Genomic DNA, 57,671 nt, shown 5'->3' with positions numbered 1-57,671 from the left:
CCGGTCTCGCCGACCGGCTGCCGAGGCGCTCCGTGATGGTCGGCTGCGACCTTCTCCGCCTGCTCCTCGTCGGTGCCATGCTGATACCCGCGGTCCCGCTGGCCGCGATGATCGGCCTGCTTTACGCGGTCACGCTGCTCCAGCCGCCGTTCGACGCCGCTCGTTCCGCCTCGGTGCGCGAGGCGCTCGAGGGCGAGCGGTACCCGCTGGCCATGGCGATCATGGGGTCGACGACCCGGGTGGTGCTCGTGGCGGGCTCCGCCGCGGGCGGACTCGTGGTGGCGCTATTCAGCGCGCGTCCCGCGCTGGCCGCGGACGCCGCCACGTTCGCCGTCTCTGCCCTGCTCATCCGGTTCGGCGTGCCCGCACGCAAGGCCGCCGCATCGGGGGAGGACCAGCCGAGCCCGCTCGGGCAGCTCACCGAGGGCATCCGGCTCGTCTTCGGCGATCCCGCGCTCCGCACGCTGGTCGGCCTCGGCTGGCTGGCCGCGTTCTACGAGGTTCCCGAGGGGATCGCCGCGCCGTACGCGGGACGGCTCGGGGGAGGTGCGGTCGCGGTAGGCCTGCTCATCGCGGCCTCGCAGCTCGGCGCCGCCATCTCAACCCCGCTGTTCACCAAGAAGATAGGCCCGCTGACCCGGCTGACATGGATGGGTCCGATGGCGATCCTCGCCTGCGCAATCCTTGCGGTGACGGTGCTGCGCCCGAACCTGGTCGCCTCGATGGGCATTTTCGCGCTGTCCAACAGCTTCGCGATGTATCAACTGGCCGCCAACACCGCGTTCGTGGAGCGAATCCCGAATGAAAAGCGGGGGCAGGCGTTCGGCCTCGCGACGGCGGGCCTGATCGTGGGCCAGGGAATAGCATTCGCGTTGGCTGGAGCTGCCGCCGAGGTGGTACCTCCCTCGACGGTCGTAGCTCTCAGTGGCGGAATTGGCGCTGTGATCGCCGGCGGCCTGGCGATCCGCTGGCGGGGAATGTCACCCGCCGTCGGCCGCCATACCGCGAGACATCTTGGCCGAGAGGCCTCGCTTACCGGACAGACGCCTATCCATGCGGCTCGGTCTAACTAGAGGGTTTAGCTGGCTTAATCTCTGGGTACCACTAGTAATTCACCGATTTGGCTATCAGGTCCAGGTGTCACGCATGACGTGCGTTTCCTTCCGAGGATGGCGCGGATCTGGGGATTGGGCCGGCTGGCATCAGTGCCAGTAGGTGACGCGCATACAGCTTTCTCCTCACGAGTAACAGTGAGCACAGAAATATCTGCTCTCACCTGACTCTCTCAGGCGCGAATTCTTCTCTCCAGACAATCGCGTCCTCGCTGCTACGCACTATTAAGCTCCGCCTTGTCCCGCCTTGTACTGGAATCTCGCCCCAATAGTTACCTCGTCCGGGAAGATGGGTTATGGTAGCTATACGCAGCTAGTCATTTACGGTCAGCAGCGACTAGAGCAAGGAACCTGGCGTCACAACCGGAACGGTGGATCATGCGAGCATCGTCCCTAACCGGCCGCATCACGCGATGCGTCGCCGTGCGGGACTGGGCATGGTGGGGATTGGATCCCATGCTCCGCGGTTATGTCGCGGCCATTCCCGCCGCGGCCGCCGTGGTGATCTTGTTTACCGCCTCACAGACTTCGTGGCACCCGGACGACGTAGCGAAATTCACGTTGCTGCTGTGCTGCGGGATGATATCCGTCGCGTCAACGCCGCGGATTATGTATGCCTTCCCCGGGCTGACCAGAGACTTCAGCGCCATCTGGGTGCTGCCGACCGCCATCCTGCTGCAGCCGTTTTACGCGGCGATAGTGCCGATTTTCTTCAGTATCACGCTGAACGTGTTCGTGCACAGGGGAGTTCCGCACCGCGCCGTCTTCTCCGCCGCGGCGCAGAGCCTGGGCTATGCCGCGGCCTCCGTGGTGTTCCGGTGGTTTCCCGCGTCGATTGCCGGCCACAATCCGGGGACCGGAGCGCACGCACTCTACTGGTGCCTTGCCGTCGTGGCCGCAGAGATCGTGGGCAGTCGCGGGCACAATTTCCTCATTCTCGGTGCGGTCAAGATGTCCGCGCCGCAACTGCGCGTCTGGGCCATGGAGTGGGACAGGGACGCGCTGCAGGCACTGTTCGTGGAGATCGACCTCGGCGTTCTCATCACCCTGGCTGTCGCGCTGAGCCCGTCGCTTGTCGTCATCGCGGTTCCGACGGTTCTCCTGGTGCGCAGGTTCCTTGTCCATCCCATCCTCGAGGCGCAGTCGCGTGTCGACGCGAAGACCGGTCTGCTGAACGTCTCCACGTGGGAAAAGGAAGCGGAGACCGAACTGTCCCGCGCTATCCGCACGCACAGCCCGCTGGCGCTTGCCCTGGTGGACATCGACCACTTCAAGCAAGTCAACGACACCTACGGGCACCTGGCGGGAGACCGGGTGCTCAAGGCGATCGCGGATGGGCTGACGGGCCAGTCCAGGGACTACGACAAGGTCGGCAGGTTCGGCGGCGAGGAGTTCGTCCTGCTGCTCGCGCAGACCCACGAGAAGGACGCCTGCAAGATCGCCGAACGTCTTCGCACCTATGTCGCATCCCTGACGGTGCCGGCGGACGACAGGCCGGACGCACCCACGCTCAGCGTGACGATCTCCGTCGGGGTCACGGCCCTGGCCCGCGACGAGTCCCGCGAGCTCAGCGACCTGCTCGCCGCCGCCGACTCCGCGATGTACCACGCCAAGCAGGCGGGCCGTAACCGCGTCGCCTTCGCGCCGCCGCTGCGTGACATGGGCGTGGGCGACATGGGCGTTGCCGACGTCGACTCCGCCGCCTCGCTCGGTTCTGAACCCCTCCCGGTGGGCGGCACCCCGCTGTCGGGCCACCGGGTGGTGCTGGTCCAGGCGGACTCGGCCAGCGCTTCTTTATGCCCTCGAAGGTAACTCTCCGTGTTCGTAAGGGCACGCCACGAGGCTGCACAGCGCATCGGTACGTGCACCTGCCAGCGCACGTCTGTCCCGATCAACGACGCGCTTGGGGCGGCCGATTAGTTTGGCGAGCGGCCGACGTTTCATCTGCGTCAGCGACGCCGCAGCGAAAGGAGACCGCGATGACCAGGATCAGCCCGTGCCTCTGGTTCGACGGCAACGGCATGGAGGCCGCCGAGCTCTACGTTTCCGTCATCCCAGGCTCGCGCATCACCGATGTCAGCCACTACGGATCGGACCAGCCGGGCGAGGAGGGCACGGTGATGACCGTCGCCTTCGAGCTGGCCGGCCAGCCCTACACCGCGCTCAACGGCGGGCCGATGTACAAGTTCACCGAGGCGATCTCGCTCCAGCTCTACGCGGCCGACCAGGAGGAGGTCGACCGCTTCACCGAGCAGCTCACCGCCGGTGGCGGCGAGGTCGGCCCGTGCGGCTGGATCAAGGACCGCTTCGGGGTCTCCTGGCAGATCATCCCCGAGGCGATGATGGAGCTGCTCGGCGACCCGAACCCGGTGCGCGCCAACGCGGCGGTCCAGGCGATGCTCAAGATGATGAAGATCGACATCCAGGGGCTGCGCGACGCCGCCGACGCCGCCGCGCCGTCCGCCTGACGCGGCGTGCCCGATGGACGTGCTTGACGAGGCCCGGTTCACCGAGCTCAGCGAGCGGCACCGGCACGAGCTCCAGGTGCACAGCTACCGCATGCTCGGCAATTTCGAGCAGGCCGAGGACGCGGTGCAGGAGGCGCTGCTGCGCGCGTGGAAGGGCCGTGCCTCGTTCGACGGTGGCCCGGCCGCGCGCGCCTGGCTGTACCGCATCGTGACCACGACCTGCTTCGACATCCTGCGCGCGGCGCAACGTAGGCCTGAGCAGATCCAGTCGATCGCGGACGTCCCCTGGATTCAGCCGTATCCCGACGTGCTGCTCGACGCGGCGGCCGAGCCGGAGGGCGCGGCGATCCGCCGTGAGACCGTGGAGCTCGCCTACCTGGCGGTCATCCAGCTGCTGCCCGCGCGGCAGCGGGCCGTGCTGCTGCTGCGGGACGTGCAGGGCTACTCGGGCGCGGAGACCGCGCAGATGCTCGGCATGTCGGTTCCCGCGATGGCGAGCGCGCTGCAGCGGGCGCGGGCCACGCTCGAGGTGAAGACCGCCGCCAGGGACGGCGACTGGTCGCCCGACGGGATCACCGACGCCGACCGGGCGCTGCTCGCGGCCTTCGTCGACGCGCACCAGCGGCAGGACCCCGACGCGGGCCTCGCGGTGATCCGCGAGGATATCAGGCTCGCCATGCCGCCGGACCCCGGCCTGTTCACCGGCAAGGACGCGCTCGCCGGATTCATGGCCAGAGCCTACGACCGCTCGATCTTCGGCGACTGGAAGCTGCTGCCGACGGCGGCCAACCGGATGCCCGCCGCGGCGTCGTACCTGCGCCGCGCGGGCAGCGACCGCTTCGTGCCGTTCAAGCTGGACGTGTTCCGCGCTGGCAGCGGCCTCATCGCGGAGATCACCACCTTCGACGCCTCCCTCATCGACCGCTTCGGCCTTCCGCCGTTCCTCCCAGCCGACGATAGGTAACGTCGCCTGCCCGGCACTAAGACGAATCTCGCCAAACGCGATAGATCTCGACATGGGTTTCGCGTTAGCATGGTGCTGGCCGTCCCCGTGCGGGGACTGCGCAAGCGAGTGCGAGTGCGGCGGCACGGGTGGCGGTTACCCGGCGGGAAGGGCGACGTGAAGACAGCGGCGGACACGGTGCGGATCGGCGTGCTCGGACCGCTCGAGGTGACCGACGCCGACGGTCGCCTCGTCCGGGTCGGCGGGCACCGGGTGCGCGCGCTGCTCATCCTGCTCGCCCTCGAGCCCGGCCGGGTAGTTCCCGTGCACAGCCTGATCGGCAGGCTCTGGCCGCAGGAGCGGCCCGCCGACGCGGCGAACGCCCTGCAGTCCCTGGTCTCCCGGCTGCGTGTCGCCCTGCGCCAGGCGGGGGTGCCCGACGGCGTGCTCGAATCGTCCCCGGCCGGCTACCGGCTCGCGGTGCCGCCGGACGCGGTCGACGCGATCGCCTTCGAATCCAGCGCACGGGCGGGCGCGCAGGCCCTGGCGCGCGGCGACGCCGCCGAGGCCGCGTGCCTGCTCCGCACGGCACTCGGGGCCTGGCGCGGCAGCGCGCTCACCGACGTGGCGGCGGAGGAATTCGCGTTCGCGCCCGCCGCCAGGCTGGCCGAGCTGCGCGTCGCCGCGACGCTCGACCGCATCGACGCCGACATCGCGCTCGGCTCGGCGGACGCCGCCCTGATCGGCGAGCTGCGCGAGCTGACCGCCGCCGACCCCCTCGCGGAGCGCCCCGCGGCGCTGCTGATGCGCGCCCTGGCCGCCACCGGCCGCCAGTCTGAGGCCCTCGGCGCCTACCAGCTCATCCGCGGCGAGCTTGGCGAACGCCTCGGCGTCGATCCCTCGCCCCAGCTCGAGCAGGCCTACCTGGCGATACTGCGCCAGGAGATCCCGCAGGCGGCAGGCCCCGCCGACCCGGCGACGGCCGCGGAAACCGTGCCCGCCAGCGCCGGCCCAGAGCAGGAACGCGCCGGCACTCGCGAGGCCAGCACAACGATCGGCAGCGGCGTGCGCCGCGCGCCGACGAGCTTCGTCGGCCGCGCCGACGATGTCGCCGCCGTGCTCAAGCGGCTTGCCGCCGAGCGCCTGGTGACGCTGACCGGCCCCGGCGGCGTCGGCAAGACCCGGCTGGCGAGCGAGGCGGCCGCGGGGCTCGCGGCTCCCGCCTGGCTGGCGGAACTCGCCCCCGTCACCGACCCGGCCGAGGTGCCCTACGCCGTCCAGGACGCGCTGGGAATGCGCGAGCGCTCGATCGCCAGGCGCGGCGCCGACCCGGCCGGCGACCCGGTAGACCGGCTGTGTGCGGCGCTCGCGGACCGGGAAGCGGTCCTCATCCTCGACAACTGCGAGCACGTCATCGACGCCGCCGCCGCGCTCGCCGAGCGGCTGCTCACCGACTGCCCCCGCATCCGCATCGTGGCGACAAGCCGCGAACCGCTGCAGATCCACGGCGAGACGCTGCACGTGGTCGCGCCGCTTCCGGCGCCGCCCGCCGCGGCCAGCTCGGTGGACATCCTCGCCTATCCGGCGGTGCGCCTGTTCGAGGACCGCGCCGCCGCGGTGGTCCGCGGATTCGAGCTCGAAGCCGCCAACGCCGAGGCGATCGCCGGGATCTGCCGCACTCTGGACGGGATGCCGCTCGCCATCGAGCTGGCCGCCCCCTGGCTGCGCACGCTCACCGCCGCGCAGCTCGCCGAACGGCTGGCCGACCGGTTCAGCCTGCTCACCGGCGGCAGCCGCACTGTCCTGCCCCGCCACCAGACGCTCCGCGCCGTCGTCGACTGGAGCTGGAACCTGCTATCGGACCAGGAGAAGGCGCTCGCCCGCCGCCTCGCCGTCCTTCCCGGGGGTGTCACCCTCGCCGCGGCGGAACGCATGGTGGGCAACGCGGAGGTCACGGACAGCGCAGGCCAAACAGTGCTGACCGCGCTGGCCGGCCTGGTCGCGAAGTCGATCCTGACCAGGGCCGACGACGACGCGGGCGAGCCCAGGTACCGGATGCTCGAGACGGTGCGCGCCTACGGCCTCGAGCGCCTCGCCGAGGCGGGCGAGGACACCGCGGTCAGGGACGCCGTCGCGGCCTACTACCTGGACCTGGTGGAAACCGCCGACCCGCTGCTGCGGACTGCCGACCAGTCCCGCTGGTTCCGGATCCTGACGGCGGAACAAGACAACGTGAACGCCTCCGTCCGCTGGTCCATCGCCCGCGGCGACGTGGCAAGCGCGCTCCGCTTCGTCCGCTCGCTCGGCTACTACGGCGTGCAGGTCGGGCACGGCGAGGCGGACTCGATCTGCCGCGAGGTCCTCGACCTGCCGCTCCCCGCGCCGATGACGAGGCAGCTCGCCGAGGGCCGGGTCATCTGCGCGCTGCTCGCCGCCGGCTGGAGCTGGGACATCGACCGGATCAGGCAGCCGCTGCGGGAGGCACTCGACGTCCTAGCTGGCCTCGGTGACGACGAGATCGGCCATCCGCTCGTCGCGATGGCCGAGCCGCTGCTCATGCAGTACGACGGCGACACCAGCCTGGCGCAGCGGCACCTCGAGGGATACATCTCCGCGCGTGATCCCTGGCTGCGCGCCATCGGCCAGATCTACCTCTCCTCCTACGCGCAGACCCTCGGCACGCTCGACTGCGCAGAAGAACACTGCCTGGCCGGACTCGCCGGAATGCGCGACCTCGGCGACCACTGGGGTGTCGCGATGGCGCTCACCCAGCTCGCCGAGTTCGCCGAACTGCGCGCCGACCATGCCGTGTCAATTGCCGCGCTGACCGAGGCGGCGGCGCTCGGCCGCGAGCTCGCCGTGTGGGGCGACCTCACCTTCATCGAGGGCAGGCTCGCCGTCATCTACTCCAGGTCAGGCGACTTTGCCAGGGCCGAGGCCGAGATGGCCGCCCTGCGGCGCGCCGCGCAGGTGCGGGGCAGTCACATCGGCAACGACCGCTGGGTCGAGTTCATGCGCGCCGAGCTTGCCTGGCGGGAGGGTGACTACGCCGCCGCCGACGAGTGCTGCTTGGCCGTGCTCGCCACGATCGCGGACAACAGCGCGCGCTGGTGGCATCCACTGCGCGCACAGGTCAAGGCCAGGCTGGCGATGACGGCGCTGCGGCAGGGGGACAGCGCGGCGAGCGCCGCACTGCTCGGCGAGGCGCTGGATGCCGCGGCCGCCTGGTGGGAGCACCCGGCGCTCGCCGCGGTGCTCGACGCCTGCGCCGCCCACCTCGCGCACCGGTCCGCCGACGGTGACCCGAGCCGTGCCGCCGCGCTGCTCGGCGCGGCGCACGCGATCCGGGGCGCGTTCGACGAGTCAAGCCTCGATGCGCCGCAGGCGCGGGAGACGCTGCGCGCGGTCCTCGGCCCCGCGGCGTTCGATACCGCCTACGACTCCGTCCGCGGCCTCGGCTACCACCCGGCCGTCGCGCTCGCCCGCGCGTCGCTGGCCGCGAGCGCCTAGCCCTACCGCAACCACGCTTTCGATCATCCACAACGGGTTCGGCTGACTCTCCCAGGCAAAACGCGGAGCCCGCGGCCGGGGGAGGGACCCAGCCGCGGGCGCATCAGGCCGCACTCCCTAGGGTCAGGTGCGGCGCCGGTAGGCGGCGACGGCGAGCGGCGCGAACACCACGAAGATGCCGAGCGCCCACAGCAGCGAGCGCTCCACCGCGACGGCGGCCGGGCCGCCGATGAGCAGCGCGCGCTCCGCCTCGGTCAGGTAGGTGACCGGGTTGACCTTGACGAAGGCCTGCAGCCAGCCCGGCATCGAGCTGGTCGAGGTGAGGATGTTGCTGCCGAAGACCAGCGGGAACATGAACAGGAAGCCCCACCACTGAACGCCCTGCGCGGTCTTCGCGATCACGCCGAGCATGGCCGACAGCCAGCACATCGCGAAGGCGAACGCGACGAGGAGCAGGCAGCCAAGCACGGCGGCGACCACGTTCGTCTGCACGCGGAACCCGAGGACGTAGCCGAAGCCGAGCGTCACCAGGATGGAGATCACGTACCGCACCAGGTCGCCGAGGATGGCGCCGGCCAGCGGCGCCCACCGGACGATGGGCAGCGCGCGGAAGCGGTCGAAGACGCCGGTGCTGATGTCCTGGCTGAGCATCATGCCGGTGCCGAGGGTGGCGAAGACCACGGAAAGCACCAGGACCCCGGGCAGCGAGAACTGCAGGTACTGGTGCGTTCCGCCGGCGATCGCGCCGCCGAACACGTAGGTGAACAAGACCAGGTACATGATCGGCTGGAACCACAGCCCGAACAGGTCCTCCGGGTTGGTCTTGATCTTGAGCACCGACCGCCAGGCGAGCGTGAACGAGTTCGCGAGTGCGGTCGCCGGGCTCGGCCGGCGGGCCAGGGCGGGGCCGGGAACCGGGGCGGGCCGAGGACCGGGAGTGGGCACAGCGGCCGTGGTCATCGGGCGCTCCTGTCAAGTTCGCGTGCGGGAGCGTCCTTGCCGCCTTTTCCCGCTTCTGCCGGTGTCTCTGCTTCGGTGCGGTGCCCGGTGAGTGCGAGGAACACCTCGTCGAGGCTCGCCCGGCGCAGCGCGAACTCGGCCAGCTCGATGGACCGGTCCTCGAACGCTCGCACAATGAGGGGCAGCGATCTGCCGCCCTCGACCTGCACGCTGACCTGGCCGGCCTCGACGGCGATAGACGGCGAGGTGCCGGTGAGCACCTCGAGCAGCTCCGCGACGGCGCTCAGGTCGGCCCGGCTGGCCGGAATCACCTCGAGAACCTGACGCCCGGCGCTCGCCTTGAGCTCGTCAGGCGTCCCCGTCGCGATGACCGACCCGTGGTCGATGACCGCGATGTCGTGCGCGAGCTGGTCCGCCTCGTCCAGGTACTGCGTGGTGAGCAGCACCGTGGTGCCGTCCGCGACCAGGGCACGGATCATGCCCCAGACCTCGTTGCGGCTGTGCGGGTCGAGGCCGGTGGTGGGCTCGTCCAGGTAGAGCACGCGCGGCCGCCCGACCAGGCTGGCGGCCAGGTCGAGCCTGCGTCGCATGCCGCCCGAGTAGGTCTTGGCGGGCCGGCCCGCCGCGTCGGTGAGCTCGAAGCGCTCGAGCAGCTCAGTCGCGCGGGCACGGGAATCCGCCCGGCTGAGCCCAAGCAGCCTGCCGACCATGATCAGGTTGTTGGTGCCCGACAGGCCCTCGTCGACCGATGCGTACTGGCCGGTGAGCCCGGTGAGCTGGCGCACCCGGTGCGCGTCGCGCACCACGTCGTAGCCGCAGACGGTGGCGGATCCCGCGTCCGGCCGCAGCAGCGTGGCGAGGATGCGGACCGCGGTGGTCTTGCCCGCACCGTTCGGCCCGAGAAGCCCGAGGACGCTGCCGGTGCGCGCGGTCAGGTCTACCCCGGCCAGCGCCGTGGTCTTGCCGAACCGCTTGGCCAGGCCGTGCGTCTCGATGGCGTAACTAACGTCGTCCATGCGCCCAGGATGCGCCCCGCCTCTGTCAGTCCCCGCACCATCCGCTGTCAGCAGCCGCATCCGGCTGTCGCCCCCGCGTTGCCCGTGTCGTTATCGGGGCCATAACCCCGGCAACGACACGGGCATTCGGTAGTTGATCTTGGGCGGGCTGATAGCGGAGCGTCAGATGGCGCGCAGCCGGAACTTGGTGCCGCCGGCGATCTGCGCGATCAGGTCCCGCACCCGGGAGGCGCCCTCGGCGACCTCGTGCCGCATCGCGTAGAGGCTGATCAGGTGCTGCCCGCCGAGGTCCGGCGTGGCCGGCGGTATGAGTGGCCAGGGGTGCGTGATCTCGGCGATCTTGTTCTTCATCGCTGCAAGCCTGGTTCCCGCCTCGGCGACCGGCCAACTCCCGCCCGGCCGTCCTGAGCCGCCGGTGCCGGTGCCGGTGCCGCCCTGGCCGGGCACGCGCGCCACGTCCGCAGCGAGCCCCCCGATACCCCCGATGCCCATGCCGGCCAAGCCCGCGTCGTCCGACACGGCCGCCTCGGCGTAGGCGGTGATCGCGGCGTTGAACACCCGCTTGGCGTCGGAGTACTGCACGCTCGCCAGGATCGAGTGCCCCCAGGTGAGCGCGCTCGTGGTGAACACGTCCTCTGGCGTGCCGATGGACGCCACCCGGGCGACGCGCAGCGGCGGCCCGCCCAGCCCGCCGCGCCCCGTGAACGCGATGACCGCCTGCGGCCGCGCGGCCTGGTGCACCGCGTGCACCGCGACCCAGTCCCAGGCCGGCGTCATGGTGGACAGCACGCCGGGATCGCCGAAGGTGTAGCCATTCTCCGCTGTCGACTCGCATACCGACCGGTGGTCGGCGAACCGCAGGTCGCCGCCGATCTCGCCGGACACGCCGCCGTGACCGCCGGCGAACAGGGCGCCGCGCGAGGCCTCGAGCAGGATCCAGCGGGCCGAGGCGTCGCCTGCCCGGTAGGCGTCGGCCGCCGCGCCGGTCCAGTACAGATGGGCGCTGACCGCGAGGGCCGTGTCCGGGGCATAGCGGGCGAGCCGCCGCTGGCCGCACGCGGCCTGGCGGAGGGTACAGCCAAGACCGCCGAACTCTTCGGGGAGCGCGACCTTCAGGTAACCGACGTCGGCGAGCGTGCCGATATCGGTGATCAGCTCGTCGTTGGTCGCGCTGCGCGCCTCAGCGGCCGGCGCGGTTCCCGCGAGGCTCTCGAGCAGGGAATCGGGGAGCAGATCGCGGGGCCTGATCGTCGCCATGGGCCCGGTCCTCCCCCCTGTGGTCTGCGCGGTGCGCCTGCTACCATCCTGCCTCCTTTCCGGCGAATCTGGCAGCGCCAGGGCTGACCGGTTCAGGAACGCAGTGTTAATCACATCACGTTGGCGGATCTAAAGTCAACTTAATCAGTAGGAAAAGTCTGTTACTGGCCGCCCCGCCGGATGCTCCGGCCGAACGATGTGCGGTGCATGGCGGGGCACGCGACGGCGCGCGGTGTCACTGCGGTGCGCGGAGTCAGGCCGGCTCGATGACGCGAACCGGCCGGCTCGCGGCGAAGGCAGCGATGTCCTCGACGGCCTCCGTGTAGAAGATCCGATAGCCATCATCGGTCACATACCCAAGGTGCGGCGTGAGTACGGCGCGCGGCGCGGAGCGGAGCGGATGCCCGGCGGGCAGCGGCTCCTCGTCATAGACGTCGAGGCCGGCGCCCGCGATATCGCCGGCCTCCAGCGCCGCGAGCAGCGCGTCCTGATCGACGATCGGTCCGCGCGAGGTATTAACGAGGAACGCGGTCGGCTTCATCAGGTCAAGCTCACGCGCGCCGATCAGCCCGGTCGACCGTTCGCTGAGCTTGTAGTGCACGGTAACCACGTCGGCCAGCGTGAACAGCTCCTCCTTGCCGACCGCGGTGACGCCCGCCGTCACGGCGGTCTCGTCCCGCAGGTGCTTGCTCCACGCGATCACGTCCATGCCGAACGCCTGCCCGATCCGGGCCACGGCCCGCCCGATGTTTCCGAACCCGACCACGCCGAGCGTCCGGCCGCGCAGCCCGTACCCGATCGTGTGCTGCCAGCCGCCGCGCCTGATGGCGGCGTCCTCCTCGGCGACGTGCCGCGTCACCGCGAGGATCAGCGCCCAGGTCAGCTCCGGGGTTGCGCCCGGGCTGCCCCCGGTGCCGCATACGGTCACCCCGGCCGCCGCGCAGGCGGCCACGTCGATCGACGCGTTGCGCATCCCGGTGGTGACGAGCAGCCGCAGGTTCGGCAGCAGCGCGATCCGCTCCGCGGTGAACGGCGTCCGCTCGCGCATCGCCACGATCACGTCGAACGGCCGCAGTTCGGCCACGAGGTCCCCGGTATCGGCGATGTGGCTGGAGAACGTGACGATCTCCGCGTGTAGCGGGCGCCAGTCGGTACAGCTCAGCGCCACCTGCTGGTAGTCATCGAGTATCGCGATCCTCAAGGCAGACCTCCGAACGACTGCGGCTGACTCTATCGGCCATCGCATCCTCTTGCCCCGTCCAGCCGCGCTGCTACGGTCGTGGCATGACGCTAGATCTGGACCGGCTCGCGGATAAGGCGCTCAGCCGGGAACTCCCCACCCGCGAGGAAGCCCTGGCAGTGCTCGCGTCGCCCGACGACGACCTGCTCGACGTGGTAGCGGCGGCGTTCCGCGTCAGGCGCGCCTTCTTCGGCCGCAGGGTCAAGCTGAACTACCTGGTCAACATCAAGTCGGGACTCTGCCCTGAGGACTGCTTCTACTGCTCGCAGCGGGCAGGCTCTAGCGCGGACGTCCTCAAGTACACCTGGCTGAAGACCGACGACGTCATCGCCTCGGCGGAGGCCGGCGTGGCCGGCGGCGCGCGCCGGGTCTGCCTGGTGGCAAGCGGCCGCGGCCCGACCGACAGAGACATCGACCGGGTGGCGTCGGCGGTGTCCGCCTTCAAGGACCGCAACCCGGACGTCGAGGTCTGCGCCTGCCTCGGGCTGCTGTCCGGCGGCCAGGCCGAGCGGCTCGCCGCGGCGGGAACCACCGCCTACAACCACAACCTGAACACCTCGGGCGGCCACTACGCGGACATCTGCACCACGCACGAGTACGCCGACCGGGTGGCCACGGTCGAAGCGGCCAAGTCAGCCGGCCTGTCCCCCTGCTCCGGCCTGATCGCGGGCATGGGCGAGACGGACGAGGACCTGGTGGACGTGGCGTTCGCGCTGCGCGCCATGAACCCGGACTCGGTCCCGGTCAACTTCCTCATACCGTTCGACGGCACGCCGCTCGCTGGCAGGTGGGAGCTGACGCCGCACCGCTGCCTGCGCATCCTCGCGATGGTCCGCTTCGTCTGCCCGGACGCGGAAGTCCGGCTGGCAGGCGGCAGGGAGATTCACCTGCGCACCCTGCAGTCGCTCGCCCTGCACATCGTCAACTCGATCTTCCTGGGCGACTACCTGACGAGCGAGGGCCAGCCGGGCGCCGCCGACCTGGCGATGATCGCCGACGCGGGCTTCACCGTGGAGGGCGCGGAAGACAAGCCAGGCGAACTCGCGGCCGCGCTCAGGAGCCTGCCGCAGTCCCCGCCCGCGCCGGATTCAGCACCGGATTCACCGCCTGCGCCGGGATCACCGCCTGTGCCGGGATCACCGCCTGCGCCGGGATCACCGCCTGCGCCGGATTACCCGGCCGCAGCCGGTCCGGACGCGGTGCGCATCCGCCGTCGCGGTGCCGGCACGACCCTCCCCGCCAACGCATGACCGCGGCCGTATTTCCCGAACCCGGGATCACCGACCTGGAACGTGTCGCGGCCGCGCACTGGCGCGGCACCGAGGAGGAGTGGCTTGGCCAGTGGCTGCTCCGCGCGGCGGACGGCTTCACCGGCCGCGCCAACTCCGCCCTGCCGCTCGGCGACCCCGGCCTGCCGCTCGGCGCGGCGGTCGACTACGTGACCCGCTGGTACGCCGACCGCGGTCTGCGTCCGATGATCGCGCTGCCGGTGCCGCTCGATCCCGCCTCGCTGGACCCCGCCTCGCCGGCCGGCGCGCTCGACGCCGAGCTCGTGCGCCGGTCCTGGCCCGATCGCGGCAGACCCGCCTACGTCATGGTCGCCGACATCCACGACGCTGCCGTGCCGGACAACACGGGGCCGGGCAACAACGGGCCGGGCAACACGGGGCCGGGCAACATGAGGCCGGACAATAAGAGGCCGGCCAGCCTGCCCGCGGGACTGGAGTTCCGCGCCGACCCGGTCCCCGACGAGGCCTGGCTGGGCACCTACCACTACCGGGGAGGGGACAGCCCGCCCCCTGTCGCCCGCTCGGTGCTGACATCCGCGGCCGGGCAGGTCTTCCTCAGCATCCGTTCCGGCGATGATGTCGCGGCGATCGCCCGTCTGTCGCTAGCGGAGGGCTGGGCGGGGGTCAGTGCCGTCGAGGTCTCCAGGACCCACCGGCGGGCTGGCCTCGGCGGCGCGCTCACCCGCGAGGTCTTCGCGCAGGCGGCGACGCGGGGCGTGCACCGGATCTTCCTCCAGGTCGAGACCGACAACGACCCCGCCAAGTCGCTCTACGAGCGCAACGGCTTCCGTTACTCGCACCGCTACCACTACCGCATCGGCCCAGCCACGGCGCCCTAACCGCCCCGCGGTACCGCCGCGCCAGCGGTCTCGAACCGCCCCAGCGCCGTGACCGAGCCGCGGTTCACCCGCGCCCGCCGTCGCGACCCCGCCACTGCACCACCCGCCGAGCTCGCCTGCGTTCTGGCCCGGTGGCATCTATGGGACAATGTCGGACACGGGTCTTGTGGTGGGGCCGCGCACGGCGCGTGTCCGGCATTTCGGTCGTGACGACACGCCGTGGCTCGCGGGTGCTTGGGCGCAGGTGGGGTACTCGATACGTTTGAGAGCATGGCTACGTCTCGGTCCAGGGGCTCGTCAGGCTCGCGGGGCGGGCGGACGAGCACCGTCGGCAGCGACTATTACAACGATGAGTCGCCCGACGTGATCCTCCCGACGCCGCCGCCCGGCGCCCGGGGGAGCGGCGGAGCGCGCCGGACTTCCGGCGGCGCGGGCCGCGGTGCCGCTGGCGGCGGTGGCTCGGGAGGCAGTGGCTCGGGCGGCAGCGGATCGAGGGGCGGCGCCTCCGGTGGCCGCGGCACAAGCAGCGGCCGGGCCGGCGGCTCCGCGGGCGGCAATCGCGGCGGCGGCAGGACCGGCGGCGGCAAGCCCGGCAAGCCCGCCGCCCGCTCGGGGGGCGGCCGCGGGTCGGCAGGCGGCCGAGGCACGTCGGCGAGCCGCTCGGGCGGGTCTGGACGAGGCGGCGGGACCGGGCGCAAGGGCGCGGCGCCCGCCAGCAGCCAGCCGACGCACAACCTGCTCATCGTCGTCACCGCGTGGCTGCTGCGCGCGATCGCCATGGTCTGGCTCCTGGTCGCGGGGATCGTCGGCTCAATCGTCAGGCGCTTCGGCCGCAACGCGAGAGACCTGCACGAGGATCACAAGCGCGACGGGTTCGGCCTCGCCTGCCTGGGTCTGGCGATCGTGTTCGCCGCGGCGATCTGGGCCCGGATGCACAACCCGGCCGGCGAGGGCATCTACACGCTGACCAGTTCTGTTGTCGGCGAGGGCGCGTTCACCATCCCGGTCCTTTTCGCGCTGCTGGGCTGGCGGTTCATGCGCCACCCGGACCGCAACGCGGCGCTGCCGCCCGCCGAGATCGGCCTGACGGCCATGATGGCCGGCGGCCTCGGCCTGTTCCACATCGCCAAGGGCGTCCCGACGCTGAGCCACACCGGAGGCGGCTGGCCCGCGGTACGAACGGCCGGCGGCCTTGTCGGCATGGTCGCCTCGTGGCCGCTCGACAAGGGGCTGACGGCCTGGGTGGCCACGCCGCTGCTCGGCCTGCTCGCCGCTTACGGGCTGCTGGTGATGACCGGCACGCCGGTGCGCCAGGTGCCGGCCAGGCTGGCGGAGTTCCGCGCCCTGTTCGGTTACGCGCCCTACGACGCGGACTTCGGCGAGGAACCGCCGGAGGAGGAGGACGAGGACGGCTCGCTCACCGGCAGGCGGCGGCGCGAGATCGGCCGCGGCGCGATCCGGCTGAAGGGCGCGCTCGAGTCTGGCGACCAGCGCAAGCCGTACGACCCCCAGGTCCTGGTCACCGGCGGCCGCCGCGGCTCCGGCGGTCCAGGCGCCCCGGGGATGCCCGAGGCGCGGATCGGCGAGAGCCTGCTCGAGGACCTCGGGTTCACTACCGAGACCAGCCATGCGCCGGCGCCCGAGGAGCAGCCCGCCGCCTACCAGCCGATCGTCCCCGAGCCCGAGCCGGTTGCGCCGCCGCCGGCGGCGCCCAGGCAGGTGCCGCACACGCCGGTGATGCCGGGTGAGCAGCTCACGCTGAGCGGCGCCGCGGCGGGCGTCTATACCCTGCCGCCGCCCGCCCTGCTGCGCCCTGGCTCGCCGCACAAGGCGCGCACCAAGGCCAACGACAAGGTCGTGGCCGACCTGCAGGACGTGTTCGAGCAGTTCAAGGTCGACGCCACGGTGGCGGGGTTCACGCGCGGCCCGACGGTCACCAGGTACGAGATCGAGCTCGACCCGGGTGTCAAGGTGGAGCGGGTCACCCAGTTGTCGAAGAACATCGCCTACGCCGTCAAGTCCGCCGACGTCCGGATCCTGCCGGTCATTCCCGGCAAGTCGGCGATCGGCGTGGAGATACCCAATACCGACAAGGAGATCGTCAGCCTCGGCGACATGCTCCGCTCCGACGTGGCGCTTGCCGACCATCACCCGATGGTGGTGGGACTCGGCAAGGACGTGGAGGGCAAGACCGTCCTGGCCAACCTGGCGAAGATGCCCCACGTGCTCGTGGCCGGAGCGACCGGCTCGGGTAAGGCGCTGGCGCTCGATACGCCAATTCCTACACCGCGTGGCTGGACCACCATGGGCGATGTCCAGGTAGGTGACGAGGTTTTTGATGAGCACGGGCGGCCCTGTACCGTCACGGCCGCTACTCCCGTCATGTACGGGCGGCCCTGCTACGAGGTCGAGTTCTCAGACGGAACCGTTATCGTGGCGGACGCGGAGCATCTCTGGCGAACCAATACGGCAGCCGGACGTCAGCAAAGCGGCAGGCCGCCCCTGGGCACACCGTACTGGCCGGCCGCGGACGTCGCACGCGTCACCGGGCGAGCGGCCCAGGTGCTTGGCGAACCGAATCGTCTTGTCGGTACGAGCGAGGTTCTCGCGGATGTCGGAGCGAAGTTCCAGCAGGTCCTGTACCGGGCACTCAGGGAGGTGCCGAGGGCCGGACGCGTGATCCGGCCCACGTACCAGCGCGCCGGACAATCGGTCGGATTCTGGGCGCAGGGGTATGCGAGCCACCTTGTCTACCCTGCGCTCGCGGAGCGCGTTCTGGCGCCCGCTGGTAGCGGCCACATCCGCGACGTTGACACGGCTCCAGTCACGACCGAAGAGATCGCCGCCACGCTACGCCATCGGGGGAGAGCCAACCATTCCGTGGCGCTGTGCGGACCGCTCGACTACCCCGAGATGGAGTTGGCGGTCGCTCCCTACACCTTCGGTTGCTGGCTTGGCGACGGAAGAACCGGAGGGGCTGACATAACAACCACTGATCAAGAGATCCTTGATCAGATCAGCGCCGACGGCTATCGCGTTACGCATCACCCCAGTACGCGGATGCAGTACACGATCTCGAATGGCGCGGAGCGCGAACAGCGCATCGCTGGCGCGCTTCACCTGGCGGATCAAGGGATGGGTGTCGGTGCGGCCGCGGCTCACATGGGCGTCGGCCTCTCCGCTACCCTGCGGGCGGCGAGGGGGCGTTTTCCGCAAGGGCGTAAGTGCGACTTCACGCCGTCCTCGCCGCGCTATGAGCGCTACCGCACCTTGCGTGAAATCTTGCGTGAGGTTGGGTCGAAGCACATTCCCGAGGCTTACCTGCATGCCTCGATCTCCCAGCGCCGAGCCCTGTTGGCAGGCCTGCTCGACACGGACGGGTACTGCAGCCCGGCCGGCACGGTCGAGCTCTCCGTGACCAACGAACGTCTCGCCCTAGACACGCTTGAACTGGTCCTTGGCCTCGGGTACAAGGCGTCGCTGCGTAGCAAGCCATGCAAGGGGCGCAGCGAAGAAACCTCGACTGTGTATACGGTCGCTTTCACACCGCATGAGCCAGTGTTCAGGCTCAGCCGCAAGCTAGCCAGGCAGCGTGCGATCAAGTCAACGAGCACGGCACGCCAGCGGTACATAGTCGATGTACGACCGATCGAATCGGTCCCAGTTAAGTGCATCGCGGTGAGCAGTCCCAGTCACCTATACCTGGCCAGTCGTTCCTGCATCCCGACCCATAACTCGGTCTGCCTCAACGGTCTGATCACCAGCATCCTGGCGCGGTCGACGCCCGACGAGGTGCGGATGATCCTGATCGACCCCAAGCGGGTCGAGCTGTCCATCTACGAGGGCATCCCGCACCTGATCACGCCGATCATCACCAGCCCGAAGAAGGCCGCCGAGGCCCTGGAATGGGTGGTCGGCGAGATGGAGCGGCGCTATGACGACCTGGCCGCGTCCGGCTTCCGGCACGTGGACGACTTCAACAAGGCGGTGCGCGCTGGAAAGCTGACCGCCCCGCCAGGCTCGGAGCGGGTGTACGAGGCCTACCCGTACCTGATCACGGTGGTGGACGAGCTCGCCGACCTGATGATGGTCGCGCCACGCGACGTGGAGGACTCCATCGTCCGGATCACCCAGCTGGCCCGCGCGGCTGGCATCCACCTGGTCATCGCGACCCAGCGGCCGTCGGTTGACGTGGTGACCGGCCTGATCAAGGCGAACGTGCCGAGCCGCCTGGCGTTCGCCACCTCGTCCGTGACCGACTCACGGGTCATCCTCGACCAGCCGGGCGCGGAGAAGCTGGTCGGGCAGGGCGACGCGCTCTTCCTGCCGATGGGCGCGTCCAAGCCGATGCGGCTGCAGAACGCGTTCGTCTCGGAGAAGGAGATCCGGGACATCGTCGAGCACTGCAAGCAGCAGGGGCAGCCGGAGTACCGGCAGGACGTCCAGGTGACGCCCGAGAAGGCCAGGGAAATCGACGCCGAGGTGGGTGATGACCTCGAGCTGATGATCGCGGCCGCGGAGCTGATCATCACCAGCCAGTTCGGCTCAACGTCCATGCTCCAGCGCAAGCTTCGGGTAGGTTTCGCGAAGGCGGGCCGGCTCATGGATCTCCTGGAGAGCCGGGGTATTGTCGGCCCAAGCGAGGGTTCCAAGGCGCGGGACGTCCTGAAGAGGCCGGATGACCTCGGCGAGGTGCTGACCTTCCTCCGGGGCGGGTAGGCGGGACCGGCTGCGGGCGCGCCGTGGGAGTCGCGAGACCACCGGAGACGATCAGGCATTACTTCGAGTGACTAATTGACTTCGCTGGGTAAGAACTGTTCAGATTCAGGGACGAGACCTTTCCCGGAGGCGCGACGTGAGCATCGGTGACACCTTGGCGGAGGCGCGACGTCAGGCCGGTCTCACCATCACCCAGGTCAGTGAGCAGACCAGGATCAGGGAGTCGATCATCCGCTCCATCGAGCAGGGTGACTACTCCACGTGTGGCGGAGACTTCTACGCACGCGGGCACATCCGGTCGATCGCCGAGGCCGTCGGGGTCGACCCGGCGCCGCTGATCAGGGAGTTCGACGCGGAGCACGGTCCGCCAGGCAACATGCGGGCGTCGCAGATCTTCCAGCCGGTCACGCCGATCAAGATCCGCGAGCCGCGCCGTCTGCACCTGGGGCGCGTGCTCGCCGTGGCGGTGCTCGCGGCGGCCGGCTATGGCGCGTATCACGTCATCTCGACCAGGGACACGCACTCGGCGGCGTCACCGAACGCCACCACCACGGTCCGCCCGGTGGTGACGGTGACGGCGCAGCCGACGCACACCGCCACGCCGAAGGCCAAGCCGGCATTCCCGAAGAACGAAGCGGTGATCAAGCTGACCGCCGTCTCCGACTGCTGGGTCAGCCTGACCAACACCACCACCGGCAAGCAGATCTACCAGGGCGTGGTAAAGACCGGGCAGTCGGTGACCTGGATAGAGAAGAAGCAGGTGTCCATAAGGCTCGGCAACCCGCCGGGCATTCACCTGACCGTGAACGGCAAGGCTCAGCAGACCAACAGCACGGTGCCGATCACGCTGAGCATCAACCCGCTCAACAACGCATCTGTCACTGTCGGCTGACCGCCGCCCGCGGCGCGGCCGGGTGCCGGGAATACCGGCGGCCGGGTCCGTCAAGGCGGAACCGCTGACATAGAGTTTCCCGTCATCACGTACCCTCAGCATGTGCCTAATTCCCGTACCGTCAGCCTGGTCACGCTTGGTTGCGCCCGCAACGAAGTGGATTCAGAAGAGCTCGCCGCCCGTCTCGCGGCGGGCGGCTGGTCGCTGCGGGGCGAGGGGGAGGATGCCGACGTCGTCCTCGTGAACACGTGCGGCTTCATCCAGGCGGCCAAGCAGGAGTCCATCGACGAGCTGCTCGCCGCCGCAGATTCCGGCGCCAAGGTCGCCGCGGTCGGCTGCCTCGCCGAGCGCTACGGCACGGACTTGGCCGAGGAACTTCCCGAAGCGCAGGTTCTCAGCTTCGACGACTACTCCGACATCTCGAGCCGGCTCGATGACGTGCTGGCCGGCCGTAAGCGCCCCGCGCACGTGGCCAGGGACCGGCGCACGCTGCTGCCGGTAAGCCCGGTGAGCCGTCAGGAAGCCCGCGCGGCCAAGGCGGCGCAGCCGACGGTCGACCTCACCGACCTCCCGCCCGGCGTCGCCCCCGCCTCCGGACCCCCGGTGCTCCGCAAGCGGCTCGCGGGCGGCGTCGCGGCGCCGCTGAAGATCGCCTCGGGCTGCGACCGGCGCTGCTCGTTCTGCGCGATCCCGTCGTTCCGCGGCTCGTTCGTCTCCAGGCGCCCGCCAGCGCTGCTCGCCGAGGCCGAATGGCTGGCCAGCCAGGGCGTACGCGAGCTGGTTCTCGTCAGCGAGAACTCGACCTCCTACGGCAAGGACCTGGGCGACCTGCGGCTGCTCGAGACGGTCCTGCCCGAACTCGCGAAGGTCGGCGGGATCGCCAGGGTCAGGGTCAGCTACCTCCAGCCTGCCGAGGTGCGGCCAGGACTGATCGATGTCATGACGTCGACCCCTGGCGTGGTGCCGTACTTCGACCTATCGTTCCAGCACGCCAGCGGCCCGGTGCTGCGCCGGATGCGCCGGTTCGGCGACCGCCCCCGGTTCCTCGAGCTGGTAGAGCGGGTCCGCTCGCTCAGCCCCGACGCGGGTGTGAGGTCCAACTTCATCGTCGGCTTCCCCGGCGAGACCGCGGACGACCTGCGGGAGCTCGAGCTGTTCCTGAGCGAGGCACGGCTGGACGCCATCGGGATTTTCGGCTACTCCGACGAGGACGGCACGGAGGCGGCCCGCTTTGACGACGCCGACAAGCTGGAGGAGGACGAGGTGGCCCGCCGGGTCAGCGAGTTCGCCGCCCTCGCCGAGGAGGTCATGGCCCAGCGCGCGGCCGACCGGGTGGGCGAGACGGTCGAGGTGCTCGTCGAGGAGGTGAGCGGTGACGGCCGGTACGAGGGCCGCGCCGCGCACCAGGCGCCGGACGTCGACGGGTCGGTGACACTGCTCGCCAGCAGGCCGCTGCACCCGGGCGACCTGGTGACTGCGCAGGTAGTGGAGTCAGACGGCGCCGACCTGGTCGCCCGCGCGTAACCCGGTCACCGTGAACGACGCACAGGGCACGGCGGCACAGCCTGCGGCGGCACAGCCCGCGGGAATCGTCAACGTTGCCAACGTGTTGACGCTAGTGCGGATCCTGCTCGTTCCCGTATTCGTGCTCTGCCTGGTAAATGGCAGTACCGCGTGGCGGTACGTGTCGCTCGCCGCCTTTCTCGGCGCGTCGGTCACCGACTACCTCGATGGCCAGCTGGCGCGCAAGCGCGGCCTGGTGACGGACTTCGGCAAGATCGCGGACCCGATCGCGGACAAGGCGCTCACCGGCGCTGCGCTGATCACCCTGTCGGCGCTCGGCGAGCTGTCCGGCTGGGTGACCGGCCTGATCCTGGTCAGGGAAGTCGGCATCACCGTGATGCGCTTCGCCGTGATCAGGCGGGGGGTCATCGCGGCGAGCAAGGGCGGCAAGCTCAAGACGCTGCTGCAGATCGTGGCGATCTCGCTTTACCTGCTGCCGCCGTCGGCCGGCCTGCCTCCCCTGGCCAAGGAGATAGTCATGGGCGCGGCGCTAGTGGTAACGCTGGTAACAGGCGTCGACTACGTGGTGCGCGCGGTGCGGATGCATCAGCCGCCGCCGGACGAGGCGCTCGGCGCCCCGGTCTCCGACGAGGCTGTTACCGTTCGGGGGGACGAGCACTCGTAACCCGTCCTGGAGGACGACAGATGGCAGATGGCGTCGCTGGCCCGGAGGCCCGTGAGCTGGCCGCCGAGATCATCGGGCTGCTCACCAGGTCCGGGCAGACCGTGGCCACCGCGGAGTCGCTCACCGGCGGTCTCGTCGCCGCCGCGCTGACCGACGTGCCGGGCGCGTCGAACGCCTTCCGCGGCGGCATCATCGCCTACGCGACTGAGCTCAAGGCGGGGCTGCTCGACGTCGACGGGCACATGCTCGACCTGCACGGCCCGGTCTACGCGCCAGTGGCCGCGGCGATGGCGGCCGGGGTGCGGACCCGCCTGGGCGCCACGGTGGGCGTGGCGACGACGGGAGTGGCGGGCCCCGACCCGCAGGACGGGCAGCCGCCGGGCACCGTGCACATCGCGGTGAGCCTGGATGACGACACGGTGGTCCGCACGATGGCCGTGCCGGGAAATCGTGACGAGGTACGTAGACTGACTGTGGAACGGGTACTTGGTTTGCTACTAGGCCGACTTAGGGAAGAGTGTCCGTGATTACAGCGTTACGTCAGGAGCGAACACACCAGGTGGTGGTATCGCGGGCGCACCGTACTGGCAGGTACGGTGGAGCTAGCGAGATCGCGATCCGGTAACTTCGGCACCAGACACCGGCAAGCGGTTACGGCTCAGAAAGGGGTGCGACGATGGTACTGCTTCGTCAACTGCTCGGCGACGTGCTGCGTCGGCTGCGCGTCAGGCAGGGCCGCACTCTGCGCGAGGTATCCGCGTCCGCACGAGTGTCCCTTGGCTACCTGTCCGAGGTGGAGCGCGGCCGCAAGGAAGCCTCCTCGGAGCTGCTCGCGGCGATCTGCGCCGCGCTCGACACCCCGCTGTCCCAGGTCTTCCGCGAGGTTTCCGACAACTTCGCCCTGGCCGAGCTGCAGAATGAGCCGGTGCTCGCCGGCGCCCTGCGCGAGCCTGGCCTGCGGATTCCGAGCGAGCGGCTGCCGGTTGACCGGGCCGGCGTGGAGATTCCCGAGGCGGCCGAGCCGCTCGACGACGATCTCGATGACGGCCTTGACGGTCTCGACAAGTTCCCGTCGGTGGTCGGGGTTTAGCCTTCGGCCGCAGCAGACAGGCAGCGAAAGCCCCGCGCGCTAGTGCCTAAGCACAGCGCGCGGGGCTTTCCATTAGCTTACGGATATTCTCCGGCCGGGTGGCCGGGCGCGTCAGGACCTGGCCTAGACCCAGGCCTGCGGGCTGTTGACGAGGATGGCGACCTGCTCGGGCAGCTCACCGGACACGATGTCGGCGAGCGTCACCGTCTCGAGCACGGCCCGCTCGTTCGCGCGCAGTGCGATCCACACCCGCTGCAGCGGCTCGGCGGCACCAGGGTAGGAGACGTTCTCCGGGCGCTCGCCGCGGACGCCGAGCAGCTGGCCGTCGATGGCGCGGATGATGTCCGCGAGCGAGATCTCCGACGCGGGCCTGGCCAGCCAGAAGCCGCCGTCCGGCCCGCGCTGGCTGCGCACGATGTTGCTGCGCCGCAGGTGCGTCAGGATCGTCTCGAGGAACTTACCCGGTATGTTCTGCGCCTGGGCGAGCTGCTCGGCCGTGACATGGCCTTCCTGCGCCGCCGCGAGCTCAATGGCGGCGCGCAGCGCGTAGTCGGCGCGTGCGGACAGTCGCATGACCGCCATTATGCAGCTTGCCGATCGGAATAGAGACATCGACCGGCTGTGGACTAGGCTGCAATCGTTCGCATTTGGAAGTTAGGCGAGCGAAAGAGGAGGCCGCAATGCCCGCTTCGCTGGAGGTTCCCGTCCAGATGACGGTCAACGGCGTTCCGCGCTCCGCCACCGTTGCCGCTCGCACCCTGCTTGTGCACTTCCTCCGCGACCAGTTGCGCCTCACCGGCACGCACGTCGGCTGCGACACCACCCAGTGCGGCGCCTGCACGGTGGCCCTGGATGGCATCGCCGTCAAGTCCTGCACGGTCCTGGCGGCGCAGGCCGACGGTCACGAGGTAACCACGATCGAGGGACTGGCCCCCGACAACGCGGACAGGGCGGACGGCCTGCATCCCATCCAGCAGGCCTTCCAGGAAGAGCACGCCCTGCAGTGCGGCTACTGCACGCCCGGCATGGTGATGGCGGTCCGCCAGCTCCTCGCCGACGATCCAGACCCCGGCGAGGCGGACATCCGCCGCGCGCTGGCCGGCAACATCTGCCGCTGCACCGGCTACCAGAACATCGTCGCCGCCGCCGCGCGCGCCGCCTGGCTGAGCCGCACCGCGAACCAGGACGGCGGGGCAGCGGGCAACGGCACGCCGGACGCTGGCACACCGGACGCGGGCGCGCCCGGCGAGGCCGAAGGATAGCGCCGCATGTTCCCCGCCGACTTCGCCTACGTCCGCGCGCGCACCCTGGATGAGGCCCTCGACTTGCTGGACGAGGCACACGCCGCGGACCAGGAGGCGAAGCTCATCGCGGGCGGCCAGTCGCTGCTGCCCATGATGAAGCTCCGCCTGGCCGCCCCGCAGGTTCTCATCGACATCGCCGACCTCCCCGAGCTCAGGCGCGGCGGCTGGATGAGTTCGGTTGTCGGCGGCTCTTTCGGCGGTTCCATCGGGGCACTCAGCACCTACCGGCAGCTCGGCCGCGACGCGCTGCTCAACGGCGGGGTCATCCGGGGCCGTAACGAGAACGTCGCCCCGCACCGCGCCGAGGGGGTCCCGGCCATCACGGACGTGCTCACGGTCCTCGCCGACCCGCAGGTCCGCGCGCGGGGCACGATCGGGGGGGCGGTGGCCCACGGCGACCCGGCATCCGACCTCCCGGCGGTCCTACTGGCCCTGAACGCGGTGCTCACGATCGCCTCCCGCAAGGGCAGGCACCCCGAATCGCACCTGGGACCGTACACTCCCCGCCGCACCCGCAAGGAACCCTTGAACATCGGCAAGCGCGAGATCGCCCTCGACGACTTCCTCCAGGGCATCTACACCACGGACCTGGCCGACGACGAGATCATCACCCACATCAGGATCAGCCACCAGGGTGGCACTGCCAGCGCCTACGAGAAGTTCCCGCACCCGGCCAGCCACCTCCCGCTGGCGGGCGTCGCGGTCGTCCTCACCTACAAAGGAGGCCGGCTCACCGACTCGAACGGTCACGTCACGGACCTCGCCGACGGCAGCCTGGCCAGCGCCGCGATCGCTGTCACCGGAATCTCTCCGCGTCCTTACCGCGCCCGGGCGGCCGAGGCCCTGCTCAAGGACGCCTTCCCCACCCAAGAGACGCTGGCCGCCGCCGCGGCGCAGGTCACGACGGAGTCCCCGGGCTCTGCTAACCGTGTCAGCCTGCTAGGCGACCAGCACGCCAGCGCCGACTACCGTGCCCACCTGGCCGAAGTCCTCACCCGCCGTGCCCTGGCCAAGGCGATCGCCCGAGGAGGCCGGAGCTTATGACGCTCATCGGACGGCCGCTCACCCGCCGCGAGGACCCGCCGCTGCTCACCGGCCGCGGCCAGTACGTCGACGACGTGACGCCGCCGGGTACCCTGCACGCGTTCTTCGTCCGCTCCCCGCTGGCCCACGCCGCGATCACCGCCATCGACGTCACCGAGGCCCGCGCGGCAGCAGGGGTCGCCGCCGTATACACCGCCGCCGACCTGGCAGCGCTCGGCGTCGGCCCCCTCCCCGGCGGCGAGAACCTCCCGCCAGGCTCGCTCAACCCGGAACACCACGTGCTCGCGAGCGGCAAGGCGCTGTGGGCCGGGGAGCCGGTCGTCCTTGTCGTCGCCGACACGCCGGAGCGTGCCGCCGACGCCGCCGAACTTGTCGCCGTCGACTACGAGGACCTGCCCGCGGTCACCGTCGCGCTCGACGCCGCCGCCAACGGCGCACCGCTGCTGCACGAGGGCGCCACGAGCAACATCGCCTTCCGCAAGCGCCTCACCGCCGGCGACGCGGACGCCGCTTTCCAGGGTGCCGCGTTCCGGGTGAGACAGCGGATGACCAGCCAGCGCATCGCCCCGGTGGCGCTGGAGCCGCGCGGCGTCCTCGCCTACCCGGCGGACGACGGCCGGCTCACCGTCCGGCTGCCCACCCAGCGCCCGCACGGCTCACGCGACTGGCTCGCGAAGATCCTCGGCATGCAAGCGACAGAAATCCGCGTGCTCGCGGGCGATGTCGGCGGGGCGTTCGGCGCCAAGGGCCCCATCTATCCCGACCAGGTGGCGGTGATCGCCGCCGCGCGGGCACTGCACCGGCCGGTGAAGTGGATCGAGGAACGCAGCGAGTCGTTCACCGCGACCACCCACGGCCGCGACCAGGTGGCTGACCTGGAACTCGCCGCCGACGCCGCGGGGAACATCGTCGCGATGCGCGGCACCGTGCACGCCAGCTTCGGCGCGTATTTCACGCCGAACGCACCAGGCTCGCTACTCGGCCGCCTCGGCCCGATGCTCCCGCAGGGCTACCGCATCGAGCACTTCGACGTCGAGCTGATCGGCGTCTTCGCCAACACCACCCCGATCGGCCCGTACCGCGGCGCGGGCCGCCCGGAGGGCGCCTACTTCACCGAGCGCCTCGTCGACATGCTGGCCAGGGAGACCGGCCTCGACCCGGCCGAGATCAGGCGCCGCAACTTCATCCCGGCCAGCGCCTTCCCGTACACGACCTGCACCGGCCTCACCTATGAGAGCGGCGACTATCACGCGGGCCTAGACCTGCTTATGCAGAAGCTGGAATCGACCGCTTCATGCGCGCCCGATACACTCGCGCCTTTCGCATCGGGCGCGCAGCCGGGGGGTACGGGGGGGCGCTCCCCTAGGGGGCAAGCTCGGCCTACTCCTCCGGGCACGCTCGTTGGCCGGGGCATCGCGACATTCGTGGAGCCCGGCGGCATCGTGCCGCGCGTACCAGGCCCTGACGGCACGATCGGCGACCAGGCCACGGTCACCGTCGCCGCCGACGGCAAGGTCACGGTGGCCGTCGGCACGAGCGGTCACGGCCAGGGTCACGAGACCGCCTTCGCCCAGCTCGCCGCCGACCTGCTGGGCGTCGACTACGACGACGTGACGGTGGTGTTCGGCGACACGGACACGGCGCCGTTCGGCTACGGCACGTTCGGCTCCCGGTCCCTGGCGGCGGGCGGCACCGCGATACACAACGCCTGCCAGGCGGTGCTCGACGCGGCCCGCCGGGTGGACGCCCCGATGCCGGTCGCCGACGCGGCCGCCAGGCTCGGCGGCATCACCGCGAGCGGGTCAAGCGGCGCGCCGCAGGAGACCTACGCCTCGGGTGCGTACGGCTGCGAGGTCGCGGTCGACCCGGAGACCGGGCAGGTCACACTGCTGCGGGTGATCGCGGTCGACGACTGCGGCGTGCAGGTCAACCCGCTGCTCGTCGAGGGTCAGGTGCACGGCGCGGTCGCCCAGGGCGTCGGCCAAGCGCTGACCGAACAGGTGCTGTACGACGAGACGGGCCAGCCGATGTCCGCCTCGCTGATGGATTACGCGGTCCCGTTCGCCGAGACGCTGCCGAACATCGAGTCCTATTCGGTGGTGACCCCCTCGACCGTCAACCCGCTCGGCGTCAAGGGCATGGGCGAGTCCGGCACCATCGGCGTCACCCCGGCACTGGTCAACGCGGTCATGGACGCACTGTCCCCCTACGGCATCCGTCACCTGGACATGCCGCTGACCGCGGAGAAGGTCTGGCACGCGATCAACGAGACGGCGGGCAGGAGCGAGTAAGCCGAACACGTGTTGCATCCCTTTGTCCCTTGGATAGCCTCAAAGTCATGAGACTCCACGTCGGCACCGCGATGTGGACGTACGCCCCCTGGCAGGGCCGCTACCTGCCCGCCACGCTGCCGCCGCGCGAGCGGCTCGCCGCCTACGCGACGTGGTGCAACGCTGTCGAGGGCAACACCACCTTCTACGCGACGCCGGCCGTCGACGTGGTGCGGACCTGGGCCGCCCAGACGGACCCCGGCTTCCGGTTCGTGCTCAAGCTGCCGCGGGTCATCACCCACGAGCGCCGCCTGGCGGATGCCGACGAACCGTTGCACGCCTTCCTCGCCGCGATCGAGCCGCTCGGCGAGCGCGTGCACGCGCTGTGGATCCAGCTGCCGCCGTCGTTCGGCCCGGACGGCCTCGGTGCGCTCGCGGGCTTCCTCGCCCGCCTGCCGCGCGACCGCCAGTACTGCGCCGAGGTGCGGCACCCGGCGTTCTTGACCGACGCGCGGGCAGGCGAGCAGCTCGAACGGGTTCTGGGCGCCGTCGGCGCCGAATGGGTCCCCTTCGACACCACCGTCCTGTTCGACGGCCTGCCGGCCAGCGACGCCGAGCGTGAGGCGTGGCGCAACAAGCCGCGCGCGCCGCGCAGGACACGCGCACTCACCAGGCGGCCGATCGTCCGCTACATCGGCCGTGACGACCCGGCGCGCACCGCGGCGGGCTGGCAGCCGTGGGCCGACACGGTGGCCGCCTGGCTGCGCGAGGGCCGCTCACCGACGGTCTTCATCCACACCCCGGACAACGTGGACTCACTCGACCTGGCCCGCCGCTTCCACGCCGACGTGCGCGCTCGCGTGCCCGAGGTCGACCCGCTCCCCGAACCGCTGACTCCGCCGGCCACCCTCTTCTGATCCGCCGCCGCGAGGGCCGTTACCGGGCCGGCGCCGCGAGCGCAACCATACGGCCCGGGCCCGCAGCCGCGACAATAAGCCCGTATAACCCGCGGCCGGCGTGCTCCCTGGCCCCGTCGGGCCGGTAGTGGCGGTCCAGCTCGTTGGCGTAAGTCCGGCCGAGCTCATCGCCGTGCCTGGTGATCCAGTCGGTGAGGCTTTCCGTGCCGGTGGCGGGGGCGTCCGAGTCCGCGAGGCCGGCCTTCATGGACTCGTATTCCTCCCTGGTGAGCAGCACGTCGTGCAGCGCCGCGCCGAGCAGGGTCGCCAGCGGCGGCATCAGCCAGCCGGGGACCGGCGCGAGCAGCGACCCGCTGCCGGTCGCGGCGCGGATCGCGCCGGCCATCTCCCGGAAGGTCGGGGCCTCAGGTCCGACCGCATCGACCGTGACGTTGTCCTGCCGCGCGCCGAGCTCCACGAGCAGCCTGGCGAGGTCGTCGACGTGAATCGGGCGGACACGGTAGCGGCCGCCGTCCCCGATGCCGAAGACGGGCAGGTGGCGCAGCAGCCACGCGATGTTGTTGAGCAGGACGCTGGCAGAGACGCCCCGCTGAGCCGACGAGCCGAACAGGATCGCCGGGCGAGCGACGGCGTACGGCACGCCGCACGCCGCCAGGTGCTGCTCGACCTGGCCCTTCCCGCTGAAGTACGGGTACGGGGAGGCGGTGTCCGCGTGCAGGATCGAGACGTAGACGATGCGCTCGATGCCCGCGCGTTTCGCCGCGTCGAACAGGATCTTGCTGTTCGTCACCGCCGACTCCCTGGTGGCGCTGCCGTGCGGGAAGCGCACCCAGTACGTGCAGTACAGGGTGTGCGCGCCGGCCATGTCGCTGGCAAGCGCCTCCGGGTCGGCGAAGTCGAGCGGCCGGGTATCGATGCCTTCCGCCTCCGGTCCGCTGCGCGGATGCCCGGTCAGCGTCCGTACCTCGTGACCGGCCGCGCGCAGCTCTCGCGCGATGGCCGCTCCCGAGTAGCCGAACGCGCCTGTCACCACATCGGTCTGCATCAGCGTTCTCCCTTCTCCGTTGACCCGCCTGGGTCTTTGCGTGCCCGTGGGTCTTTCCGTCCGCGTAGACCCTTCCGCGAGCCGCCGGGATCCTTCGACGCCCCGCCCGGGTCTGACCGCGCCCCGCCCGCGTCCCTTCGCGTGCCGCCCGGGTCTGACCGCGTCCCACCCGCGTCCCTTCGCGTCCCGCCGAGGTCGAGCAAGCCGGCGAGCGGGCGCAGCCGGTCGAGCACGTCGCCGACCGCCCGGGCCCGGTCGAACAGGGCGAGCGCCGCCGCCCGGTCGCCGTCCAGGCTGGCAAGCATCTCCAGGCCGAGGATGCCGGCCACCACCGCGTGCGCCGCCTCCTCGGCGGGCAGCAGCGCGGCGACGGGGGAGGCCGCGAGCACGTCCCTGACCGCCGCCGCGGCGAAGTCCCGCCACGGCGCCAGGCAGGCCGCCACCCGCTCGCCGAGCCCGGGAACGGACTGCGCGCCGCTGATCATCTCGGTCAGCACCCGCACATGCCCCGCGTCGAGGTCCGCCTCGAACACGCTCCTCGCCGACGTGATCAGCTCGGCCAGCGTCCCCGTGCTGTCGAGCAGTTCGCGGTAGGCAGCCATCCGCCGCGCGCTGACCTCTTCGAGCGCCGCCACCAGGAGGTCATTGACCGAGCCGAAGTGGTAGAACACCAGCGCCTGGTTGGTGCCCGCCCGCTGCGCGATCCGCCGCGCGCTCGCGCCCGCGAACCCCGACTCGCGCAAGACGTCGATGGCCGCCTGGACAAGCACCGCCCGCGTATCGCCCGCCACCCCGCCTCCTTCCTCCGCTGCGTAACGCCTTGTTGAGCAACTGCTTTAAGCGACTGCTCAAAACTGAGCCTAACCCGCCCGCGCGGGCACCGTCAACGCGGCGCCACGGAGCAGGCGGCGGCAGTACCACTGCGGCGTCGGCCGGTCGCATGGCACGATTAGCGAGTTCGGATCAGCGCGGCAGAGCGGAGTATCGGCATGGCGAATGACGTGCGGCACGTCCTCTTCTACGACAGCGGCGACCTCTCACTCGCCGTGGAGCACTTCCCCGCACACCAGGCCAGGTACCAGGAATTCTTCCGTCGCGGCGTGCTGCTCACCCTCGGCCCGTTCTCCGACCGCGCCGGCTCGATGGCGATCTTCACCACTCGCGAGGCCGCGGAAGAGTTCGTCTCGGCCGACCCCTTCGTCCTGAACGGTGTCGTCAGCGGCTGGCAGATCCGCGAATGGAACGCGGCAAGCCCGGACTGACCAGCCTCGCCTCGTCCCGCTCGGCCTCTTCCCACCACTGCGCGCACGCGGTGCGCGCACCGTGCAGTGTGCTTGCCCGGCGACGCTCCTCCACGTCTGCTTAGCCGGTGACCACAATCTGCGTCTCTGCTTAACTGGCGACCACTCTTGCGTCCGATTCATGGCTTTTGTCGCACCGTCGGGTAAGCAAAGAGACTGCGTAACAATAACCCGTACGTTTTTGATGTTAGGGCGATGCCGTGGTCTTGGGCGTAGGCGGTGAGCTCCTGGAGGGTTTTCAGCTTCGGCCCGGCGGGTTCGGTGGGGTAGCCGGCCTGGACGAGGAGCGGCCAGGCGTGGTCCTGCGCGGTCTTGAGGGTGGTCGCGGAGACGTGGTAGAGGCTGGCGAGGGCGGCCGCTGGCTACGACGGTCTCATTTGGCCCCACCATGACGGCTCCATCTGGCCCCACTTGGCGGCATCGTGACGGTTGGATGTGGCCCCGTTTCAGACGGCACCGAGAAGAAAGGGCCAGGTCAGGGGTGGGGCCAAGTCAAGCCGACATACCGTCCCCGATGATCGGGGTGGGTCCACTTCAAGGCGTCATGGTGGGGCCAACTCAAGCCGTCCTAACCAGGCCGCGGATGCCTGGAAGCGGAGCCGCAGGACGGTGATGAGGGCCTGGTCGGCGAGGCTGAGGTGGATGGGCGGGGGTTCGCCGGCGGCGGCGTGCATCGCGGCGAGGAGCTGGTCCCATTGCGCCGGGTCCAGGCCGGTGAGGGCCGGGCGGGCCCAGGCGGCGGTGCCCGGCCCGGCCGGGGGCCGGGCGGAGGGCTCGGGGCGCAGGTTGTAGTTCCAGTCGCCGTGCCAGTCGTGGCGGGTTAGACATCCCAAGGGCTTAGATGTCAAGCTGCGAGGGGTTCGGTGTTTGCGGCGCCTGGCCAGGCGGTTGCCTCGTCGTAGCGGGTACCGGTCTTCAGGCAGCCGTGCAGGATGCCGACGAGGCGGTTGCTGAGCTGGCGGAGTGCGGAGTTGTAGCCGAGGCCGCGGGCGCGCTGCTTGTCGTAGTAGGCGCGGGCTCCTGGTGATGCGCTCAGCGCGGAGAGGGCCTGGGACTGCAGGGCGTCGGCTGGCCGGTCGTTGCGGATGAACCGTGCCAGGACGACCTTGCTGCGCCCGGATGCGCGGGTGATGGGGCTGGAGCCGGCGTAGTTCTTGCGGGCCTTGGCGGAGGCGTAGCGGCCGGGCGCGTCCCCGAACTCGGCGAGCACCCGGGAGCCGTTGACGGTACCGATGCCGGGCTGGGACAGGTAGACCTCAGCGTCCGGGTGCTGCAGAAAATGTGCCTCCACCTGGGCTTCCAGCTGCGCGATCTGCTCGTTGAGCACGGTCAGGACGGCGACGGCGGCCTGCACGGCCGCGGCGTAGGCGGCGGTGACCTGGGCGGGCTGGGCCAGCTGCGGGACGCGCAGCGCGTCCTTGATCGCGGCGGCCCTGGCGGGCACGTCGCGGCGGCGGGCCCGTCTCAGCGCGGCGCTGACCTGAGCGAGAGTCAGCTTCGCCGCGGCCGCCGGATCAGGGGCCCGGGCCAGCAGCTCCAGGGTGTCAGCGCCGGTCAGGCCCAGGCCGGCGAAGGCCGCCAGCGCGGCGGGGAAGAACTCCAGCAGCGCCGAGCGCAGCCGCAGGGTATGCCGGGTGCGTTCCCAGATCAGCGTCTGGTGCGCCCGGGCGACCACCTTGATCGCCTGCCCGGCGGCGGTGTCGGCAGCCACGGCACGCAGCTGGTGCCGCTCAGTGCGCACCATGTCGGCCAGGGCGTGCGCGTCGGCGGCATCGCTCTTGGCCCCGGACAGGTTGTAGCGTTCCTTGAACCGCGCGACCTGCTTGGGGTTGAGCCCGTACACCTGGTAGCCGGCCGCGGTCAGTGCCTGCACCCACAGTCCCCGGTCGGTCTCGATCGCCACGACCACCTCGCCGGGATCGCCGTCCTGGCCCAGGTGCGCGGCGATCAGCTCATGCAGCCGGGCGATCCCGGCCGCGCCTTCCGGCAGCCGCCGGGCGGCCAGCTTGCGGCCCGTCTCGTCCTGGATCTCCACATCGTGGTGATCCTCGGCCCAGTCATCCCCGACGAACAGCAACGTCTCAGTTCTCCTCGCATCACGACCACGAAACGACCGGCCACGGCAGCCTGCGGGAGAACGGCTCGCACCCTAATGGATCAGTGCTCACGCCGCGAACGGCGGGCACGACAGCCCAACAGCGGTCATGTCTCCCGGACTCACTGGCAGGGGCACGGTCTAACCCTAGGACTCACGTGCTCCTGGGGGTGTGCAGTGCTCACCCGCCAGCGGCTGCCGGACCGAGTCTGCACCCCTGCGAACTCCCGCTCCTCACGGGGCTGGTGTTCTACGCGGGACTGACCCGGCTAACTCCCATTAGGGGGAGGGCGTCCATCTCGGCGTCGCTGACCTTGACCCCGGTGGGGTAGCTGCCGGGGTCGAGCTCGGCGTGGACGGTCAGCCCGGTGCGGGTGGTGGTGGCGGCGATGGACTCGACTACGACTTCGTGGCTGGTCAGGGGCCGGCCGCGCCAGTTCATGGTGATGCAGGAGAACAGGCGGTGCTCGATCTTGTTCCACTTGGAGGTGCCGGGCGGGAAGTGGCAGACGGTGATCTCCAGGCCCGTTTCCAGGGCGAGGGCGGCCAGGCCCGTCTTCCAGGCCCGCGACCGGTAGCCGTTGGCGCCGCCGGCGTCAGCGGTGATCAGCAGCCGCCCGGCGGCGGGGTAGTCCGCCCGGCCGCGGGTGTTCCACCAGCGGCGGATGGTCTCCACGGCGAACGCGGCGGTGTCATGGTCGGTGCCGACGCTGACCCAGCCGGCGTTCGCGGCAAGGTCGTATATGCCGTAGGGGATCGCCTTGCCGTCGCCCTCGGAGGCGAAGTCGTGGTCGCGGACCCGCGCCGGGGAGCCGGCGGGCCGCCACTGGCGGCCGGCGTTGCCGAACTCCCCGACCAGCTCCTTCTTCTTGGCGTCCACGCTGACCACCGGGTCGCCGGCCGCCTGGAACACCGCGGCCTGGCCGTTGATGTAGCGGAACTGGGCGTCCCGGTCCGGGTGCGAGCTTCCCTCGATGACCTTGGCGTTGCCCTGCAGGCTGAACCCCTGCCCGCGCAGCAGGTCTCCGACCGTGCCCGGCGACACCTTGTGACCCTGCGCGGACAGCTCGGCCGCCAGGGTGCGGGTCGACTTGACCGTCCACCGCAGCGGCGAGGCGGGATCGCCGCGCTCTTCCGGCTCGACCAGGGCCAGCAGCGCCGGGACGAGGCCAGGGTCCAGGTCGGCGGACCGCTTGCGCCCGCCGCCCGGACGGCGGGCCCGCCCCGGGGGCAGCGCTTCGCCTTCCAGATCGCTGACGCCCAGCGACACCGTCGCCTCGCGGACGCCGGCGGCCCGGGCCACCATCCGGATCCCCCCGTGCCCCAGCGCCCGCGCCTCGACTCCCAGCAGCAGCCGCCGCTGTCGCTCGTCCAGCTGCGGCAAGATCGACCCGAACTTCGCCGCCAGCATCTCCACCGTGATCATCTTCGGAGCCACGGAACACAGCATGCCAGACCCGGAAACCCACGGGTTATTGTTACGCAGTCCCAAAGACGCGCTATGCCGATCACCAGGTCGGCAAAGTCGCGCTTGAGGGGGTCCCAGCTCAGCAAGGCCTCCCGGTGCGGGGCCGCCGGCTCCGCACGGTCGGTCCTGCCTAACTGATCAAGGGGATGTCAGCCGCGCAACCGGAGACCGCGAGGCGTGTGCCGGAAGCCGGCTGCCTCGAGCGCCCGGGTCAGCGGTGAGTCGAGGACGACCATGCCGCCGTCCGCCTTCTCCACCGTGATCCGGCCGAGCGCGCCGTCCCTGACGGCGGTGGCCAGCGCCTTGGCGCACGGCTCGAGCGCGACTGGGTTGTCGGTCCAGGACAGCAGCGTCTTGCCGCCGCGCTCGACATAGAGCACGAGTTCGCCGCCGAACAGCACGGCGACGGCGCCCGCCTTCCGTCCGGGCCGGTGCGATGTCGCAGTCTCCTCGGGGCGGGCCGGCCAGCTAAGCGCCGCGCCGTAGGGCTGCGCCGGATCGGCCGCGGCGAGCACAACGGCCCGCCGTGGATCGTCTGCCGACGCCGTACCGCCGGGCGCACCGGGGAACGTGCCACCGCCCGGTGAGCCGCCAGGGCCAGCGGCCCCGCCGCCAGTGCCGCCGCCGGCGAGGCCATCACGATTAAGCAGGTCGCCCGCGAGCGCCCGCATCCGGTCCACCGCGCCAGGCAGCGCGAACTGCGCACCGCCGAGTCCCTCCACGAAGTACCCGCGGCGGCACTGGCCGGTCTCCTCCATGGCCCGCAGCACCGGGTACACCGCGGCGAAGCCGCCGGGTATCCGCTCGGCGGCGACCGCGCCCCTGGTCACCACGCCGTGCCGTTCGAGCAGGGTCAGCGCGAGCGCGTGCGCTCGCATGGTGACCGCTCCCGGATCCGAAGCCTCGCGGCGCACGTCGCCGTCCGCCCCAGGCAAATCAGGCAGGCCGTATCGCTCGGGCAGCAGCGACCACCGGCCGGACACGGTCGGCGGCCCGGTACGCGTCGGCATGGCCGCGCGCCGCGACCCGCGCCCGTAGCCGCCCGCGCCGCGGTATCCGCCGAACCCGCCGCCGCGCGAAGAGGGCCGCGGGTTGAATACGCCAGAAGCGGGCCGCCGCGCCCCGTAACCGGCCGAACCGTATCCGGCGGAACCGTATCCGGCCGAACCGTAGCCAGCCGAACCGGCCCCGGACCCGCCCGCTCCATCGCGCCCGCCCGCGCCGCCAGACCCAGAATCGGCGTCGCCAGGCAAAGCACCGTCCCCGCCGCGCTCACCAAGTTCCGCCGCCCAGCTCGACCCCATTCCGGTGGTCCGCCGGGGCCCCGCGGGACGCCGGACGGCGGCGCCGCCCGAGGTCACCACCCGCAGCGGCGCCAGCGTGTCGTTGCTGACCAGGCCCGCCCAGGCGAGGTCCCACACCGCGGCAACCAGGTCGTCGTCGTCGGCCGGATGCCCGTCGAGTACCGCGGCGACCCGGTCGCTCAGCATGCGGAAGAACATACCGCCGCCCCCGGCGAGCGCGGTGAGCACCGCACCGTGCAGCGGCGTCATGGTCAGCTCGCCTGGCTCGGGCAGCAGCAGCGGCGCCGACTCGGCGAGCGCGAGCACCACCCAGCCGTCCCCGCTGCCGACCGTCCCCGCCCCGGCCCAGACCACCTCGCCCGCCGAGGTGAGCTCGTCGAGCAGCGCGGGGGAGTAGCCGGGCACCCGCCCGGGCAGCACCAGCGTCTCGAGCGCGGACGCGGGCACCGGGGCACCCGCCAGCCTTTCGATCGCCTCAAGCACCGCGCCAGCGGTCGCCCGCCGCGCGCGAGCTGCGCCGATCCCGTGCCACGCGGGCAAGAAGCGGCCGAGCACCGCGGGCGGCACCGGCTCGGCCTCCTTGCGCAGCCGGGCCAGGCAGCGACGGCGGAGCATGCGCAGCACACCGCTGTCGCACCACTGCGTGCCGTGCCTGGAGGCGAGGAACTCGCCCTCGGCGACCCGGCCGTCGGCCGCGAGCCGCCGCAGGGTCATCCCGACCACGGCGATGCCGAGCCCGTACCGCTCGGCGAGATCCGCCGCGAGGAACGGCCCGTGCGTCCGCGCCCAGCGCGCCACCAGGTCACCGACGGGATCGGGCAGCAGCTCGGTAAACGCCTCGGGCACGCCGACGGGCAGCGCCACGCCGAGCGCGTCGCGCAGCCGCCCCGCGTCCTCGATGGCGGCCCACATCGGCTGCCCGGCCACTCGCACCGCGATGGCTCGCCGCGCGGCGGCGAGCTCGTCGAGCCATGAAGCGGAGGCCGGTCCGACGACGCATCGCGCGGCAACCTCATCGGCGGTCAGCGGCCCCGACGTCCGCAGCAGGTCGGCGACGGCCTCCGCGTCGCGGCACTGCCGCGACGGCGACAAGTGCTGCAGGTCGGCCTCTGCCTCCGCCACCACGGAGGGGTCGAGCATCTCCCGCAGCGCCTCGGTGCCGAGCAGCTCCGCGAGCAGCGCCGGGTCGAGCGCCAGCGCCTGCGCCCGCCGCTCGGCGAGCGGCGCGTCCCCCTCGTACATGAACGCGCCCACGTACCTGAAGAGCAAGTTCTTACCGAACGGGCTCGGCGTGGACGTCTCCACCTCGACGATCCTGATCCGCCTGGCGGCCAGGTCACGCAGCACCTCGGTCAGCGCGGGCACGTCGAACACGTCCTGGAGGCACTCCCTGACCGTCTCAAGCGTGATCGGGAAGCCGGGGAACTGCGCGGCGATCTCCAGGAGCTGCGCGGACCGCTGCCGCTGCTGCCAAAGCGGCGTCCTGCGGCCTGGCTGGCGCCGGGGCAGCAGCAGCGCCCGCGCGGCGCACTCGCGGAACCGGGAGGCGAACAGCGCGGAGCCGCCCACCTCGGCGGTGATGATGTCGCCGATCTCATCGGGGTCGAGCAGCGCGATCCCGGCGGGCGGCGGCTCGTCGGAGTCGGGGACCCTGATGATGATCCCGTCGTCGGTGTGCAGCGCCTGCACGTCCATACCGCCGTACCGCTCGCGCAGCCGCGCGCTGATCGCCAGCGCCCACGGCGCGTGCACCCGGTCGCCATAGGGTGAGTGCAGCACGACGCGCCAGTCGCCGAGCTCGTCGCGGAACCGCTCGACGACAAGCGTCCTGTCATCGGGCACCTGCCCGGTCGCCTGCCGCTGGTCGTCAAGGTAGGACACGAGGTTCTGCGCGGCGAGCGGGTCGAGCCCGCTGTCGGTGAGCGACGCCACCGCCGCGTCGGACGTCATCGCGGCGAGCGAGCGCAGCTTCGCGCCGATCGCCTTGCCGAGCTCCGCGGGCCGCCCCGGCGTGTCACCATGCCAGAACGGCAGCTTGCCGGGCTGGCCGGGCGCGGGCAGCACCAGCACCCGGTCCGGCGTGATGTCCTCGATCCGCCACGACGAGGCGCCGAGCACGAACACGTCGCCGACGCGCGACTCATACACCATCTCCTCGTCGAGCTCGCCCACCCGCCGCGGCGCCTTCGCCGACTCCTGCGACGCGGGCAGGAACACGCCGAAGTACCCGCGGTCGGGGATCGTGCCGCCGCTGGTCACGGCCAGCTTCTGCGCCCCCGGCCGCCCGTGGATGACGCCCGCGACCCGGTCCCACACGACCCGCGGCTTCAGCCCGGCGAACTCCTCGCCCGGATACCGCCCGGCCAGCATGTCGAGCACCGCCTCGAGCACGGCCCTGGTCAGCGTCGCGAACGGCGCGGACCGCCGGATCACGGCTTCGAGCTCATCGACCGCCCAGTCGTCGAGCGCGGTCATCGCGACGACCTGCTGCGCGAGCACGTCGAGCGGATTGCGCGGAATGCGCAGCTCCTCGATCGCACCGGACTGCATCCGGTCGGCGACCACGGCGGCCTGCACCAGGTCGGCCGCGTACTTGGGGAAGATCACGCCACGGGAGATGTCGCCGACGTTGTGCCCGGCGCGGCCCACGCGCTGCAGCCCGCTGGCCACCGAGGGCGGCGACTCCACCTGGATGACCAGGTCTACCGCGCCCATGTCGATGCCGAGCTCGAGGCTTGAGGTGGCGACGACGGCGGGCAGCCGCCCCGCCTTCAGCGCCTCCTCGATCTCGCTGCGCTCCTGCCGGGACACCGAGCCATGGTGCGCCCGTGCGACGACGACGGTCCCGTCACCGGACCCGGTGCCCACGTCATAGCTGCCGCCGGCGCCCTGCGGCAGGAACCCGCCGCCCATCGCGCTCGACTTGCCGGTGCCTTCGGCCTGCGGCGCGCCTTCGCCGCCAGCCGCCACAAATGCCCGCTCCGCAGCCAGCTCGTTGAGCCGCCCGCACAACCGCTCCGCGAGGCGCCGCGAGTTGGCGAACACGATCGTGGACCGGTGCGCCTGAATGAGGTCGAGCACCCGCTCCTCGACGTGCGGCCAGATAGACCGCCTCGGCACCGGATCATCACCGGTGAACCCGCCAGGCCCGCCAGGCAGCCCCCCAAGCCCGCCAGGGCCTCCCGGAGCCCCGGCGCCCGGCACCGGTGCCATATCCGACAGGTCGCGCATGTCCTCCACGGGCACGACGACCTCGAGCTCGATCCGCTTCGAGCTGGCCGGCTGCACGACAGTCACCGGCCGCGAGCCGCCAAGGAACGTGGCCACCTCGGATGGCGGCCGAACAGTCGCGGAAAGTCCCACCCGCTGCGCCCGCGCAGCGGCACCGGCGCCGGCTGATGGCCCGCGCAGCGCGTCCAGCCGCTCGAGCGACAGCGCCAGGTGCGCGCCCCGCTTGGTCCCCGCCACCGCGTGGATCTCGTCCACGATGACCGTCTCCACGCCGCGCAGGGTCTCCCGTGCCTGCGACGTGAGGATGAGGAACAGCGACTCGGGCGTAGTGATCAGGATGTCCGGCGGCCGGGTCGCGAGCTTGCGCCGTTCCTCTGTCGCGGTGTCGCCGGTCCGCACCGCGACCTGAATGTCCGGGTCGGGCAGCCCGAGCCGGTGCGCCGCCTGCCTGATGCCGGTCAGCGGCGAGCGCAGGTTCCGCTCGATGTCCACGGCGAGCGCCTTCAGCGGCGACACGTAGAGCACGCGGGTGCGCCGCTTGCGATCTGCGGGCGGCGGCGTGCTTGACAGCCTGTCGATCGCCCACAGGAACGCCGCCAGCGTCTTGCCGGAGCCGGTAGGCGCGATGACCAGGGTGTCTTCACCCTTGCCGATCGCACGCCAGGCCTGCGCCTGGGCCTGGGTGGGCACGGCGAAGGCGCCATCGAACCACGCCCGCGTCGCAGTCGAGAACCCGTCAAGCGCCTGCGCGCTGCTGACCGGCTCGGCGTTTACCGGATCGGTGCCGCTCGGCCCTTCTGCTGCCATCCATCCAGTCTGCCCCCGCCGGCCGACATTCCGGTCCCGGCGCCGCCGCCCGGCCCACGTCAAGCGCCAGCACGCGCAGCACACGCACAACGAACCCGCCGGCCCATGGCCCCCAGAAAACACTCTCAGGTAACTTTGTCAGACATGATCCGGCGGGACATCGACGTCCTCCAGCGGCGCCGCGTGGCGGCGCCCATCGCGGCAGCGGCACTGGCCGTGCTGCTCACCGTTCTCGCCGGCTGCTCGGCATCATCCAGCCCCCAGGCATCCGCCACCAGGACGGCAACGCGTTCGGTGAGCCCGGCGCCCAGCCAGGCCACCGCCCTGCAGCGCGCGACACCGACGGCGCCGCTCACCCCGACCCCGACACCCACGCCCACCCCGGCGCGACCCTCCGCGCTGCCCGTCGCACCGCCGGATGCCGGGAGCAAGCCGCAGACCACGGTCCAGCCGAAGACCTCAAGCCATGCGTTCAAGAACGCCGTGCACGACATCTGGCTGGCCGTCACCACGGGCGATCCGAAGTACGCGCTGCCCGCCTTCTTTCCTGAGAAGGCCTACGCGCAGGTCAAGGCCATCGCCGATCCCGATTCCGACTGGGAGAACCGGCTCTGGCTCGACTTCACGCTCGACCTCGCCGCCGCGCACAAGCTGGTCAAACCGGGCGCCCGGCTCACCGAGGTCAACGTCGCGCCGCAGTACTTCCAGTGGATTCCGCCCGGCGCCTGCTACAACAGCGTGGGGTACTGGCACGCACCGGGATCACGAGTCGTGTACAAGGAAGGCGGAGTCACGCACTCGTTCGGTATAGCTTCCTTCATCTCCTGGCGCGGCGACTGGTACCTCATCCACTTCGGCGCGGTGGTGCGCGACGGCGCGTACGGCATCGTCGACGACCCGGAGGTCGGCCCCGGCGTCACCGGCCCGCCCGGCAACTGCTAGCGCACTGCTCGCTAGCCCGAGGTCGCCGACGCGCCGCGCACCGACCCGGTCAGCTGTCCCTTCGGCGCCCGTACCTCGCAGATCACCGTGCGGGTGCCCGCCTTCCACGCGACCGCGTCCGGGTACACGTAGGTGGACGCCAGACTGATCGCTAGCTCTGGATTGAGGTATCCGGATAGCCGGGTTTTGCAGCCGTTGCTCGCCGTCGTGGCGGCCGCGGTGTTCCCCGGCCACTTGGCACCTGGCAGCTTGAACGTCGCGAACACCTCGGCCTCGTGCGGCGAGTCGCAGGAGATCAGCGTGTACGACTGCCCCTGCGGGTCCAGGCAGTCCCCGGTCTTCAGCGAGAACACGGCCGACTTCTTGTAGGTGACCTTTACCGGCTTCTTGAATCCGTGCGTGAGCGAGCTGACGATGAGGATCGCGCCGCCGACGATGGCCGCCGCCGCCAGCACGAACCCCACGGCGAGCAGTATCCGTGGCCACCGCCGTCCCGGCCGGAACTCCTCGGCGGGCTCGTCGTGCTCAGAAAGCTCGAGCATCTCGGTCGGGTCGGCGTCGCCGTCGCCGTCGTCCCCGTCCAGCGCGAGCGGCTCGCCGTCGTTGATGTCCTCGTCGGCGACGCCCGGTTCCGTGCCCTCCGTGCCGTCGTCACGCTCCGGCTCGGCCCCGGCCGCCCCGGCATCCGCGCCCGGCTCGCCAGGCTCGCCGTTCGGGTCAGCCTCGCCGTTCGGGTCAGCCTCGCCGTCCGCCTCCGTGGCCGCGCCATCCCTCGGCGCCGGCACTTCACCAAGCGAGCCCTCGACCGAGCCCCCGGCCGCGCCCTCCGCCACCCCCGGCGGCGCGTCCGCCGCGGCGCTGGGCCCGGCGACGTCAGCAGCAGCCGGCTCGTCCGCGATGACGGCGTGTTCCGGCTGGGTGTCGCCCGTGGCATTCGAGGACATTTCCTGCTCCTGCTCCGCGGTGCCGGACAGTTTGCCGCACGCGCCCCTTGTCGATCAAAGTTCCCCGTCTACCACAACGACATACCAGCCTTAAATGTCCCGATTATCTCGCAAGGTTCCTGAAAGTTTCCTTAGGGTCGATGTTCCGCGCGTCGCCCGGTAACCTGGGCCGATGCGGCTGACGGAGTTCTGGGAGCGGATGCGGGATCAGTTCGGCGGCTCCTACGCCGAGAGCGTCGCGAAGGACTTCGTTCTGTCCGGCCTTGGCGGCCGCACCGTCAACAAGGCCCTCGCCGACGGCGAGGACGCGAAGGTGGTCTGGCGCGCGGTCTGCGACCAGTTCAACTTCCCCGACCGCCTCCGTTAAGGCGCCCCCGGATCGATCGAAACGAATCGGCGTGTCCTGCCATCGATCGAATAACCGTTCCAGTAGAGTAAGGAACGTCGGGCGCCGCGCGCCCAGAACGCACTTGCCCCGGCCCGGACCTCGTCCGGACGGCACGGCCGGGAAATGTCGGCGGTGGTGCGTAACGTGTGCGGTGTTGACGGCGGGCGCCAGTCGACCTAGTGAGAACGGCTTGATCGAGCGAACGGCGCCGAAGGTCGCCGCCAGCCTGACAGCGGAACTCAATCGGCAGGAGTCGACATGGCACCAGGCAGCAAGACGTCCCCGGACCGGGCCGGCGACAAGGACAAGGCCCTCGAGGCGGCGCTGCTCCAGATCGAGCGGCAGTTCGGCAAGGGCTCGATCATGCGCCTCGGCGAGGAGTCGCGCGTCCCGGTCGAGGTGATCCCCACCGGGTCGATCGCACTCGACGTGGCACTCGGCATCGGCGGCCTGCCACGCGGCCGCGTCGTAGAGATCTACGGCCCGGAGAGCTCGGGTAAGACCACCGTGGCCCTGCACGCCATCGCCAACGCGCAGAAGGCGGGCGGCATCGCCGCGTTCATCGACGCGGAGCACGCGCTCGACCCCGAGTACGCGCAGAAGCTCGGCGTCGACACCGAGGCCCTGCTCGTCTCACAGCCGGACACCGGCGAGCAGGCGCTCGAGATCATGGACATGCTGATCCGCTCCGGCGCGATCGACATCGTGGTCGTCGACTCGGTGGCCGCCCTCGTCCCCAAGGCGGAGATCGAGGGCGAGATGGGCGACAGCCACGTCGGCCTCCAGGCCCGCCTCATGTCCCAGGCCCTGCGCAAGCTCACCGGCGCCATTAACTCGACCAAGACCACCGCGATCTTCATCAACCAGCTCCGCGAGAAGGTCGGCGTGATGTTCGGCTCGCCCGAGACCACGACAGGCGGCAAGGCGCTGAAGTTCTACGCCTCGGTCCGGCTCGACATCCGCAGGATCGAGACGCTGAAGGACGGGACCGAGGCGGTCGGCAACCGGACGCGCATCAAGGTCGTGAAGAACAAGATGAGCCCGCCCTTCAAGACCGCCGAGTTCGACATTCTCTACGGCGTCGGCATCTCCAAGGAGGGCAGCCTGATCGACCTCGGCGTGGAGCAGGGCGTGGTGCGCAAGGCCGGCGCCTGGTACACCTACGACGGCGATCAGCTCGGCCAAGGCAAGGAGAACGCGCGGAACTTCCTGCGCGACAACGTGGACATCGCCAACGAGATCGAGAAGAAGATTAAGGAGAAGCTCGGCGTCGGTCCCCGCCTGGACAATGACGCCACGGCCCCGGCGGCGACGGGCAGCACGGTCCCGGCCCCGGCTCTGTGACCGGGCGGGACGACCCGCAGATCTCCGAAAAGGATCACGGTGATCCGGCGGCGCGAGCGCGGCAGGTGTGCCTGCGGCTGCTCACGCTCGCGCCCCGGACCCGGGCCCAGCTCGCCGATGGGCTGCGCAAGCGCGGCATCCCCGACGAGGCGATCCACGAGGTGCTCGACCGGTTCGAAGAGGTCGGGCTGATTGACGACGCCGCCTTCGCCCGCGCCTGGGTGGAGTCCCGGCATTACAGCCGCGGCCTGGCGGGCCGGGCGCTCAGCGCGGAGCTGAAGCAGCGCGGCGTGGCCGCCGAGGAGATCCGCGCGGCGATCGATGAGCGGCTCGATCCGGAGGCCGAGGTCGCGGCCGCACGGCGTCTCGTCGAACGCAGGCTCGCGGGTTCCCGCGGGCTGCCGGCCGAGCAGCGGACCCGGCGCCTTGCGGGGATGCTTGCCCGCAAGGGTTATCCGCCGGGCCTCGCCTTCCGCGTGATCCGTGAGGCCATGGAGGCCGAAGGGGAAGCTGCTTTTCCAGAGGACGAGCCTTCGTTTGAGGAGGCCGACCCGGACACGGAATGAGGTCGCTCCCTGTCTCAGCGGGACCGACACCATGGCACTTGGCAGGGCTTACGCCGCACAGTCAGGCGACAAACCGGGCAGCACCCGCTGCAAACGATAGTTTCCGAACATCGCATAGATCACGGTGAAGACACGCACAGATCCCGGCTGAGCTGCGATGATGGGTCTACCTGGGACTTTGTTGCTGACCGTCAGGTCACAAATTTGTCACACATGGCGTAGACAGGCCCCGTAATCAGCGCATTCGCGACGTGGAAGTTCTCGACCAGCCGCCGCAGTGGGATCTGTCCGAACTCGGCCAAGTCTGCTACACGGGCAACGTCAACGGCGGGGATTCGGTGCCGTGGTCCCCGTGGCTCCCGCTGTTTTACGTGGCGTGCCTGCAAGTCTCGCCGGGGAAGTGGCTTCGCTAAGCCCGCAAGGGCGGCATTGACCGGGACGGTCAAGCTCCGAGGCAAACCCCCGGAGACCGGGATAGCGACAGGTAGGCTCTGGGTTCAAGTCGTCCGTGAAGTTGACTCGGCGGCAGTCCTCACCGGAGGCCATTCCAAGCACCATTGAACCCATTCCAACCTGGTTAGGCGCCGTGGAGTTGCAATGCGTGGATGGCCTTGGCGAGTTTCCCGGCGCGCCAGGGGCAGCAGCGGAGCTTCACGAGGATCTTCCATACCTTGAGCTGGGCGTTCGCCCGTTCGCCGGGGGCGCGGAGCCTGGCGTGGGCCCGGTTGGCTTCTTTCTGGGATTCCGGTTTGTTCCGGCCCTTGTACGGGACCTTTGCCCAGGTAGAGCCCTGATATCCCTTGTCCGCGAGGGTGACCAGCCCGGCTTTCTCTAGCTCGTTCAGCACGCCCCATATCCACTCGGCCTTCTTGTCGTGGACCGAGCCGGGCAGCGCACCGGAGACCCACAGGACCTCGCCGTCAGGACTGGCGATGACCTGCAGGTTCATGCCGTGCTTCTTGTGCTTGCCGGAGTAGAACGGCTTGTCCGCGCCGACCCGGTCGATCGGAATGAGAGTTCCGTCGAGGATGACGTAGGCGTGACCTGCCCTTTTGGCGTCCCGGACCGCGTTCCTCAGCTTCGGGGCGCGGGCCGCGAGCAGCTCCACGGTCTCGTTGACGTACCGCCAGGCCGTGGTCCTGCCGACCCCGAACCCGGCCGCGAGGCGCTCGAACGTCTCGCCTTTGCGCAGGTAGGCGAGCACGAGCAGGGCCTGCTGCCCGGGGCTGAGCTTCCGCCACCGCGACCCGACGGCCTTCAGGTGCCGGCGGATCAGCCCGGCCGCGTAGTTCAGGGTCCGGGACGACAACGGCAGCGCGGCACGGTAGAACACCATGTGAAGCCCCTGGGGGTGATGAGTCGTTCTTGGTCGATTGCCTCATCTACCAGGGGCTTCGCCGTGTCCGCCGGCGAACCGTGACCCTGTGGCCGCAGTGCCGTCGCCGCGCCGTGAGGCGCCTCGTTGTATCCCCGACGCAGTTGGGAGGAACTCGGAGGAATGTTCTTGGGTCGCCTGGCTTACCTGGCGGGGAAACCTGGCGGGGACAAGAGCATGCCAGGGACGCGGTGGCCGTCTGGAGGCGTCCAGGGCGGGGTGCCGCTAGACCCGCGTGATATGGCCAAGGCTGGATTGCTTGAAGCCCAATCTCCAGTGGTGAATGTGCGCACCCTCCGGAATGACGCCTGGAACCGGTGCCGTGTCATGTCCCGGCATGAACCTGTGGGCCGGTGCAGCCTCCGTGACGCGGAGCGTCGCCCAGCGAGGGCGGTTAAGGAGATGAGTGGGCGGCCTAAGTCGCGCTCGATACGTACGACGAGGACGTACCGCGGGATCGCCTACGGGGCGCGAGCCCTAGGGCGACGGAGTGCCCGTAGTAGTCAGAGGCCGGGAAAGCCTGTCACAGGGCGAAGGGGCACAGGTGGCCAGTGATGTTCAGCGACGGGAGGTATGCGTAATGCAGGACGCCGCAGCGGTGCTGGATGTCATCGGCAAGCGAGGAGCAAGAGGGCTGCCGGTGGAACGGCTTTACCGGCAGTTGTTCAACCCGCAGTTGTTCCTGATGGCCTACGGCAAGCTGTACTCAAACAAGGGTGCGATGACGCCAGGGGTCACCGGGGAGACCGTGGACGGCATGTCGCTGGCGAAGATCGGGGCGGTCATCGGCGCGCTGCGCGCCGAGCGCTACCGGTGGCAGCCGGTGAAGCGGGTCTACATCCCGAAGAAGAACGGGAAGAAACGCCCGCTGGGCTTGCCGACGTGGTCGGACAAGCTGGTCGCTGAAGTGGTGCGCCTGCTGCTTGAGGCGTACTACGAGCCCCGTTTCTCCGGCCGATCCCACGGCTTCCGCCCCGGCCGGGGCTGTCACACCGCGCTCAGCGAGGTCGTGGAGACCTGGAAGGGGACGCACTGGTTCATCGAGGGTGACATCTCCGACTGCTTGGATGTATCGTCACACTGCTCTCCTTGCTGATTGTGGTGGTCAGAACAGCCCGTTTTGGGGGGCTGGCGGTTCGATGCGCAGGCCTTTCCTGCGTCCGGTGCGGACGTGGACGGCGCGGAGCTTGCCGTCCTTGACACGCTGCATGATGGTCTGGCGGGAGACGCCGTAGGCGAGGGTGGCTTCGAGCATGGCGAGCCATCCGTCGGGGGCGGTGTCGGCGAACAGGGCGCGCAGCTGCTCTGTCATGCGGATGCGCCAGGGGGCACCGGGGGTGAGCTGCTCGCCGGCGATGAACCCGTCGCTGAGCCAGCGGTGCAGGGTGGACGGGGCGAGCCCGAGTTCGGCGGCGGCGTCGGCCACGGTGAGCATTTCTCCTTCCTGCGGGTCGCTGCCGGGCTGGTGGCAGGGGATTTTCCAGTGGTGGCGCAGTGACTGGACCCTATTGGCGGTGTATGACATTCCGCGGGCTGTGGTGCGGCCCTGGGTGTGCGACACGTTTATTGAGGTCCCGCGTTTTGGCTGGTTATGCTGGGAGCCTGGTTGCTCATGCTGCAATCAGGTGAAGGGGCATCCATGACCGAGCCGACGCTTTCGGATCTGGAGGCGGAGCGGGACCGGCTGTATGCGCGGCTGGCGGCGGTGGGCGACTTCCGTCGGGGGTCGGTGAGCGAGAACTGGCGCCGGTGCGGCAAGCCGAACTGCGCGTGCGCGCAGCCGGGTCATCCTGGTCACGGGCCGCGGATGCTGTGGACCCGGTCGGAAAGCCAGGGCAAGACGGTGGGCCGGCAACTGGCGGCAGGAGAAGTTGACAAGGTCCGCGGCGAGATCGCGCGGCACGCGGAGTTCACCGAGATCTCGCGGAAGATCGTGGAGGTGAACGAGCGGATCTGCGAGGCCAGGCCGGCGGCCGGCACGCAGCCGTCCTCCGTGCCGGAGGACGGCGAAAAAAGGGGGTCTCCGCCGCGCTCGCGGCGGCGTGGTCCGCTGAGGTAGGGCGGCTGGCGGGGGAGGCAGCGCGGGCGCTGGCCCCGGGCGGGGACGGCCTGGCGGCGGCCGAGGCCGTGATCCGGGAGGGCGTGCTGCGGCTCGGCGGCGGGATCCTGGGGGAACTGCTGTCCGCCGACACCGGCTACCGTGGTCCCCGGGTGGCCTGCGGGAACGGGCACGAGGCCGCGTTCACGGGTTACCGGGGCAAGGTCATCGACACCGTCGTCGGGGAGGCACGGCTCCGCCGGGCCTGGTACCACTGCGCCCGGTGCAGGCGCGGGCGCGGGCACGGCCGGGGGCTGGCCCCGAGGGATGCCGAGCTCGGGATCACGGGAGCCTCTCTGTCGCCCGGGCTGGCCGCGATGGCCGCCACCGCCGGGGCAGCTGTCCCGTTCGCCAGGGCCGCGGGGCTGATAAGGGACCTGGCCGGGATCCGGCTGACCGTCAAACGGGTCGAGCGGGCCGCCGAGGCGGCCGGCGCGGCCGGGGCCGCCGCCGCCCGGCAGGAGGCCGGGCTCGTCGCCCGCCGCAAGGTCGTCCCGCTGCCGCCGGCCCCGCTGCCGGACAAGCTCTACGCCGTCATCGACGGCACCGGAGTCCCCGTCACCAGGAAGGAGACCGAGGGCAGGGACGGCAAGGGCGAGGACGGCCGGGCACGCACCCGCGAGGTCAAGATGGCCGTCTTCTTCACCCAGGACAAGGTGAATGACGAGGGCTACCCGGTCCGGGACCGGGCCTCTTCCAGCTACATCGCCACCTTCGAGCCCGCCAGCCAGTTTGCGGGCCTGGTGAAGGCCGAGGGCATCCGCCGCGGCTCCGATCACGTCCGCCAGATGACCGTCATCGGCGACGGCGCCGCCTGGATCTGGAACATCGCCAGCGACAAGTTCCCCGGGGCGACCCAGATCGTCGACCTTTACCACGCCCGCGAGCACCTGCACTCCCTCACCCGGTCGCTGGAGTTCATGCTGCTCGGCCGCAAGGACGAGTGGCTCGCCGCCCGCCTCGAAGACCTCGACTACGGCTACATCGACGGCATCGTGGACGCCACCAGGAAGTATCCCCTGATCGGAATCAAGAAAGACGAGGTCGACAAGGAGCTCGGCTACTTCCTCAACAACGCCCCGCGGATGCGCTATCACCTGCGTTCCGCGTAATTCGGGGGTTCTGGAGGCATGCGCCAGGTGAAGCGGCAGGTCAGCGGGCCGGGGCCTGGTGACACGGGCGAAAATCCCTAGAGACACGGTTCATGTAGATACACCTGGTAATCACGGGATAATCGTGTAGTCTCCTAGAGTCATGTACGTGAAGACCTCGGTGCGGAAGACCAGGACCGGCGAAGTCCGCTACCTGCAGCTCGCTCACAACGAGTGGGACGCGGCCAGGGGCCGGTCGGTGCCGAAGGTGATCTACGGGTTCGGCCGGGAGGACCAGCTCGACAAGGAGGCCGTCCGCCGGCTCGTCGCGTCGCTGTCGCGGCTGCTGGACCCCGGTGACCTGCCCGCCGCAGCGGGCGAGGGCCTGGAGTTCGCCGAGTCGCGGCCCTACGGCGGCGCCTACGTACTCGACGCGCTGTGGCAGCGCCTCGGCATCGGGACGATCCTGACAAGGCTGGCTTCCTCCGGCCGGGGCCGGCCGCGGGACGCCGCCGCGGCCGAGCGGGTGCTGTTCGGGCTGGTCGCGAACGGGGCCCTCGCTCCGTCGTCGAAGCTGGCGGCGTCGGAGTGGATGAGCCGCGACGTGCACGTCGACGGGCTCGGCGAGGTAGATGACGATGCCTGCTACCGGGCGATGGACTGGCTGCACGGCGTGCGCGGCGAGCTGGAAAAACAGGTGTACTTCCAGGTCGCGGACCTTCTTAATCTTCAGGTCGATCTCATCTTTTTCGATACCACATCGACTTATTTCGAGACCGGCGCCGCCGACGAGGAGGTCCCGCGGGACTGGCGCGGGGAGAAAACAGCAGGCCAGGACACTGCGCGCGGAGACGGGGAAGAGGCAGGCGGAGACGGGGAGAACACGGCCGGCAAGCCGGGCGGGTTCCGGGCCTACGGCAAGTCCAAGGACTCCCGCGACGACCTGCCGCAGGTCGTGATAGGCCTGGCCGTCACCCGGGAGGGCATCACGGTCCGGGACTGGGGCTGGCCCGGGAACACCGCCGGCTCCGCACTGATCCGGCAGGTCAAGACCGACATGCGGGACTGGTGCCTGGGCCGCGTCGTCTGGGTCGCCGACCGCGGCTTCGCCTCGAAGGAGAACCGGAAGTTCCTGCAGTCCGGCGGCGGCGCCTACATCATCGGGGAGAAGCTCCGGTCCGGCTCCGCCGAGGCGAACGCCGCCCTGTCGCGGCAGGGCCGCTACAAGACCGTCGCCGGGAACCTGCAGATCAAGGAAGTACGGCTCCCGGACGCGGGCGACCGGTTCGTCATCTGCTTCAACCCGGACCAGGCCGTCCGCGACGCCGCCGTCCGCGCGAACATGATCAGCATGCTTGAGGAGCTGATCGCCGGCAGCGACCAGCTCAGCGTCACGAAGCGGGCCGAGCTGCGGGGGAAGATCTCGACGATGCCGGGGCCGAACCGGTTCCTGCGCGTTACCCCCGGCGGCCTGCTGCGAGTCGACAAGGCCAGGGCGAAGGCCGAGGAGAACCTCGACGGCAAGTACCTGCTGCGCAGCGCCGACCCGCACATGAGCGCCGAGGACATCGCCGCCGGCTACAAGCAGCTCCTCGAAGTCGAGCGCGGCTGGAGAGACATGAAATCGGTCCTTGACCTGCAGCCCGTCTACCACCGGCTCGAAGAGCGCATCCGCGCCCACGTCCTGCTCTGCTGGCTCGCGCTCCTGCTCGTCCGCGTCGCCGAGAACCACACCGGGCAGACCTGGCCCGCCATGCGCCGCGACCTCCAGCGGATCAGCATCGGCACCTTTACCGGCCCGGCCGGCACCTTCCGCCAGCGCACCGAGGTCCCCAAGACAGCCCGCGACCTCCTCACAGCCCTGAAAATAGACGTCCCCCGCAAGATCCACGAGCTCACCACGCCCGAAGCCTGATCAGAGCCCATTTCGTCGAGCCGCCGCCTAGAGACACGGCATGCGGCTAGCCGGCCTGCCATTTCACAAGGTCAGAACCATAATTGTGACTCTAGGTGAGGTGAATTACGCGGAACCCAGGTATCACTGGTTCCGCCAATGCGGGCTGTTCGTCGGCTCTGCCGTCGTCGAGGCCGGATGCAAGTCCGTCATCGGCCAGCGCCTCAAGCAGTCCGGCATGCACTGGACCGTTGACGGCGCCGACTCGATCATCGCCCTGCGCACCGCCGAAGCCAGCAGCCAGTGGGAAGCCACCTGCCTCAACCGGCACAACCAGACACCAGCCGCCTGACCAGCCGGTCACCAAAGATGATCTTCAGCCCCTACAAAAGTGTCGCGCACCCTGCGGCCCTGGCGGTTGAGGATCCCGGCGATCTTCGCGTCGGGGTAGTAAGCGGCCAGCCGGCGGATCAGGCCGATGGTGTCCTCGTCGGTGCGCAGCCGGTTCGCCGGCTGGCGCTTGACGGGGATCGTCAGCTCGGTGATCGCGCCGCCTTTCCAGCGCAGCACGAGATCGGCGCGCCCGTTGTCGTGGTCGCGGTGGACGGTGATGTTCACTTCGTCCAGCAGGGTGCGCAGCAGCTGCTTGCGGTCCTTGTCGGTGGTGGTGGCCGCGTCCCAGACGGCGTGGAGGTCGTCGCCGAGGGCGAGGATCGCCGCGCGTTCCTGTTCGGTCAGGGCTGCGGGGCGGGCGGCCTGACGGCGGGCGAGGTCCGCTTCGGCGGCTGCCAGTTCGGTGAGGGCCTTCTCCCAGGCGGCTTCCAGGCCGCGGGCGACCAGCCGGTTGCCGGGGTCGACGGCCAGGTAGCGGCGCTCGGCCCTGGCGGCGGTGAACCTGGAGGCCTCCGCTTGCCGGCGGTACTGCTCCAGCGAGGTGTCGTGACCGTGCTCGAGCTGCTCGGCGGCTTGCAGGCAGGCTTGCAGCGCGGCGGGTTCGAGGGCGGCCAGGAACGCCTCGGTGACGGCGGTGTCGATCGCGACGCCGCCGATGCGCAGGTGCCGGGTGCCGCGGCCCTCGACGACCTGGCCGGTGCCGGTGCAGTAGTAGCCGGGGGTGGCCTTGTGCTTGCCCTCGTAGTAGACGGCGAGCTTGCGGCCGCAGGTGCCGCAGGTTGCCAGGCCCTGCAGCAGCGCGCAGCCTTCGCGGACCGCGCCGGTGCCGGGCTGGTGTGCCGCCGGCCGTTCTGCCCGATCCTGGCCTGGTTGGCCTGGTAGGCGTCCCAGCTGATGTATCCGTCGTGGTGGTCTTTGATGAGCACCTGCCATTCGCCTTGCGGCAGCAACGCGCCGCCGGACGTGGAGCGCGCCGTCGCCGATCCGCTTCTCCTGCCGGGTCCGGCCGTAGGTATACGCGCCAGCGTAGGCGGGGTGGGTAAGCACGTTGTGGACGGCGTGGTAAGTCGGCTTGGCCCAGGTGATCTCCTCCCGCGCCGCCTGCGCCGCGGTCACGTGCCCGTGCCGCTGCAGCGGCAGCTTCAGGCCCTGGTCGCGCAGGTGCAGCCAGACGGCGCGGACCGACCCGCGGACGGCGAACTGCTCGAAGATCACGGTGATGACGCCGCGGACGGCCTCGTCGGGATGCGGCAGGACCTCCCCGTCGCCCTCGCCCCAGACCAGGCCGGCGGGCAGCCCGCGGCGCAGCTCGCCGCGGGCTGCCTTGTTCCGGATCCCGCCGTCGAGCCGGGACCGCAGGATGTGCAGCTCGGCCTCGGACATGGTGCCCTTCATGCCCAGCAGCAGCCGGTCGTTGAACATGGCCGGATGATAGATGCCGTCGGCGTCGGCGATCAGCGTGTCGGTCATCCCGGCCAGGTCCAGGAGCCGGTACCAGTCGCTGTTGTTGCGGGCCAGCCGCGAGCATTCCAGTGACAGCACGATCCCGACCTCCCCGAGCCCGACCCGGGCGGCCATCTCGGCGAACCCGGACCGGCCCGCCGCCGAGGCACCGGAGACGCCCAGGTCCTCGTCGATCACCTGGACCGCCGTGCGCGGCCAGCCCAGCTGCTGTGCACGCCCGGCCAGGTCGTACTGCCGCATCGTCGACTCGGTGTTGCGCTGGACCTGCGCGAGCGTGGACTGGCGGACGTAGATCACCGTGGTCCGCTGCAGGTGCGACGCCGTGATCTTGTGCTCACTCACCGCCGGTCGCCCCCGTCCCTGCCGGGTCTGCCATCTTGGCTATCAGGGACGCCAGCAGCGTGACCGCCGCGGCGACGTCGGTTCCGGGAAGCCGGGCGATCACGATCCCGGGTGGCGCCGGAACCTCTTCCGGCAGCAGACTGAGCTGGACAGGCTGCACGATCATCCTCCCTGGCAGGCGGGTTTCGTGCAGCCTGCTCCCGGTCCGCCCCGCTGCGGGAGGAAAGCAGTGAAACCAGCGCGGAGGCGGCCAGCAGGTCCGAGGGCCGGCCCAGCGTCCCCGCCTCCCCGCCCGGGCCGCCGCCCCGGCCGCCGTGCTGACTCGTGTGCTCCGCCGGGATCAGCCGCTTGCTGCCGTCGGGCAGTTCCAGCATCAGCTCCAGCTGCCCGTGCCGGCGCATCCAGCCCAGCACGCGCAGCTCACGGCCCTCCAGCGGATGCCGGGCCCGGGTCACCGTCACCGTGGCCGGCAGTGCGGGCCTCACGGGCACGTCTCCGTCACGACCCGCACGCGGCGGCCGGCCGCATGACACACCGCCAGCGCGACCCGCGCGGCATTCGCCGCGTCCATGCACAGCGCAGCCTCGCGAAGGTCGACCGGGATGCCCCCGGCGATGCTGGCCGCCACGAGCAGCACCTGCCGCTCGCCGTCCGAGCAAGGCAGGGTCCCCTGCACCGCGTCCGCCGCCGCGGCGAAGTCAACCGCCGCGACCTCCCGGTCCCGGAACGGCTCCCACCGGACCTCGACCGCGACCTGCAGGAAATCATCCCGCTCCAGCCACGTGCGATGCGAGATCAGCAGCTCGGCGGCTGCCTCGGAGGGCAGCCAGCCCTTCGCCCACGCCCGGACCGCCTCGGCGAGGTCATCGAAGCACGTAGTAAGGCGGGGGTTCTTTCGGGTCGCTTGACCATGAGGTCATGCTCGCGGCCCTGGCGGAGAAGATTCACGATGGCCGGTTCCTGCGGCTGGTCAGGCACATGCTCAGGGCGGGTTACCTGGAGGACTGGCGGTGGCACGCCACGCTCAGCGGCTCGCCGCAGGGTTCATTATGTTCAGCTATGCATAAGCCGCCCTATGCGCAGTGCTGGGTTATGCGCAGTGCCGACTCATAGTGCCTGGCAGGGGCGGTTTGGCGGGTGGGCACTGCGCATAATTTCCGGGCGCTCAGAGGTTGGTGAGCCAGTCGATGAGGCTGGCGTCCTGGTTCCATTCGGGCAGGTCGCTGGTAACGATGTCCTGGTAGGCGGCTTCGAGGGCCTTGCGTTTGGCCTCGGTTGAGGCTCTGGCGTAGATCTCGGTGGTGGACAGCTCGACGTGCCCGAGGATGTCGCGGATGTAGGGCAGCGGCACGCCTGCCTCGTAGAGGTGCATGGCCTTGCTGTGGCGGAGGACGTGGGGGCTGATGGCGGCGCCGGCGAGCAGCGGGTCGCGGATCTGGGCCTGGTACTTGCTGATGATCCATGCGATGCCGCCGCGGCTGAGCCTGGCCCGGCGCTGGTTGAAGAACACCGGGTGGTCGTCGCGGCCGGGCTGGTCAAGCCGGTTTTCTTCCAGGTAGGAGGCCAGCAGGGTGACGGTGGCGCCGTCCAGGGGGACGTGGCGGGTCTTGCGGCCCTTGCCGGTCAGCGACGCCATGGCCGGCTTCTGGAGGCGGATGTCGCGGACGGCGAGGTCGGCGATTTCCTGGACTCTGGCGCCGGTGTCGTAGAGCGTGGCGAGCAGGGTCGCGTCGCGGCGGCCCTGCCGGGTGGAGCGGTCGGGCCGGGCGAGCAGGAGGCGGGCCTGGTCAACGGTCAGGTGCCTGACGGCGGGGCGGTCCTGCTTCTTGGAGGGGATGGCGAGGATGTCCTGCCAGCAGGGCATCCGGGCCGGGTCCTCGGCTTGCATCCATGTGGCGAACGAGCTGATCGCGGCGAGCCGCTGGTTGCGGGTCGCGATGCTGTTGTGCCGGTCTTCCTGCAGGTGGGCGAGGAACGCCGTGACGGCGCCGGCGTTGAGGTGGTCGAGGGTGAGCCTGGCCGGCGGGACCGACCGCTCGTCGCGGAACCAGGCGATCAGGAGCTTGAACGTGTCGCGGTAGGACGCGATCGTGGCGGGCGAGCATCCGCGGAGGCCGGCCAGGTAGGACGTGAGGAAGCGGCGCAGGGCGGCCGCGAAGTCAGTCGCCATCGGCCGGGCCCCCGGTGGCGGGCGGGACGATGCCGCCGTACTCGCGCTGGACGCGGGCGGCGATCTGGGGTAGGACTCGGCGGTCAGCCGCAGGTAGTAGGCGGTGTCACCGATCGAGGAGTGCCCCATGTAAGCCTGCAGAACGGGCAGCAGCGCATTGACGTCGTCGCCGGCGGCGAACCACGACCGCAGGTTGTTGACCGCGAACGTGTGCCGAAGATCGTGCACTCGGGGGCCGTGTCCCCGCCCGCCGTGGGAGATGCGCGCCTGCCAGAGGAACCGGCGGAAGTTGTGGTAGACGTTCACCAGCGTCATCGGCTGGCCGACGCTGCTGCCGGGGAAGAACCAGTCCCAGCCCGGCTGGCCCGCCACGTGCTCACGGTAGCGGGCCAGCCGTTCGCGCAGCGGAGCGGAGACCGGCACCTGCCGGTCCTTGCCGCCCTTGGCGTCGCGGACCTGCAGGACCCCGGCACTGATGTCGACGTCGCCGGGGCGCAGCAGGCGGGCCTCGGAAACGCGCAGCCCGCAGGCGTAGACCGTCCGGAACAGCACCGGCATCACCAGGTGCCGGAACGGGACCTCGGAGCAGTAACGGCACCGGTCGGTCTGGGCGAACAGGGCCGCGAGTTCCGGGTCGGTGTAGATGTGCGGGACGTAGCGGGCGGGCCGGGGCAGCGTGCGCGCGGGCAGGACGTAGGCGCCGGTTCCGCGGCGGCCGAGCCAGCGGGCGAGTTCCCTCACCGGGGCGGCCAGTCCCTGCAGAGTCGCCGGACGGACTCCCCGCTCGCGGGCCGCGGTGATCCAGGCCTCGGCGGAGTCCTTCGTGACCGTGTCCAGGCCGGGGAACCCGGTGCGGCAGAACGCCTCGAACCGGGTCAGGATCCGTTCCTCGGCGTCGTACTTGCAGCCGACGGCGCGCTTCTCCGCGGTGAGCGCCGTGATCGCCCCGGCCAGGCTCAGGCTGGTGCTGTCGTTCACCGTGGCACTTGCCTTCCGGGCTCGTCGGGGTCCAGGGCGCACCGGGACAGCAGGCCGAGGGAGGATTTCAGGTAGACGCCGGTCGATGTCACCGACTGGTGGCCGAGGATGTCGGCGATCTGCTCGACCGGGGTGCCGCCCTCCATCAGCCGGGTCGCCAGCGTGTGCCGCAGGGAATGCATGCCGTGGCGGCGCTCCTCGCCCAGCGGGACGTGGGCCGCCCGGGCGTACTTGACCAGCGTCTGGTGCAGGTGGTCCTGGTCGGAGAACGGGCCGACCGGGGCGGTGTGACGAAGAAACACCTGCGGGCAGCCGCTGGCCGGCCGCCCGTTGCGGGCGTAGTCGATGACCGCCCAGCCGACGTCCTTCAGCAGCGGCAGCCAGATCCTGTTCCCGGTCTTGGCCTGGGCGACGGACAGCCGGTTGCCAGGCCAGTCGAAGTCGGCGAACTCCAGCCGCTTGACGTCGATGCTGCGCAGCCCGAGCCGGGTCACCAGCAAGATGATCGCGTAGTCGCGCTTCCCGCACGGGTTGCCCCGGTCGACCGCGTCCAGGATCCTGGCCACGTCGCCCGGGTCCCAGACCGACGGGACCCTGGCCTGCTTCCGGGACGGCACCGCCGGGACCGCTTCCGCCGTCGCGGTGCCGGCCAGGCCTTCCTCAGATGCGAACCGGAGGAAGGACCGCAGGGCGCCGAGCTTCTGCTCGACGGTCTTGGCCTGGTAGCCGGCCAGCGAGACGGTGAACGCCCCGACCGTGCCGGCGTCGCAGCAGGCCAGCCCGCCGCGCGTGCCGGCGAACCCGGCGAACTCCGCGGCCAGCGTCCCGTAAGACCGCACCGTCGAGGCACTCCGCCCGGCGGCCCGAAGCCACGCCTGGAACCGCGCGACGACAGCGGCATCGTCGGCGGACAGCTTGCTGACCGTGCGCGAGTAGCGGCGCAGCACGGCGCCGTGAGTTTCGAAGTCGCCCAGCATCTGGGCGACCCTGAACAAGTACACGTCCGTCTGCTTGAGCGTTCCGGCCTGCTCCTTCGCGAAGAAGCCGCAGGCCTCATCGACCCACCCCATGGCCACGTTCAGCGAGAACTCCTCGACGCCGCGGGCAGTGAAGTACCGCTGCAGACGGCGCCAGGCACCGTGATACCAGACCATCGTCGAGTCCTTGTAGCCCAGGCGGATCATCTCCGCTTCCAGGCCGGACACCAGCACGGGCAAGGCGACCACCGGCCGACCTCCGATCATGCGCAGCCCGGCCCCTGCCGGGCCTCATGAACGGAGCATCGACGTTATGCTCAGCGTTCACCAGACCGCACGACCCTCACCAGCGACAACGCGCTGGCACTGCGCATAACCCAGCACTGCGCATAGGGT

At 70.6% G+C, this 57,671-nt stretch carries 46 protein-coding genes and 2 pseudogenes (1 of these 48 running past the window's edge); 29 read left to right on the top strand and 19 right to left on the bottom strand.

The genetic code is table 11. The features are described from left to right. The 5 genes from EAS64_RS01410 to EAS64_RS01390 form a co-directional block, all read left to right on the top strand. Positions 1-1,073, top strand: the 3' portion of a protein-coding gene (locus tag EAS64_RS01410; RefSeq protein ID WP_187365614.1) for an MFS transporter. 220 nt of this gene lie to the left of the window's left edge; 1,073 of the gene's 1,293 nt are visible here — the last part of the coding sequence; its start codon lies beyond the left edge, outside the window; it ends in the stop codon at positions 1,071-1,073. Between the two features lie 495 nt (positions 1,074-1,568). After that, positions 1,569-2,924, top strand: coding sequence for a GGDEF domain-containing protein (locus EAS64_RS01405; protein WP_187365613.1), 1,356 nt, complete (start codon positions 1,569-1,571; stop codon positions 2,922-2,924). A gap of 167 nt (positions 2,925-3,091) precedes the next feature. Continuing rightward, entirely contained in the window at positions 3,092-3,580 is a 489-nt protein-coding gene (locus EAS64_RS01400) for a VOC family protein (protein WP_145850887.1), read from the top strand. 13 nt (positions 3,581-3,593) lie between these two features. Then, positions 3,594-4,544, top strand: coding sequence for an RNA polymerase subunit sigma-70 (locus EAS64_RS01395; protein WP_145850886.1), 951 nt, complete (start codon positions 3,594-3,596; stop codon positions 4,542-4,544). 156 nt (positions 4,545-4,700) lie between these two features. After that, complete coding sequence (locus EAS64_RS01390) at positions 4,701-8,033, top strand: AfsR/SARP family transcriptional regulator (RefSeq protein WP_187365612.1); 3,333 nt, start codon at positions 4,701-4,703, stop codon at positions 8,031-8,033. 123 nt (positions 8,034-8,156) lie between these two features. Here EAS64_RS01390 and EAS64_RS01385 read toward each other — a convergent pair whose 3' ends face one another. The 4 genes from EAS64_RS01385 to EAS64_RS01370 form a co-directional block, all read right to left on the bottom strand. Then, a complete protein-coding gene (locus tag EAS64_RS01385) occupies positions 8,157-8,993 on the bottom strand; it encodes an ABC transporter permease (RefSeq protein ID WP_145850884.1) in 837 nt (278 codons plus the stop codon). Next, complete coding sequence (locus tag EAS64_RS01380; protein WP_145850883.1) at positions 8,990-10,009, bottom strand: ATP-binding cassette domain-containing protein; 1,020 nt, start codon at positions 10,007-10,009, stop codon at positions 8,990-8,992. The genes EAS64_RS01385 and EAS64_RS01380 overlap by 4 nt, the downstream gene beginning before the upstream one ends. Positions 10,010-10,171: 162 nt before the next feature. Further along, on the bottom strand, positions 10,172-11,266 hold the full coding sequence (locus tag EAS64_RS01375; protein ID WP_145850882.1) for an acyl-CoA dehydrogenase family protein: 1,095 nt from the start codon (positions 11,264-11,266) through the stop codon (positions 10,172-10,174). A 253-nt stretch (positions 11,267-11,519) separates the two neighbouring features. Then, complete coding sequence (locus EAS64_RS01370; RefSeq protein WP_145850881.1) at positions 11,520-12,467, bottom strand: D-2-hydroxyacid dehydrogenase family protein; 948 nt, start codon at positions 12,465-12,467, stop codon at positions 11,520-11,522. Positions 12,468-12,550: 83 nt separating this feature from the next. Between EAS64_RS01370 and bioB the strand changes: the two genes are divergently transcribed. The 8 genes from bioB (at position 12,551) to EAS64_RS01325 (ending at position 23,523) form a co-directional block, all read left to right on the top strand. Next, positions 12,551-13,756, top strand: a complete 1,206-nt coding sequence (bioB, locus tag EAS64_RS01365) for a biotin synthase BioB (protein ID WP_145850880.1) — start codon at positions 12,551-12,553, stop codon at positions 13,754-13,756. Continuing rightward, positions 13,753-14,634: a GNAT family N-acetyltransferase gene (locus EAS64_RS01360; protein WP_145850879.1), complete on the top strand. Its 882-nt coding sequence runs from the start codon at positions 13,753-13,755 to the stop codon at positions 14,632-14,634. The genes bioB and EAS64_RS01360 overlap by 4 nt, the downstream gene beginning before the upstream one ends. Before the next feature lie 270 nt (positions 14,635-14,904). Then, a complete protein-coding gene (locus EAS64_RS45440; RefSeq protein ID WP_187365610.1) occupies positions 14,905-19,353 on the top strand; it encodes a DNA translocase FtsK in 4,449 nt (1,482 codons plus the stop codon). A gap of 136 nt (positions 19,354-19,489) precedes the next feature. Next, positions 19,490-20,245 carry a helix-turn-helix domain-containing protein gene (locus EAS64_RS01345; RefSeq protein WP_145850878.1) on the top strand — a complete coding sequence of 252 codons (756 nt, stop codon included), beginning with the start codon at positions 19,490-19,492 and terminating at the stop codon, positions 20,243-20,245. Between the two features lie 102 nt (positions 20,246-20,347). Continuing rightward, positions 20,348-21,769: a 30S ribosomal protein S12 methylthiotransferase RimO gene (gene rimO, locus EAS64_RS01340; protein ID WP_145850877.1), complete on the top strand. Its 1,422-nt coding sequence runs from the start codon at positions 20,348-20,350 to the stop codon at positions 21,767-21,769. 10 nt (positions 21,770-21,779) lie between these two features. Continuing rightward, positions 21,780-22,433 carry a CDP-diacylglycerol--glycerol-3-phosphate 3-phosphatidyltransferase gene (pgsA, locus tag EAS64_RS01335; RefSeq protein WP_145850876.1) on the top strand — a complete coding sequence of 218 codons (654 nt, stop codon included), beginning with the start codon at positions 21,780-21,782 and terminating at the stop codon, positions 22,431-22,433. 20 nt (positions 22,434-22,453) lie between these two features. After that, positions 22,454-22,960: a CinA family protein gene (locus EAS64_RS01330; protein WP_145850875.1), complete on the top strand. Its 507-nt coding sequence runs from the start codon at positions 22,454-22,456 to the stop codon at positions 22,958-22,960. Positions 22,961-23,109: 149 nt separating this feature from the next. After that, positions 23,110-23,523 (top strand): helix-turn-helix domain-containing protein, encoded by a 414-nt coding sequence (locus EAS64_RS01325; RefSeq protein ID WP_145850874.1) that lies wholly within the window; start codon positions 23,110-23,112, stop codon positions 23,521-23,523. 123 nt (positions 23,524-23,646) lie between these two features. Here EAS64_RS01325 and EAS64_RS01320 read toward each other — a convergent pair whose 3' ends face one another. Then, complete coding sequence (locus EAS64_RS01320) at positions 23,647-24,096, bottom strand: RrF2 family transcriptional regulator (protein ID WP_145850873.1); 450 nt, start codon at positions 24,094-24,096, stop codon at positions 23,647-23,649. 107 nt (positions 24,097-24,203) lie between these two features. Between EAS64_RS01320 and EAS64_RS01315 the strand changes: the two genes are divergently transcribed. Genes EAS64_RS01315 through EAS64_RS01300 form a run of 4 tightly spaced genes read left to right on the top strand, consistent with a single transcriptional unit; the run spans position 24,204 to position 29,058 of the window. Beyond that, the gene (locus EAS64_RS01315) at positions 24,204-24,785 is read left to right on the top strand and encodes a (2Fe-2S)-binding protein (RefSeq protein WP_145850872.1); all 582 of its coding nucleotides are present in this window, start codon (positions 24,204-24,206) and stop codon (positions 24,783-24,785) included. Positions 24,786-24,791: 6 nt separating this feature from the next. Beyond that, positions 24,792-25,871, top strand: coding sequence for an FAD binding domain-containing protein (locus tag EAS64_RS01310; protein WP_145850871.1), 1,080 nt, complete (start codon positions 24,792-24,794; stop codon positions 25,869-25,871). After that, positions 25,868-28,162: a xanthine dehydrogenase family protein molybdopterin-binding subunit gene (locus EAS64_RS01305; protein WP_145850870.1), complete on the top strand. Its 2,295-nt coding sequence runs from the start codon at positions 25,868-25,870 to the stop codon at positions 28,160-28,162. Before EAS64_RS01310 ends, EAS64_RS01305 begins: the two co-directional genes overlap by 4 nt. 47 nt (positions 28,163-28,209) lie before the next feature. Then, on the top strand, positions 28,210-29,058 hold the full coding sequence (locus tag EAS64_RS01300; protein ID WP_145850869.1) for a DUF72 domain-containing protein: 849 nt from the start codon (positions 28,210-28,212) through the stop codon (positions 29,056-29,058). Between the two features lie 19 nt (positions 29,059-29,077). On the opposite strand, the gene EAS64_RS01295 is transcribed toward EAS64_RS01300, so the two are convergent. Further along, positions 29,078-30,103 carry an SDR family oxidoreductase gene (locus tag EAS64_RS01295; RefSeq protein ID WP_145850868.1) on the bottom strand — a complete coding sequence of 342 codons (1,026 nt, stop codon included), beginning with the start codon at positions 30,101-30,103 and terminating at the stop codon, positions 29,078-29,080. Next, the gene (locus tag EAS64_RS01290; RefSeq protein ID WP_145850867.1) at positions 30,103-30,894 is read right to left on the bottom strand and encodes a TetR/AcrR family transcriptional regulator; all 792 of its coding nucleotides are present in this window, start codon (positions 30,892-30,894) and stop codon (positions 30,103-30,105) included. Before EAS64_RS01290 ends, EAS64_RS01295 begins: the two co-directional genes overlap by 1 nt. Before the next feature lie 198 nt (positions 30,895-31,092). Here EAS64_RS01290 and EAS64_RS01285 point away from each other — a divergent pair, with 198 nt between their 5' ends. Further along, the gene (locus EAS64_RS01285; RefSeq protein WP_187365609.1) at positions 31,093-31,365 is read left to right on the top strand and encodes a YciI family protein; all 273 of its coding nucleotides are present in this window, start codon (positions 31,093-31,095) and stop codon (positions 31,363-31,365) included. Positions 31,366-31,946: 581 nt separating this feature from the next. On the opposite strand, the gene EAS64_RS01280 is transcribed toward EAS64_RS01285, so the two are convergent. From EAS64_RS01280 to EAS64_RS01265, 4 genes and pseudogenes are all read right to left on the bottom strand, one after another. After that, entirely contained in the window at positions 31,947-32,237 is a 291-nt protein-coding gene (locus tag EAS64_RS01280) for a hypothetical protein (protein ID WP_145850866.1), read from the bottom strand. Positions 32,238-32,248: 11 nt separating this feature from the next. Beyond that, positions 32,249-33,481: an IS110 family RNA-guided transposase gene (locus tag EAS64_RS01275; protein ID WP_145850865.1), complete on the bottom strand. Its 1,233-nt coding sequence runs from the start codon at positions 33,479-33,481 to the stop codon at positions 32,249-32,251. A gap of 298 nt (positions 33,482-33,779) precedes the next feature. Further along, positions 33,780-34,910 (bottom strand): annotated as a pseudogene (locus EAS64_RS01270) (ISAzo13 family transposase); the annotation flags it as partial. Between the two features lie 206 nt (positions 34,911-35,116). Beyond that, positions 35,117-40,309: an Lhr family helicase gene (locus tag EAS64_RS01265; RefSeq protein ID WP_145850864.1), complete on the bottom strand. Its 5,193-nt coding sequence runs from the start codon at positions 40,307-40,309 to the stop codon at positions 35,117-35,119. Positions 40,310-40,453: 144 nt separating this feature from the next. Between EAS64_RS01265 and EAS64_RS01260 the strand changes: the two genes are divergently transcribed. Beyond that, on the top strand, positions 40,454-41,251 hold the full coding sequence (locus EAS64_RS01260; protein WP_145850863.1) for a hypothetical protein: 798 nt from the start codon (positions 40,454-40,456) through the stop codon (positions 41,249-41,251). A gap of 11 nt (positions 41,252-41,262) precedes the next feature. Here EAS64_RS01260 and EAS64_RS01255 read toward each other — a convergent pair whose 3' ends face one another. After that, on the bottom strand, positions 41,263-42,195 hold the full coding sequence (locus tag EAS64_RS01255) for a septum formation family protein (RefSeq protein ID WP_145850862.1): 933 nt from the start codon (positions 42,193-42,195) through the stop codon (positions 41,263-41,265). 172 nt (positions 42,196-42,367) lie between these two features. Here EAS64_RS01255 and EAS64_RS01250 point away from each other — a divergent pair, with 172 nt between their 5' ends. The 4 genes from EAS64_RS01250 to EAS64_RS43185 all read left to right on the top strand — a co-directional run bounded on the left by EAS64_RS01250 (position 42,368) and on the right by EAS64_RS43185 (position 44,906). Then, positions 42,368-42,562, top strand: coding sequence for a DUF3046 domain-containing protein (locus EAS64_RS01250; protein ID WP_145850861.1), 195 nt, complete (start codon positions 42,368-42,370; stop codon positions 42,560-42,562). Between the two features lie 279 nt (positions 42,563-42,841). Next, complete coding sequence (gene recA / locus EAS64_RS01245; protein WP_145850860.1) at positions 42,842-43,927, top strand: recombinase RecA; 1,086 nt, start codon at positions 42,842-42,844, stop codon at positions 43,925-43,927. Continuing rightward, entirely contained in the window at positions 43,924-44,493 is a 570-nt protein-coding gene (locus tag EAS64_RS01240) for a regulatory protein RecX (RefSeq protein ID WP_145850859.1), read from the top strand. Before recA ends, EAS64_RS01240 begins: the two co-directional genes overlap by 4 nt. A gap of 251 nt (positions 44,494-44,744) precedes the next feature. Then, the gene (locus EAS64_RS43185; protein ID WP_187365608.1) at positions 44,745-44,906 is read left to right on the top strand and encodes a hypothetical protein; all 162 of its coding nucleotides are present in this window, start codon (positions 44,745-44,747) and stop codon (positions 44,904-44,906) included. A gap of 164 nt (positions 44,907-45,070) precedes the next feature. Here EAS64_RS43185 and EAS64_RS01235 read toward each other — a convergent pair whose 3' ends face one another. Continuing rightward, positions 45,071-45,829: a transposase family protein gene (locus EAS64_RS01235; protein ID WP_145850858.1), complete on the bottom strand. Its 759-nt coding sequence runs from the start codon at positions 45,827-45,829 to the stop codon at positions 45,071-45,073. A gap of 619 nt (positions 45,830-46,448) precedes the next feature. Between EAS64_RS01235 and EAS64_RS01230 the strand changes: the two genes are divergently transcribed. Beyond that, the gene (locus EAS64_RS01230) at positions 46,449-46,964 is read left to right on the top strand and encodes a reverse transcriptase domain-containing protein (protein ID WP_145850857.1); all 516 of its coding nucleotides are present in this window, start codon (positions 46,449-46,451) and stop codon (positions 46,962-46,964) included. Between the two features lie 9 nt (positions 46,965-46,973). On the opposite strand, the gene EAS64_RS01225 is transcribed toward EAS64_RS01230, so the two are convergent. Further along, on the bottom strand, positions 46,974-47,393 hold the full coding sequence (locus EAS64_RS01225) for a helix-turn-helix domain-containing protein (RefSeq protein ID WP_187365607.1): 420 nt from the start codon (positions 47,391-47,393) through the stop codon (positions 46,974-46,976). A 114-nt stretch (positions 47,394-47,507) separates the two neighbouring features. Between EAS64_RS01225 and EAS64_RS01220 the strand changes: the two genes are divergently transcribed. From EAS64_RS01220 to EAS64_RS01205, 4 genes and pseudogenes are all read left to right on the top strand, one after another. Then, on the top strand, positions 47,508-47,927 hold the full coding sequence (locus EAS64_RS01220) for a DUF6788 family protein (RefSeq protein WP_145850856.1): 420 nt from the start codon (positions 47,508-47,510) through the stop codon (positions 47,925-47,927). A 68-nt stretch (positions 47,928-47,995) separates the two neighbouring features. Next, positions 47,996-49,078, top strand: a complete 1,083-nt coding sequence (locus tag EAS64_RS01215; RefSeq protein ID WP_145850855.1) for a hypothetical protein — start codon at positions 47,996-47,998, stop codon at positions 49,076-49,078. A gap of 142 nt (positions 49,079-49,220) precedes the next feature. Further along, positions 49,221-50,972 (top strand): IS1634 family transposase, encoded by a 1,752-nt coding sequence (locus EAS64_RS01210; protein WP_145850854.1) that lies wholly within the window; start codon positions 49,221-49,223, stop codon positions 50,970-50,972. A gap of 97 nt (positions 50,973-51,069) precedes the next feature. After that, positions 51,070-51,303 (top strand): annotated as a pseudogene (locus EAS64_RS01205) (hypothetical protein); the annotation flags it as partial. 8 nt (positions 51,304-51,311) lie between these two features. Here EAS64_RS01205 and EAS64_RS01200 read toward each other — a convergent pair. The 3 genes from EAS64_RS01200 to EAS64_RS01195 form a co-directional block, all read right to left on the bottom strand. After that, entirely contained in the window at positions 51,312-53,150 is a 1,839-nt protein-coding gene (locus EAS64_RS01200; RefSeq protein WP_145850852.1) for a recombinase family protein, read from the bottom strand. Continuing rightward, entirely contained in the window at positions 53,143-53,310 is a 168-nt protein-coding gene (locus EAS64_RS43180) for a hypothetical protein (protein WP_187365606.1), read from the bottom strand. The genes EAS64_RS01200 and EAS64_RS43180 overlap by 8 nt, the downstream gene beginning before the upstream one ends. Before the next feature lie 321 nt (positions 53,311-53,631). Next, the gene (locus EAS64_RS01195; protein WP_145850851.1) at positions 53,632-53,826 is read right to left on the bottom strand and encodes a hypothetical protein; all 195 of its coding nucleotides are present in this window, start codon (positions 53,824-53,826) and stop codon (positions 53,632-53,634) included. Between the two features lie 242 nt (positions 53,827-54,068). Between EAS64_RS01195 and EAS64_RS44395 the strand changes: the two genes are divergently transcribed. Beyond that, complete coding sequence (locus EAS64_RS44395; RefSeq protein WP_222848915.1) at positions 54,069-54,263, top strand: hypothetical protein; 195 nt, start codon at positions 54,069-54,071, stop codon at positions 54,261-54,263. 52 nt (positions 54,264-54,315) lie between these two features. Here EAS64_RS44395 and EAS64_RS44390 read toward each other — a convergent pair whose 3' ends face one another. Both EAS64_RS44390 and EAS64_RS01175 read right to left on the bottom strand, forming a co-directional pair. Beyond that, entirely contained in the window at positions 54,316-56,298 is a 1,983-nt protein-coding gene (locus EAS64_RS44390) for a tyrosine-type recombinase/integrase (RefSeq protein WP_222848914.1), read from the bottom strand. Continuing rightward, entirely contained in the window at positions 56,295-57,524 is a 1,230-nt protein-coding gene (locus tag EAS64_RS01175) for a site-specific integrase (protein WP_222848913.1), read from the bottom strand. Before EAS64_RS01175 ends, EAS64_RS44390 begins: the two co-directional genes overlap by 4 nt. Positions 57,525-57,671: the final 147 nt, after the last annotated feature.

Source organism: Trebonia kvetii (genome assembly GCF_007827045.1).
GTDB classification, from domain to species: Bacteria; Actinomycetota; Actinomycetes; order Streptosporangiales; family Streptosporangiaceae; genus Trebonia; species Trebonia kvetii.
Note: the sequence above shows the minus strand (reverse complement) of the source record. Positions and strands in the feature narration are given on the sequence as shown.

What these genes read in the sequence shown, in the direction of transcription:
- EAS64_RS01405 (WP_187365613.1), top strand. Translation starts at nt 1,569, where the DNA reads ATGCTCCGCGGTTATGTCGCGGCCATTCCCGCCGCGGCCGCCGTGGTG.
- EAS64_RS01400 (WP_145850887.1), top strand. Translation starts at nt 3,092, where the DNA reads ATGACCAGGATCAGCCCGTGCCTCTGGTTCGACGGCAACGGCATGGAG.
- EAS64_RS01395 (WP_145850886.1), top strand. Translation starts at nt 3,594, where the DNA reads ATGGACGTGCTTGACGAGGCCCGGTTCACCGAGCTCAGCGAGCGGCAC.
- EAS64_RS01385 (WP_145850884.1), bottom strand. Translation starts at nt 8,993, where the DNA reads ATGACCACGGCCGCTGTGCCCACTCCCGGTCCTCGGCCCGCCCCGGTT.
- EAS64_RS01380 (WP_145850883.1), bottom strand. Translation starts at nt 10,009, where the DNA reads ATGGACGACGTTAGTTACGCCATCGAGACGCACGGCCTGGCCAAGCGG.
- EAS64_RS01375 (WP_145850882.1), bottom strand. Translation starts at nt 11,266, where the DNA reads ATGGCGACGATCAGGCCCCGCGATCTGCTCCCCGATTCCCTGCTCGAG.
- bioB (WP_145850880.1), top strand. Translation starts at nt 12,551, where the DNA reads ATGACGCTAGATCTGGACCGGCTCGCGGATAAGGCGCTCAGCCGGGAA.
- EAS64_RS01360 (WP_145850879.1), top strand. Translation starts at nt 13,753, where the DNA reads ATGACCGCGGCCGTATTTCCCGAACCCGGGATCACCGACCTGGAACGT.
- EAS64_RS45440 (WP_187365610.1), top strand. Translation starts at nt 14,905, where the DNA reads ATGGCTACGTCTCGGTCCAGGGGCTCGTCAGGCTCGCGGGGCGGGCGG.
- EAS64_RS01330 (WP_145850875.1), top strand. Translation starts at nt 22,454, where the DNA reads ATGGCAGATGGCGTCGCTGGCCCGGAGGCCCGTGAGCTGGCCGCCGAG.
- EAS64_RS01325 (WP_145850874.1), top strand. Translation starts at nt 23,110, where the DNA reads ATGGTACTGCTTCGTCAACTGCTCGGCGACGTGCTGCGTCGGCTGCGC.
- EAS64_RS01320 (WP_145850873.1), bottom strand. Translation starts at nt 24,096, where the DNA reads ATGCGACTGTCCGCACGCGCCGACTACGCGCTGCGCGCCGCCATTGAG.
- EAS64_RS01315 (WP_145850872.1), top strand. Translation starts at nt 24,204, where the DNA reads ATGCCCGCTTCGCTGGAGGTTCCCGTCCAGATGACGGTCAACGGCGTT.
- EAS64_RS01310 (WP_145850871.1), top strand. Translation starts at nt 24,792, where the DNA reads ATGTTCCCCGCCGACTTCGCCTACGTCCGCGCGCGCACCCTGGATGAG.
- EAS64_RS01305 (WP_145850870.1), top strand. Translation starts at nt 25,868, where the DNA reads ATGACGCTCATCGGACGGCCGCTCACCCGCCGCGAGGACCCGCCGCTG.
- EAS64_RS01300 (WP_145850869.1), top strand. Translation starts at nt 28,210, where the DNA reads ATGAGACTCCACGTCGGCACCGCGATGTGGACGTACGCCCCCTGGCAG.
- EAS64_RS01295 (WP_145850868.1), bottom strand. Translation starts at nt 30,103, where the DNA reads ATGCAGACCGATGTGGTGACAGGCGCGTTCGGCTACTCGGGAGCGGCC.
- EAS64_RS01285 (WP_187365609.1), top strand. Translation starts at nt 31,093, where the DNA reads ATGGCGAATGACGTGCGGCACGTCCTCTTCTACGACAGCGGCGACCTC.
- EAS64_RS01265 (WP_145850864.1), bottom strand. Translation starts at nt 40,309, where the DNA reads ATGGCAGCAGAAGGGCCGAGCGGCACCGATCCGGTAAACGCCGAGCCG.
- EAS64_RS01260 (WP_145850863.1), top strand. Translation starts at nt 40,454, where the DNA reads ATGATCCGGCGGGACATCGACGTCCTCCAGCGGCGCCGCGTGGCGGCG.
- EAS64_RS01255 (WP_145850862.1), bottom strand. Translation starts at nt 42,195, where the DNA reads ATGTCCTCGAATGCCACGGGCGACACCCAGCCGGAACACGCCGTCATC.
- EAS64_RS01250 (WP_145850861.1), top strand. Translation starts at nt 42,368, where the DNA reads ATGCGGCTGACGGAGTTCTGGGAGCGGATGCGGGATCAGTTCGGCGGC.
- recA (WP_145850860.1), top strand. Translation starts at nt 42,842, where the DNA reads ATGGCACCAGGCAGCAAGACGTCCCCGGACCGGGCCGGCGACAAGGAC.
- EAS64_RS01235 (WP_145850858.1), bottom strand. Translation starts at nt 45,829, where the DNA reads ATGGTGTTCTACCGTGCCGCGCTGCCGTTGTCGTCCCGGACCCTGAAC.
- EAS64_RS01230 (WP_145850857.1), top strand. Translation starts at nt 46,449, where the DNA reads ATGCAGGACGCCGCAGCGGTGCTGGATGTCATCGGCAAGCGAGGAGCA.
- EAS64_RS01225 (WP_187365607.1), bottom strand. Translation starts at nt 47,393, where the DNA reads ATGTCATACACCGCCAATAGGGTCCAGTCACTGCGCCACCACTGGAAA.
- EAS64_RS01220 (WP_145850856.1), top strand. Translation starts at nt 47,508, where the DNA reads ATGACCGAGCCGACGCTTTCGGATCTGGAGGCGGAGCGGGACCGGCTG.
- EAS64_RS01210 (WP_145850854.1), top strand. Translation starts at nt 49,221, where the DNA reads ATGTACGTGAAGACCTCGGTGCGGAAGACCAGGACCGGCGAAGTCCGC.
- EAS64_RS44395 (WP_222848915.1), top strand. Translation starts at nt 54,069, where the DNA reads ATGCTCGCGGCCCTGGCGGAGAAGATTCACGATGGCCGGTTCCTGCGG.